The sequence below is a fragment of the Stenotrophomonas sp. 93052_Sma genome (assembly GCF_056481145.1).
This window is the reverse complement of the sequence record NZ_CM151134.1, coordinates 4675397-4732907: the sequence shown is the minus strand read 5'-3', so window position 1 is coordinate 4732907 and position 57511 is coordinate 4675397. Positions and strand designations below refer to the sequence as shown.

Below are 57511 nucleotides of genomic sequence, written 5' to 3'. Positions count from 1 at the left end.
TGGAATGGCTGGCAGTCGCTGCGCTGGAACAGGCTGTCCACGCCCAGCCGGTCCAGCAAGGGGCCCTGCGTGCTGCCGGCATCGTCCTCGGCCGGCGGCGGTGTACGTACCAGCAGGTGGCCGCCACCGTCGACCCAGTCCAGCAGCGCGCTGGCAACGGGCGGCGGCAGTTCGCTGCTGTCCTGCAGCAGCACCACCGTATCGTTCGGCCCCAGTGCCATCTGCTGCAGTTCCAGCCGTGGCCGCGAGTGCACGTCAATGCCATCGGCGCGCAGGGCCTGGCCGAGTACGTACAGCGGGTTGTAGGCGGCTTCGCCCTGTGGCGGCAGCCGGATCGTCTCGGTCACCCGTTCGTGCGTGCGCAGGTAGAGGATGGTCAGCGGTACGCCGAACAGCACCAATGCACCGAGCAGCAGCGACCAGAACAGGCGCGGACTCATGCCTGCCACCCGTACTGCTGGCGCAGGGTATCGGCCAACGCATCGAAATCGGCGCGGCTGGGCAGGCGGCCACCGTAGGCAGCGTACTGCCACATGCGCACGATGCGCGCGAACAGGTCACGGTCGCTGGCCTGGGGCATGCGTCGCGATGCGCGCAGGCATTGCGCTTCGGTGGCACCGGGTGGAAGCGCGATACCGCTGCGCTCGCCCACCGTGCGCACGCTGGCGCGGTACAGCAGGGCCAGCGCCTGCCGCGGCCGGCCCTGGTCCCAGAGCAGGCCGGCCTGGGTGGCCACGTCCGGCGGCAGCACCACCGGCAACTCCACCTGCTCCTCCAGCACCTTCGGTGCAGCGTCGGCCTTGCGCCGGCCACTGCCACGCAGCCATGGCAGCCACAGCCGCGCGGTCAGCAGCAGCACCAGCAGCAGGATGCCGAGCAGGCCCCACAGGCCCCATTCGGCCAGCCGTGCCAGCCAGGCGATGCCGTCCTTGCGCGCCTTGCGTTCACCTTTGCTGTTGGTGTCACGCTGCAGCTGCTTGTCTTCCTTCTTTTTTTCCTCGGCCTGCTCGATCGGCTTCCAGCGGGTGACCTGGCGGGTCGGGCGCTGCAGCGGGTCTTCATAGGCGCGGTTCACTGCCTGACGGAAACCGGCGGTGTCCACCGGCGCTGTACCGAAGATCATTGCCGGCGTATTGGCGGGGTCGTTGGCCGCGGTGGCCGGTTCTTCCGCACTGTCTTCGTCCTCTTCGGCATCGCCTGCCTGCTCCGCGACCGTCTGCGCGTCCTGCGCATGCACCGGTGCGGACACCAGCGGCAGTGCCAGCCACAGCAGCAGCGCCAGCGTCGATGCTGCCGGCAGCAGCCGCTCGCGCAGGCGGCGCAGGGCGATTTCGACGTCCCAGGCTTCCATCTGCGTTCGACGGTTCAGGTACAGGCCAAAGCCCGCACCGACGAAGAACGGGCCGATCAGCACCGAGGCCAGCCAGCACGCCAGGTTGAAGCCCAGCCGTGCCCATGCCGGCGTGTCCTTGCCAATCATGTCCCACGCCGCACGCCACGATTCGGACATCAGCTCCAGTGGCATGAACATGAACACCGCACCGATCGCGCCGGATACCAACACGGCTTCGAACGCCAGGCAGGTCACCGTCAGTACCAGTGCCGCGCCCGCTGCGCCGGCTGCCACCGCTCGACGGCGTGGGCCGCGCTGCCCCGGTGTGTTGCCTTCCAGCAGGTTCACCGGCAGGCACAGGCTGCGCAGCACGCTGAAGCGGCGCCAGCCCAGGTAGCCCCAGAAACCGGTGTTGCCCCAGTGGCGCTGCGCGCGCAGCGCGGCCAGCGTGCCGACCGGCTCACCGAAAATGCCGCGCGACAGCACGTACAGCGGCGCGCGTTCGAACAGCGGCTTGCACCACCACATCGCCAGCCAGGCCCAGCCGAAGGCATCCAGCCACCAGCCCAGCGCGTTGAAGATCACGAACAGCGGTGCACTGGCCAGCAGCCAGCTGCCCCACAGCGCACGCGCGTGACGGCGGGACAGGGCGGTGCCCAGCTCCATCGCTTCCCAGCCACTGCGGGCGCGCAGCGCCACGTCCAGGCGGTCAATGCGCATGGCCGCCCCCACGTCCGCCGCGCCACAGCCACAGCAGCACGCCGGCCCACAACACACCGGCCACGCTGAACTTGCCCCACGCCGGTACTTCGGCAAGCGAGGACCAGAAGGCTTCGATGAAGGCGGCCACCAGCAGCATGAAGGCGACGCCGAGGCACAGCCGTGCGCCGATGCGGCCGCCTTCGACCAGTGCATCCAGGCGGCTGCGCCGGCCTGGTGCCAGCAGCTTCATGCCCAGCTGCAGACCGGCACCGCCGGCGATCACGATCGCGGTCAGCTCGAAGGCACCGTGGCCGACCACGAAGCGCCAGAACGGGTCGCCATGGCCGATGTGCTGCAGGTGACCGGCCACCGAACCGATGATCACGCCGTTGAACAACAGCACCAGCAGCGTGCCCAGCCCAGCCAGCAGCCCGCTGGCGAAGGTGCGCAGGGCGATGCTGATGTTGTTCATGATGTAGTGGCCGAACATCATCCAGTCGGTGCCGCTGTCACGCCCCAGGCGCTCGGCGGCGGGATCGTACATGCGCTCCATCTCGGCGATCTGGCGGTTGTCCATCAGCATGTGGATCAGGTCCGGATAGACCTGCACCAGCACGAAGCAGGCCACCGCCGGCAGCGCGAACATCGCCAGCGCCACCCACATGCTGCGCGCCTGGCTGCGCACCAGCAGCGGGAAATCGGCCACCAGGAACTCCAGGGCACCCCGCCAGCGCGTCGGCGGCGTGCGGTACAGCACGCTGTGGCCCTGCTGCATGAGCTGCTGCAGGCGCTGCACCAGCTGCGGGCTGTAGCCGCGTTCGCGGGCCAGCGCCAGTTGCTGGCACAGCCGCCGGTAGCGCTGCGGGAAGGTGGTGTCGTCCAGTGCCAGGCCGCTGGCCTTGCGGCGCGTGCGGCGTGAGGCACCGGCACGCCGCAGCAGCCACTGCTCCAGGTCCTGCCATTCCTGCTGGTAGCGGGCGACGAACTGTTCCTGCTTCATCGCCGCCCCAGCAGCCAGTTGGCCATCGCATACAGGCGCAGCACGCCGACCTGGCCATGGGTGCCGGTCAGTGGCTCGGCAATACCGGCCAGCTCCTGCTGGCGCGCCGCCGACAATCGTGGCGCGCGCTCGGCGAAGGCCATCAACGCAGCCTGTTCCTCTGGTCGCAGGGGCTGCGGCGGGGCCAGCACGCTGTCGATGGTCGGCGGCGGTGGCAGGTACAGCGCGGGTGCGTGCACCACCACGGTGCCCGCCACCAGGTCGCCAAGGCGGCGGCCATGCGGATCGAACAGGCTGCTGATCAGGCCCAGCGCATAGCCGAACGGCAGCATGTCCACCGTGCGTAGCAGGTTGCGGGTGATCGCCGCCATCCAGCCTACCGGCGCGCCATCGCGGGACAGCACGCGCAGCCCCAGCGCACGCTTGCCCAGCGTGCGCCCCCACAACGCTTCACAGACGATCGGGTAGGCCCAGTAGACCAGGAACATCAGCACCAGGTAGAGGCCGGAGCCGAACTTGTCCAGCAGTGCCAGCGGAATGGACACCAGCACCAGTGCCGCGATGCGCACGCCAAGATCGACCAGCCAGGCCATCGCCCGCGGTACCGGGCCGGCGGCAGGCAACTGCAGCGGCACACCCTCCGGCGTCACCACCTCGCGGTAGGTATCGAGCATCGGTGCGGCCATCAGCGCGATGGCCTTCGTTGTGGGCGCCGGAGTCCTCTCCGGCGGGCAGCCACAGGCATGGGGGTCTCGACAGGTCCTGGTCGGGCCAAGACTTTAGCAGAGCCGCATGGCAGCGTCGGGGGCTCAGCCCCGGTATTCGTCCTTCAGCCGCACGTAGTGATCGGCCGAGTAATGCAGCGCCTCGATCTCCTTGTCACTGAGCGTGCGTGCCGGTCGTGCAGGGTTGCCGACCCACAGCTCGCCTTCGCCCACCACCTTGCCGGGGCCGATCACCGCACCGGCGCCGACGAAGCCATGGCGCTCCACGCGGGCGCCATCGAGGATGCAGGCGCCCATGCCGATCAGGCTGTAATCGCCGATCGTGCAGGCATGGATGATGCAGCCGTGGCCAACGGTCACGCCTTCGCCGATCAGGGTCGGGTAGCCGGCCTTGTTGTACGGGCTGTGGTGGCTGACGTGGATGATGGTGCCGTCCTGCACGTTGGTGCGTGCACCGATACGCACATGGTTGACGTCGCCGCGGATGACCGTGCCCGGCCATACCGACACGTCATCGGCCAGCTCCACGTCGCCGATGATGGTGCAGGCCGGATCGATGTACACGCGTTCGCCGAGGACGGGCATCTTGTCGCGGAAGGGGCGCAGCGGGTTCATCGAAGTCTCCGGAAATCAGGGCGTTCACGACGATGATACCTGCGTGGTCTGCACGCCGCGCCGCACCGCAGGGTAGTGCCGGCCGCTGGCCGGCAACCTCATGGGCGTGTCTGGAGTTCTGCGATTGCCGGCCAGCGGCCGGCACTACCCGCTACGGTTCGTAGCTGCAGCCGATGCTGTATGCGGAACAGCGGATCGCGCGCAGCATTGCAGTAGATCCACGCCATGCGTGGACGGCATCCACCGCGCTCGTGTTACGCCACGCGTCCCCGGCGTGCGCGCTCCAGGTGCACCAGCAGCAGCGAGATCGCTGCCGGGGTCATGCCCGGAATGCGCTGTGCCTGGCCGATGGTCTGCGGGCGTACGCGCTCCAGCTTCTGCAGCGCTTCGGCCGACAGCCCGCGCACCGTCGCGTAATCGAAGGCTTCAGCGATCGGCGTGGCTTCGTGCCGCTGCTGGCGCTCGATCTCCTCGCGCTGGCGGTCCAGGTAGCCGGCGTACTTCACGCCGATCTCCACCTGCTCGGCGACCTTGCCATCGGCCACCGCCGGGCCCAGCGAGGGCACCTGCATCAGCTTGGCGTAATCCAGCTCGGGGCGCTTGATCAGGTCCAGTACGTTGGTCTCGCGACTGACCGCCACGCCCAGCGTCTCGTTCACTTCGCGGCCCAGTGCATTGGCCGGGGTTGCCCACAGCGCACCCAGGCGTGCGCGCTCGGCAGCGACGGCGGCCTGCTTGGTCTCGAACGCGCTCCAGCGGCGATCATCCACCAGGCCCATTTCGCGGCCGGTCGGGGTCAGGCGCTGGTCGGCATTGTCCTCGCGCAGCTGCAGGCGGTACTCGGCGCGGCTGGTGAACATGCGGTACGGCTCGTTGGTGCCGTGGGTGATCAGGTCATCCACCAGCACGCCCAGGTAGGCCTCGTCGCGACGCGGGCACCAGCCGTCCAGCCCGCGCACCTGGCGTGCGGCGTTGAGGCCGGCCAGCAGGCCCTGCGCGGCGGCTTCTTCATAGCCGGTGGTGCCGTTGATCTGGCCGGCGAAGAACAGGCCGTTGACCAGCTTGGTCTCCAGCGAGGCCGTCAGCCCGCGCGGGTCGAAGAAGTCGTACTCGATCGCGTAGCCGGGGCGGGTGATGTGTGCGTTCTCGAAGCCACGGATGCTGCGCACCATCTCCAGCTGCACGTCGAACGGCAGCGAGGTGGAGATGCCGTTGGGATAGATCTCGACGATGCCCAGGCCTTCGGGTTCGACGAAGATCTGGTGGCTGGCCTTCTCGGCGAAGCGCACCACCTTGTCCTCGATGGACGGGCAGTAGCGCGGGCCGATGCCTTCGATCTGGCCGCTGTACAGCGGCGAACGGTGCAGCGCGTCGCGGATGATCTGGTGGGTCTGTTCGGTGGTGTGGGTGATCCAGCAGCTGACCTGCTGCGGATGCTCGTCCACCGAGCCGAGGAAGGACATCACCGGCCGCGGCGAATCGCCGGGCTGCTCGTCCATCACGCTGTAGTCCAGCGAGCGGCCATCGATGCGCGGCGGCGTGCCGGTCTTCAGGCGGTCCACCTGGAACGGGCGCTCGCGCAGCCGCGCGGCCAGCGTGGTGGCCGGCGGGTCGCCCATGCGGCCGGCGGCGTACTGGGTCGGGCCGACATGGATCTTGCCGGCCAGGAAGGTGCCGGCGGTCAGCACCACCGCTTCGGCGTCGAAACGCAGGCCGGTCTGGGTGATGACCCCGCGCACGGCGTCGCCTTCAATGACCAGGTCGTCCACGGCGGCCTGGAACACGGTCAGGTTGGCCTGGCCTTCGACGATGGCGCGGATCGCCATGCGGTACAGGTTGCGGTCGGCCTGGCAGCGGGTGGCACGCACGGCCGGACCCTTGGAGGCGTTGAGCGTGCGCCACTGGATGCCGGCGCGGTCGGCGGCATGCGCCATCGCACCACCCAGGGCGTCGATTTCCTTGACCAGGTGGCCCTTGCCGATGCCGCCGATGGCCGGGTTGCAGCTCATCGCGCCCACCGTCTCGATGTTGTGGGTCAGCAGCAGGGTGCGCACGCCGGTGCGGGCCGCGGCCAGCGCGGCTTCGGTGCCGGCGTGGCCACCGCCGATGACGATGACGTCGTAACGATGGAAGGACGGGTTCATGGGGGGCTGTTCAGCTGGGGGCGGGCGCGGACCGGGGGCGGCGCCGGGGTGGCGATTTTAGCGCCATTCGGGGCCGGGACGTCGGTGCCGGCCGGCCGGCGTCGAAATCAGCCCTAAAGTTGGCAGGATTTTTGCAGATAACCCAATAGCACCCACCGTGGCTGGCGCCGTAGGCGCCCGTGACCGGAATTGGAACAGGGGCCGGTACAGGCGCACGGTGGGGGAGCAGAGGGCCGGCAGTCGGGGGACTGTCCGGCCCTGTTTTTTTGCGGCTGTCGGGAAGGCGCCATCCACGCATGGCGTGGATCTATTGACGCTGGGGCCCTCGGCGGTTGGCGACCCAACAAAACAAACGGCCCCGCATTGCGGGGCCGTCTGTTTTCAGAGGTGCCGACATCCGACAGGGCCGGAACAGGGGGGATCCAGATGTTCCTGTCGGATATCGACGTAGAGCTTTTTGCGGCGGCCCGTGTCGTTTTTGTCACTTTGTGACGCGGGCCGTCACTGTCCGCGTAGATTGCGGCTTAGACCGTGTGAAATGCAAGACGGTTCAGCGCTCAACTGTGCGCTGCGTCGCACGATCCATGTTGCGCCAGGGGGAACCGTTCATCCTCGGCGCACTCGGTGCCGGTGCCGGACGGGCCTGCGGCGGGGGCGCCGACGGCTGGGCGTTCGATTGCGGCGGGCGGCGCATGGAGTCCATGTTCCGCCACGGCGAACCCCCGTTGTACGACGGACGCGACGGCGGCGGCGGACGGTGCTCGCCGCCATTGCCCGGACGCGGCGGCGGGCGGTGGTTGTGCGGCGGGCGGTAGATCGGGCGCGAGTAATACGGGTTGCCGTAGCCGCCGTAGTAGCCGCCATAGCCACCGTAGTAGGGGCCGTAGCTGTAGGGATAGCCGGCCGGGTAGCGGTATTCCACCGACGGCGCACCGTGGTAGTAGCTGCCGCTGCGGCCGCCGCCGACATAGTCGTAGGTGGTGCAGCCGGTCAGGGCCAGCAACAGGCCACCGGCAAGCATCAGGCGCATTTTCATGGTGGGTCCCCCCAGAGGACGGGTGTGCAGTCAGCTTCGGGCGCCAGCGTTGAATCGGCCCTTAATTCCGCCGGCCAGGATGAATGGAGGCGTAGGGCTGCATGCTGGCATGACCTGTGTCCCGGTCGCCAGCGCGGGGGCATACGTTAATCTTGCGTCATGAGCGATTCACTGTTGCCCCGCGCCGACGACGTCCTGCTTGCTGCCGCGAGGATCGCCCCGCATGCCAGCGTGACCCCGGTGCTGCGCTCGCACACGCTCGATGCGCTGGCCGGGGCACAGCTGGCGTTCAAGGCCGAGCACCTGCAGCGTGGTGGTGCGTTCAAGTTCCGCGGTGCCTGCAACGCGGTGTGGTCGCTGGAGGCTGATTCCGCCAGTGCCGGCGTGGTCACCCACTCATCTGGCAATCACGGCGCCGCCCTGGCGCTGGCCGCACGTACCCGGGGCATTCCCTGTCACGTGGTGGTGCCGGAAGGTGCGGTGGCGGCCAAGCTGGCCAATATTGCGCGCCATGGCGCCACGCTCTGGCACTGCCCGCCGACCATTGCCGACCGTGAGGCCACCTGCGCCAAGGTGCAGGCCGACACCGGCGCGACCCTGGTGCATCCCTATACGAATCCGGCGGTGATGGCCGGGCAGGGCACCGCCGCCCTGGAACTGCTGCACAGCGACGGCCCGTTCGACGTGCTGGTGGTACCGGTGGGCGGCGGCGGCCTCGCCAGCGGCACTGCGCTGGCGCTGCAGCACGCCAGCCCGCAGACCCGTCTGGTGCTGGCCGAGCCGGCCGGTGCCGACGATACCGCGCGCTCGCTGGTCGCTGGCGAGCGCCAGGACGCGTTCACCCCGGACACGATCTGCGATGGCCTGCGTACCCTGATCGGCGCGCCCAATTTCGAATTGCTGCGCGCGGCCGGTGCCGAGGTGATCGTGGTCGATGACGCGGCGACGATGGCCGCGATGCGCCTGCTGTGGGAGGTGCTCAAGCAGGTGGTCGAGCCGTCCTCGGCCACCGTGCTGGCTGCGGTGCTGGCGCAGCCGCAACGTTTCGCCGGACTGCGCGTGGGCCTGGTGCTGTCCGGCGGCAACGTCGACCTGCCAGCGCTGCGCTGGGGCGCGCCGTGAGCCGCGACCGGCAGCGGCCTCGCACCGGCCTGCTGGGCTGGCTGTGGCGGCTGTTTGTCCTGCTGGTGATCTGGCTGCTGGGCGTGACTGCCTGGATCGTCTGGGTCGGCGAGCGTGACCAGGCCGCCAAGGCCGACGCCATCATCGTGCTGGGTGCGGCCGCCTATGACGCCAAACCGTCACCGGTGTTCGAAGAGCGTATCCGGCATGGGCTGGACCTGTACGAGGCCCAGTACGCGCCGCTGCTGATCTTCACCGGCGGCTACGGTGGCACCGGTGCGCGTTTTTCCGAATCGCAGGTGGCGCGGCGTTATGCGCTGAAACATGGCGTGCCGGACGATGCGATCCTGATCGAAACCGCCTCGCGCAATACCGTGCAGAACCTGGTTGAAGCCAAGCGGCTGATGGACCAGCGCGACCTGCACCGGGTGATCATCGTCAGCGATCCGCTGCACATGGCGCGCGCTGCGCCTGAGCAAGGCGCTGGGCATCGATGCGCTGGCCTCGTCCACGCCCAGCACGCGCTTCCGCAGCTTCCACACCAGCTGGCGCTTCCTGGTGCAGGAAATCTATTTCTTCCACCGCGACCTGGTGCGCCCGCCGCTGAGTTCGCCGGCCAATACCTGAGGCGGAAGCCTGCATTTGGGTGGGTGCCGACCTTGGTCGGCACACTGCTGGCGGCACCGCGATCTGATGGGGTGTGCCAACCAAGGTTGGCACCTACCGGAGCGATTCGCGTGCGGTGTGGATTGCGGTAGTGCCGGCCGCTGGCCGGCAGATGCCCACCATGGAATCGCGAGGTTGCCAGCCAGTGGCTGGCACTACCGGACGATCAGGTCTGCTTGCGCCGGATCGGAATTGCCGACACCGGCACCGAGGCCACGTCATGCCCGCCTTCGCGGATCGGTGCGCCCGGGTCCGGTGCCCAGGCGTGCGCATAGATCACTTCCCAGCTGCTGGGCAGCTTGCCGTCGGCACGACGCATCGGTTCATACGCCGCTGCCGCAGCGGCGAAACGGCCACGCCCGGTCAGCGTGTGGCGACGGTCCACCCGTGCATTGGTCGCGCCCATCGCACGCAGTTCGCGCATCAGTGACGGCAGATCGTCGTAGGTCAGGGTGAACAGGTCGCGGTCCAGCACCGGGTCGCGGAAGCCGGCCATCATCAGCGCATCGCCGAACTGGGCGATCTGCGCGAAGCGGCTCACGTGCGGGCGGTCATCGGCGGCGGCGAATGCCTCGTTGAGTTCGATCAGGGTTTCCGGGCCGAAGGTGGAACACACCAGCAGGCCGCCCGGCTTGAGTACGCGACGGAACCCGGCAAACACCGCCGGCAGGTCGTCCACCCACTGCAGGCACAGGTTGCTGAAGATCACGTCCACGCTGTTGTCGGCCAGCGGCAGCGCGGCGGCATCACCGCACAGGCGCTGGAACGGCTTCCACCAGCCGGCCTGGCGCTTGGCCTGGTCCAGCATCGGCAGCGCCACGTCCAGCGCGATCACCTGCGCCTTCGGCCAGCGCTTCTTCATCAACGCGCTGGCATGGCCGGTGCCGGCACCAATGTCCAGCACCACCTCGGGCTTGCGTGCCTCCAGGTAGTCCAGCGATTCGATCAGCCGCGACTGCACTTCGCGCTGCAGGGCGGCGGCGGCGTCGTAGCTGTTGGCGGCACGGGCGAACGCGCGGCGGACGTGGCGGGCATCGAAGTGGGACGGCATTGCGAAAGTCTCTTAGAACGTACCAGGGTAGGCGCCGCCGTCGATCAGCAGGTTCTGCCCGGTGAGGTAACCGGCCTGTGCACTGCACAGGAAGGCGCAGGCGGCGCCGAATTCGTCGGGTGTGCCGAAGCGGCCGGCGGGGATCTGCTGGCGGCGGCGTTCGGCCACTTCGTCGGCGTCGCCGTCCTTGCCCGCACTGTGGGCGAAGTTGGCGCGCAGGCGGTCGGTGTCGAACTGGCCGGGCAGCAGGTTGTTGATGGTGACGTTGTGGGCCACGGTGCGGCGCGACAGGCCGGCGACGAAACCGGTCAGGCCACTGCGCGCGCCGTTGGACAGCGCCAGGATATCGATCGGGGCTTTCACCGCCGACGAGGTGATGTTGACGATACGGCCGAAGCCGCGCTCGATCATCGCGTCGACGGTGGCGCGGATCAGCGCGATCGGCGCCAGCATGTTGGCGTCCAGCGCGGCGATCCAGTCGTCGCGCTCGAAATTGCGGAAATCACCGGGCGGCGGGCCACCGGCGTTGTTGACCAGGATGTCCACCTGCGGGCATGCGGCCAGCGCCGCGACGCGGCCGGCTTCGGTGGTGACGTCGGCGGCGATCGCGCGCACCTCGGCGGCACCGGCCAGCGCGCAGCTCTTCAGCGGCGGCCTGCAGGGCGGCTTCACCGCGGGCCACGATCACCACGTTGACGCCTTCACGCACCAGCGCACGCGCGCAGCCCAGGCCCAGCCCCTTGCTTGCGCCGCAGACCAGTGCCCAGCGGCCATTGATACCCAGATCCATGCGTCAATCCTGCGGAATTCGGAAGGCGCTCATTGTCCGCCATCGGCCGGTGACAGGCCGGCAACGAAGTGTTGCAGGGCGGCGGCGACCTCGTCGGCATGGCCGAGGAAGGGCGCATGGCCGCCGTGGGCGATGGTCAGCGCCTGCCCGCCCGGGGCCAGTGCCGCGGCGGCCTGCATCGCCGCCGGAGACACCAGCCGGTCGCGTTGGCCGGCGATCCACAGGCTGGGTTTACCCAGCGTCGGCAGTGCGCCGCGCAGGTCGGTGCCTTCCAGCAGGCGCAGGCCTTCCAGCAGGGCGCGTTCGGTGGGCGCACCGCGCTCGACCAGGCGCTGGCGCAGCGTGCGCAGCTCTTCGCGGGCGTGTGCCGAGCCCATCACGTCCAGCGCCAGGAAGCGCTCCAGGGTGCCACCGAAGTCGCTGGCCAGCTCACGCCCGAACTGTTCGAACACCGCCGGTTCCACCGCGTGCGGCCAGTCTTCGCCACGCACGAAGCGCGGCGTGGCCGCGATCATCGCCAGCCCGCGCACCTTTGGCAGTGTCGCGGCAGCATGCAGCGCGAACAGGCCGCCCAGCGACCAGCCGCACCACGCCGCCGGCGGCGTGGCCGCAGCAATGGCATTGACCACGAACGGCAGGCGCAGCGGCGTGGTGTCCTCGCGGCTGTGGCCATGGCCGGGCAGGTCTACCAGGTGCAGGGTGAACTGGTCCGCCAGGCGCTGCACCAGTGGTGCGAACACACCGCCCTGCAGGGCCCAGCCGTGGATCAGAACCAGGTCCGGCCCACGGCCGGTCACTTCAATATGCATGGGCAACGACACGGAACTCAGGCAAAGACAGGCAGCGGCGGTGGCGCGGCCTCACGCACGGCCAGAGTCACGCGATCGCGCGCTGGCGATGGCCTCCACCAGGCCACGCACCTGTTCCGGCGTATGCAGCGCGGACAGGGTGACGCGCAGGCGTGCCTTGCCTTCCGGCACCGTCGGTGGGCGGATCGCGCCGACCAGCCAGCCGGCCTGCTCCAGCGCCGTGGACATCGCCACGGCGGTATGGTCATCACCACATAGCAGCGGCTGGATCGGCGTTTCCGAAGCCATCAGGTCCAGGCCGTGGCGACGCGCTTCACTGCGGAACAGCGCGATCAGGTCGGTCAGTTTGGTGCGGCGCCAGTGGTCGCGGCGCGCCAGGCGCACTGCTTCAAGCGCCGCAGCGGCCATCGCCGGTGGCACGGCGGTGGTGTAGATGTACGGGCGCGCGGTTTCGGCCAGATGCTCGATCAGGTCGTCACGGCCCAGCACCAGTGCACCGGAACCGCCCAGTGCCTTGCCCAGCGTGACCAGTTGCAGCGGCACGTCGTCCACGCCCAGCCCGGCGGCGGCCACGGCACCACGGCCATCACCGACCACGCCCACGCCGTGCGCGTCATCGACGTAGAACAGCGCCTGCTGCAGGCGTGCCACAAGCGACAATGCGCGTAGCGGTGCGACGTCGCCATCCATGCTGAAGACACCATCGGTGGCCAGCATCGCCGCGCCATCGGGCGCGTGCTTGAGCTGACGCATCGCGCCTTCCGCATCCAGATGCGGATAGCGGCGCAGGCGTGCACCGGCCAACCGCGTCGCATCGAGCAGGCTGGCGTGGTTGAGCTTGTCCTGTACGCAGACATCGTTCTCTTCGCTCAGCAATGCCTGCTGCACCGCCAGGTTGGCGGCGAAGCCACTGCCGAACAGCAGCGCACGCGGATAGCCCAGCCACTCGGCCACTTCGCGTTCAAGTGCCTCGTGCAGGGCGTGGTGGCCGCAGACCAGGTGCGAGGCACCGGCGCCAGCGCCTTCGCGTGCGGCGGCGTCCTGCAACGCGTTGACCACGCTGAACTGCTGGGCCAGGCCCAGGTAGTCGTTGCTGCAGAAGCCGGTCAGCCACTGGCCGTCCACTTCCAGGCGTACGCCATCACGACGGGTGACCGTGCGCCGCGTGCGGCGACGGCCTTGGGCATCGCGCAGGGCGCGTTGGGCGTGGAGGCGGGCGGTCAGGTCGGGGCGGGCCATGGTGGCTGAATGCGACGACGGGGCGGCTAGGGTAGCGCGTTGCCGCGACGCCTGCCTGCATCCCGTCTCAGGCCGCGTGAGCGCAGCCACAGCCGGGCGTATCGGCGCTGATATCGGCGTGCACGGTGCCGCCGTGGTCGTGGCCCTCGGCATCCACCTGCACCGCCATCGGCTGCAGTCCCAGCCGCGCGAACAGCGCCAGGTCGCGCTCGCTCTCCGGGTTGCCGGTGGTCAGCAGCTTGTCGCCGTAGAAGATGGAGTTGGCACCAGCGACGAAGCACAGCGCCTGCAGTTCATCGCTCATCGCCTCGCGACCGGCCGACAGCCGCACCATCGAGCGCGGCATGACGATACGTGCCACCGCGATCATGCGCACGAACTCGAACGGGTCCAGCTCGGCGCTGCCGTGCAGCGGCGTACCCGCCACCTGCACCAGCTTGTTGATCGGCACCGAATCGGGATGTGCCGGCAGCGTGGCCAGCGCCAGCAGCAGACCGACGCGCTGCGCGCGCGTCTCGCCCATGCCGACGATGCCGCCGCAGCAGGTCTTCAGGCCGGCATCACGCACGTGCTCCAGCGTATCCAGGCGGTCCTGGTACTGGCGCGTGTGGATGATCGAATCGTAGTAGTCCGGCGCGGTATCGAGGTTGTGGTTGTAGTAGTCCAGGCCGGCGTCCTTCAGCGCACGTGCCTGTTCGCCACTGAGCATGCCCAGCGTGGCACAGGTCTCAAGGCCCAGTGCCTTCACCCCGGCGATCATTGCCACCACCTTCGGAATGTCGCGGTCCTTCGGCGAACGCCACGCGGCGCCCATGCAGAAGCGCGACGCACCGGCGGCCTTGGCCTGGCGTGCCTTGGCCAGCACCGCATCGGTCTCCATCAGCTTCTGCGCGTTCACCCCGGTGCTGTAGCGCTGCGCCTGCGGGCAGTACGCGCAGTCTTCCGGGCAGCCGCCGGTCTTCACCGACAGCAACGTGGAGACCTGCACCTGCGAGGGGTCGAAATGCTCGCGGTGGACCGCTGCGGCGCGGAACAGCAGCTCGGGGAACGGCAGATCGAACAGCGCCTGCAGTTCGTCGTGTTGCCAGTCGTGGCGGATGGCAGCAGCCATGGCGGGACCTTGGGTACGAGTGGAGCGAGGGCGGCAGTGTGGGTGGGCGTGCGCAGGCTGTCAACAATATTAATGTTCACATGGTTTACAGTGTTTGCACTCCGGGCGATCCCGCCCGGAGCGCTGCTTCTGTCGTCGAGCGCGAAAAGTGATCGGCATCAAGGCGTGTGCGGTGTTTCGCTGATCAACGCGGTCACCTTGCCGAGGATGAAGGGACCGTCATCGAAGTAGCCGTGGCCCCAACCTTCGCGCTGGTCGGCATTGAGGTCATCAAGGGTCCACCAGCTCACCGCGCTTTCTCCTTTCCGGGCGAAGAACGCCTGGCAGGCCGAGATGTCTGCCCACGCCGCAGAGTTGCTATAGACGCTCTCCCGGGTGAAGAAGCGTTCCATGCCGAGCAGAGGCTCATCGGCGGCATCTTCGAAGATGTTGGACACGATGTAGAGCAGCGAACCGGGAAAGAACAGTGAACGCTCGCTGGCTTCGTCGGCATCCCTCATCGCCAATTGCCGGAACCTCCCGATGCGGTTCTCGTGCTTCGAGATGGCATGCGCGAACCGACGACACGTCACCGCAGGCGCTTCGAGAATAAGGTCGAACGTCAGATCCGGAAGGATCTGCGCTGCCTGGTCCAGCAGCTCGCACAGGAAGATGCTGCCGGCGCTGTGGCCGACGAGCGTGATGCGGGGAACAGAGGCTTCGGACTGCAACTGCCTGTGCAGCTCGCGAAGGAATCTGACGCCACCCGATGCCGGGCCGTCGAATGAATCCTGTGCATCCTTCTTCATGGGATTCCACCAGCCGATGCGCCCCACGTCATCGAGATAGAACTCTCGCAGTACTTCTTCCACGATCACGGCGGAGACGGCACCTGGCCGGCCCCGGCCACTGTGCTGGCGTTGCCATACGCGTATCACCAGTCTGGCCACCTTGATGGCCAGCGCGATCCAGTTCAATGCTACGGCCTTGTTGGGTGACGGAGTGCCAAACAGTTCCATTGCCGTGCGCTCGTTGACGATGGCCGCGTGTTCGGCTGGCGGTTCATGTGCCAGCATCTTGTTGGCGGGCGCCAGCGTCGCCTCCCTGTAATCGTCACGGGCCTCGGCAATGGCTTGGTTCACCTCGGGATCATCAGCGAATTCCTGCGCGAGATCTGACGAAAGGCTCTCCTCGTCGGGTGGCGCGGCGTTGAGGATCTTCATGCCGGGCGTGAGAACCTGCCCGCCGCCTAGCTTTTCCAGGATCTTGTCGTGGACTTTCCTGAAGAGAAGTTTGGCGAGTACTGCACCCAGGATCTCGCCCAGGTTGTTCAACGGAGCTTCGATGTCACCCGTTTCCCAGACGAAGAACAAGGGGTAGGCCTGTGCCCGCACATAGGGGCCATGCAGGGCTTCTGCGATGCGCCGTCCTCGCTTCTGCGAAACGCGGCCGCCATGTACATGGATGACGATTCCGGAAGGTGACCTGGCCTGCAGCGCGCGACCGACAATCCGGCGAAGGTCTGATTCCTGCAGCGTGCCATCACGAAGATGGATGATGTGATCCAGCGGGTCGTAGGCATTCATCTCACACTCCATTGTCATTGAGGATGTCGAGAACGAAGCAATTCACGCAGATGTCGGCACGCAGGTGCTGGCAAGCGCTACCGCGATGACGAGCGGTGGCGGCCTTTCGTTGCCGGCGGAGCTGCACCCCCCCCCAGAGGGCAGCGGCTGCAATGCTACCTCCACGAGGCGCGTTGGACGAACCCGGCAGGAATCGGCCGGCCTTCACGCATGTGGGACGGCGTGCCATCGCTGCCAAAGCATGCGGTTCCCGGCGCGTGAGCGTATTCACCACATCCTGCAAGGCCTTCAGCCACAGTGGCCGCTGTCCGCCTTCCTCCGCAGCGTCCAGACTGCCCTGCATGACCGATCTCCATCGCCTCCGCGGCCGCATCACCGCGCTGGTTCTCAGCGAGGCCTGGCGCCGCCGTGCCGCGCTCTGGGGCGGCGCCGTGGCCGTGGCACTGGTGGCCATCCTGTTCGCCAAGGCCAGCGACGCGGCGTTTCACCTGTTCCAGCGCATCACCTCGCACTCGCCGTGGTGGGCCCTGCTGCTGACGCCGGGCATCTTCGCGCTGCTGGCCTGGCTGACCTCCGGCGTGCTGAAACCCACGCGGGGCAGTGGTATTCCGCAGGTCATCGCTGCGTTGGACAAGCCGGATGAGTCGTTCCGCAGGACCAATCTTTCGCCTGCGGTCTCGGCGGGCAAGCTGCTGCTGACCTCGTTGTCGCTGCTGGGCGGCGCGTCGGTCGGGCGCGAGGGCCCGACGGTGCATGTGGGTGCCAGCCTGATGTACCTGTTCGGCCGCTGGTTCGGCTTCAAGGACCCGCGCGAGCTCTCGCACTTCCTGCTGGCGGGCGGCGCGGCGGGCATCGCGGCGGCGTTCAACACGCCACTGGCCGGCATCGTCTTCGCCATCGAAGAGCTCAGCGGCCGCTTCGAACATCGTTTCTCAGGCACCTTGCTGACCGCGGTGATCGTCGGCGGCGTGGTATCGCTCGGACTGCTGGGCAATTACACCTACTTCGGCCATGTAAGCGCGCGGCTGCCGCTGGGCCAGGGCTGGCTGGCGATCCTGCTGTGCGGCGTGGTGGCGGGCTTGCTGGGAGGCCTGTTCGCGCGTGCGGTGCTGGCCAGTGCGGCGGGCCGCCCGCGCTGGCTGGGCCAGCTGCGCCAGCGGCATCCGGTTCTGTTGGCCGCAGGCTGCGGCCTGGTGGTGGTACTGCTCGCCCTGGTCTTCGGTGAAGGCGCGTTCGGCACCGGCTACGAGCAGGCGCGCAGTCTGGTGCAGGGGCAGGCGATGGTCGGTCACGAGTTCGGGTTGATGAAGCTGCTGGCGAATCTGGCGTCCTACGTGGCGGGCATCCCCGGTGGCCTGTTCTCGCCGGCGCTGGCCGTCGGTGCCGGCCTTGGGCACAACCTCGCGGTGCTGATGCCGGGTGTGGATCCGCGTGCGTTCGTGCTGTTGGGCATGTGCGCCTATCTGACCGGCGTCACCCAGGCACCACTGACTTCGGCGGTGATCTCGCTGGAGCTGACCGACAGTGGTGATCTGCTGCTGCCGATCCTGGCCACGGTGCTGATCGCGCGCGGCGTGTCCGGGTTGGTGTGCCGCGTGCCGATCTATCGTGGTCTGGCGGAGGTGTTGATGATGCCCGCCGTCGTGCCACACTCGCCTTCCAGCGGAAAGGATTTCACGAAGTGAGTTACACCATCGCCCCTGAACAGGTCATCGATTACCCGCCCGAGCGCTTGCGCGAGTTCCATGGCAGCGTGGTCGAGTACATCGACAACCGGGTGTTCATGCTGGATCCGGGGCAACTGGTCGGCGAACCTGCCGCGCAGGCCTACCGGGAGATCGCAGCCGGGATGTTCACCGCGCTGGGCTGGCAGGGAGATGGCCGCATCGAGCTGTTGTGGCTGCCCGCCTTCGTTTTCCCGCTGTCCGAGCACATGGCGGATGTCGGTGTTGGCGTCTGGCATGTCAAGCAGGACGAAGACGGCATCTCCTACCTGTTGTCGCCGGTGCCGATGCCGTTCGAGGCACTGCACAACACGCCACACTGGAAGGAGGTCCGCCAGGCGGCACACCGCAGGCGCGGTGCACTGGGCCGAGCGGTGGATGAAGTCCTGCACTATGTATGGGATCCAATAGGCATCCAGGCCAATCCGGACTGCCGTGGCGAGTACGCCGCCTACGCAGATCGCATCGAGTCCCAGCTGCTGCGCGGTGCAGGCGAACAGGAACTGTGTGCGGCCCTTGCCGGCATGGCGCGCAATGAGATGGGCGTCAATCCGGATGAGCGCAGGACCCAGCGCGCCGCCGCCGCCCTGGTGTCCTGGCGGGCATCCCTGCGTGACTGACCCGATGAGACGGCCGACAGCACTGCGTCCGCTTTCCTGACCGTCCGGTGTGGTTGCCGGTGATGGTTCCGGCATCGCTGCGCGGGCAGGTTGGGGTATGCCTCTTGCCTACCTCCCTCTACCGGCGGATTGGCCCGCAGTGCTGCTTCGCGTTCTGCTGCCACTGCGTTGCCTGGTCTGCAACGACCCGGGCCACGATGATCTTGACCTGTGCCGCGCCTGCCTTGCCGAGCTGCCGTGGGCCGGCCGCGCCTGCCTGCGCTGCGCATTGCCGCTGCCCGACAACGCCCTGATCGTCTGCGGCAGCTGCCGCGAGGAAGCGCCACCGCATGCCGCTACCCATGCCAGCCTGTTGTACCTGCCGCCGGTCGACCAGCTGCTGGTGCGCTACAAGTTCCATCAGGATCTCGCCGCCGGTCGCCTGCTGGCGCAGTTGATGCAGCGCGCACCGCCGCCGTGGTCATGCCTACCGCTGGTGCCGGTACCGCTGCACCGGCGCCGCCTGCGCCAGCGCGGCTACAACCAGGCCGCAGAACTGTGCCGCCTGCTGCCGATGCCGGTCTGGCAGGGGCTGTACCGGCGGCGGCATACCGCGCCGCAGTCTGAGCGTACGGCCGAACAGCGCAGGGAAAACCTGTTCGATGCGTTCGATGTACGTGGTCCGGTGCCGCCGCGACTGACAGTGGTGGACGATGTGATGACCACCGGCAGCACGGTGATGGAGGTTGCGGAGACGCTGCGGTGGGTGGGAGCGGACGAGGTGCGGGTATGGGTCTGCGCGCGGGCGCCGTGATCGCCCTCTTCATCACCAAGGGCTAGGATGAGCCCGGTTCCGGATCGAAGGAGTGGCCATGAATTCCCCCTTGTCTCCCCTGTTGTCGGCGGTTGGGCGCAGCTGGTGGATCCTGCTGCTGTATGGGCTGGTTGCGCTGGGTTTCGGCATCGTCGCCATCGGCTGGCCGCTCTCTGCAGCCATGGCATTGGCATGGACGCTGGGTGTGATGGCCATCGTTGAAGGTGTCATCAGCCTGTTCGCACTGGTCAGCGGCGGCAGCGGTGCCTCGCGTGGCTGGCTGGCGCTGTATGCCATCGCCTCGCTGGGTTTCGGCATCCTGGCGGTGATCAATCCGCTGGCCACCGCCAGCGTGCTGGTGCTGTTCCTGGCAGCGTGGCTGCTGGTGGCCGGCATCTATCGCATCGTGTTCGCGATCCGCGTGCGCAAGCAGATCCAGGGCGAGTGGCTGCTGATCCTCAGTGGCGTGCTGGCGGTGGTGCTGGGCGTGCTGTTCGCGGCCAACCCGTATGCGGGCGTTGCGGTGACCACGCTGTGGATCGGCATCGGCAGCCTGCTGTACGGGCTGTTGCAGGTGCTGGTGGCGTTCAAGCTGCGGAAGCTGAAGTGAGGGCTGCGCTTCCCCTGTTGCTGGGCATGGCGTTGACCCTGACCGGATGCATGCCGGGCGCTACGCCCGGTGCGTTGGCAGGCAAGGAGCATGCGCCACGCCCCGGCGTGGATGTGCGCCTGAGTGTGGTCGATGCGGCGGGCAAGGGTGCGCCGGCGCAGTGGCAGGGCGAGACCCTGGCCCTGCGCGAGCCGCCGATTGCCGGCAGTGCCGACATTGCCGATGTGCGCTATGTGCTGGATGAAGGCAAACAGCCGGGCCTGCAGATCCGCTATCGGCCGGAGGCACATCAACGCATCCACGATGGCACCGCGGCCCTGGTGGGCCAGCGCGCGGCGCTCAGCGTGGATGGCCGCGTGCTGATGGTGGCGACGTTGCAGGGGCCGTTCGGCGAATCAATGATGCTGAGCGGCTTGTCCAGCATTGCCGAAGCGCGGGAGCTGGCGAAGCACATCACTGGCGAATGACGGGCGCGCCATGAACCCGCGCTGCGCGCGGAGGTCGACCCAGGTCGACCGCTACCGGGCGAACCGTGCTTCGATCTCTTCCAGCGACTTGCCCTTGGTCTCCGGCAGCCAGAACGCGGCCACCAGGAAGAACACGAAGGTGCAGGCCGCCCAGAACACGAACATGCTGGCGTAGCCATAGTGGCCCACCGTGGGCAGGAAGATCGCGGCGATAGTGGTGGACACGAACTGGTTGATCAGCAGCGCGATGCTCATGCCGTTGGAGCGGATGCGGTTCGGCATCAGCTCGGACAGCGCGAGCCACACGCAGACGCCGGGCCCGACCGCGAAGAACGCGACGAACACCAGGATGCAGGCGGCCACTGCCCAGCCGTGTGCCGGTGGCGGCACCGGGCCGATGCGTGCCTGCTCGATGCGCAGCGGTGCCTGCGCGGCCTTGGCCGGGTCGGCGAACGGGTTCAGGTGCAGTTTGCGGAAGAACGCGCCGATCACGCTGTCCGGCTGCACGGTGCCGGCACGCTCGATGCGCAGCTCGCGGTCGGTCAGGTTGTCGCTGCGCAGGGCGCGCACATTGGTGAAGTCGCCGTAGGCATACGACACGGTCAGCTGCAGCGGCCGGCCTTCGCTGTCAATGCCAGCGCCGAGACGCTGCCATTGCGCGTCATCCAGCACCAGCTGCAGGCCATCGCCGCTGACCGCCGCCTGCAGCTGCGGCTGCACGTCGGTGCGACCGCGCTCAGCCTGGAAGAACAGCGTGGCCGCGGCCAGCAGGGCCACGCAGATGCCGCCACTGCCGAGCATCAGCAGGAACTTGCGGCCCTTGCGGTCGACCAGCAGCAGCGCGACCACGGTCATCACCGCATTGAGCAGCTTGATCGCCACGTCGGCGCCATTGGCCACCGAGCCGGACAGGCCAGCCTGGTTGAGGATGTTCACCGCGTAGGCCAGCACCGAGTTGATGCCGGTGGCCTGGGTGCAGGCCAGCACTACGCAGGCGAGCAGGAACGGCACCACGTAGCGGCGGCTGAGCAGCGGGTCGCGCTTGCCGCTGCCGCTGCTCGATTCCGGTGCCTGGATCTGTGCGAGCGTCGGCTCGACCTCCGAAGCCGGCAGCACGCGCTGCAGGCTGCGGCGCGCGTCATCGATGCGGCCGCGACGCACCAGCCAGCGCGGCGATTCGGACAGCCAGAAGATGCCAGCGCAGAACAGCAGGCCCGGCGCCAGGCAGGTCCAGAAGATGGTGCGCCAGGCGTGGTCCTTCACCGTGAACAGCTCCTGCGCCTGCTGCGCGACCGGCAGTGAGCGCACGGCTTCGGCGGCGGCATCCACGGCGTGGGCGTGGTACAGGCCGATCAGGGCAGCCAGCACCAGGCCAACGGTCAGCAGCAGCTGGAACATGGCCGCGCCGCGCCCGCGTCGCTCGGGGCTGAGCACTTCGGCCAGGTACAGCGGAATCACCACGCCGATCAGGCCGCCACTGATGCCCTGCAGCAGCCGGCCGAGCAGCAGGGGCGTGTAGCCGGATGCCAGTGCCATGATCGGGATCGAGGCAGTGAACAGCAGGCCGGCCAGCAGCATCGCACCGCGGCGGCCGATCAGGTCGGCGACCATGCCGGCGAACAGCGAGGACAGCACGCTGCCCAGCAGCACTGCCGCGACGACGAAGCCGAGCTGCTGGCTGCTGAGCTGCCAGGCGTGGCTGGCAGTCGCTTCAAGATAGGGCAGGGCGCCGGCGATGATGCCGATGTCGATGCCGTACAGCAGGCCACCCAGGCCGCCGATGAAGAGCAGGTAGCGTACGGGCCAGCGCGGAGCGGTGCTTGCAGTCATCGGCATATCCCAGGAGGCGTTTCGGTGCGGATTGCCTTCGTAGAGTCGAGCTTGCTCGACTGACCGCGCGGGGCGCGGCAGAGCAGTCGAGCAAGCTCGACTCTACAAAGGCGGTGCGTCAGGTATTTCCGGCGTTCAAATCGACCACGCGCCCACCAACCACCACCTGCTGCAGGCGCAGTTCGGCGTCCAGCACCACCAGGTCGGCGCGGGCGTCGGGCGCGATGCGGCCGCGATCGCCCAGGCCCAAGTAATCGGCCGGGAAGGTGGAAACACGTTGCGAGGCATCGGCCAGGTCCAGGCCCACACGCACCAGGTTGCGCAGCGCCTGGTCCATGGTCAGTGCACTACCTGCCAGCGAACCGGTAGCGAGGCGCACGCAGCCGCCACACTTGTGCACGCGCTGCTCGCCCAACGCGTACTCGCCGTCGGGCATGCCGGTGGCGGCAGTGGCGTCGGTCACCGCGTACAGGCGCGGAATCGCCGCGCGGCCAGCCGGATCACGCCGGGGTGGATGTGCTGCAGGTCGGGAATGATCTCGGCGTACTGTGCATGTGCCAGCGCCGCTGCGGCGATGCCCGGGCGATAGTGATCGACGCCGGTCATGCCATTGAACAGGTGGGTGAAGCCGGAGGCGCCGGCCTGCAGCGCGGCCACGCCTTCCTCGTAGGTGCCGGCGCTGTGGCCAAGCTGCACGCGGATGCCCATCGCCGAAAGCGCAGGTATCAGCGCGGTGTGCTCGCCGATTTCCGGGGCCAGCGTCATCACCCGGATCGGAGCGAGTGCATGCAGCTGCTGCACCAATGCCAGCGTCGCCTCGATCGTGCGGTTCGGCTGCGCGCCCAGCCGTTGCGGGCTGATGAACGGGCCTTCCAGATGCACGCCGGCAATGCAGGCGGCGTCGGCATCGGGCGCCGCCATGGTAGCGGCCACACCCTGCAGCGCGCTCGATCTCGTCCAGCCCGGCGGTCATGGTGGTCGCCAGCAGCGTGGTGGTGCCGAAGCGCAGATGGGTGCGGGCGATGGTGCGTGCCACGTCGCCGCCCTGCATCAGGTCCACGCCGGCCGCGCCATGCACATGCAGGTCAATGAAGCCGGGCAGGATCACCGGCAACTGCAGGTCGTCGGCACCGCTGTGGTCATCCACCTGAAGCTGGCGCACCTGCGAATCGAAGTGGACGTGGCCACGCCGCCAACCCAGCGGGGTGAGGATGCGGCCATGCAGGGTGCGGGTGTCGGTCATGCGGTGGGCTCGGCGATGATCACTTCGATGCCCAGCCGCTGCAGCCCTTCGCGGGTTGCATCGTCGATGCCGGCGTCGGTGATGATGGCGTGGATCTGATCCAGCAGGGCGATGCGGTGCAGGCTGACGCGGCCGAACTTGGAGGCGTCGGTCAGCACCACGATGCGGCGCGCGCTCGACCATGCGGTGGTTGAGGCGGGCTTCGGCCTCGTCGTGGGTGGTCAGGCCGAACTGCAGGTCCAGGCCGTCCACGCCCAGGAACAGGGTGTCGAAGCTGTACGAATTGAGACTGGCCTCGGCCTGGCTGCCCTGCAGCGACAGCGACTGCTGGCGCAGCAGGCCGCCGGTCAGCAGCACGGTGATGCCTGCGGCATTGGCCAGTTCCCAGGCGATGTTCAGGCCGTTGGTCATCACCGTCACGTCGCGATGCGCGCAGGTGGCGGGCCAGGGTCATCGTGGTCGAGCCGGAGTCGATGATGATGTTATCGCCGGGTTGCACCAGGCGCGCGGCGCGCCGCACCGATCGATTCCTTCAGCGGCAGGTTCAGTGCGTCCTTCTCGTGGATGTCCTGTTCCTGCGGCGGCGTGCGCACCAGGGTGGCACCGCCGTGGGTACGGGTGGCCAGGCCCTGCGACTCGAAGTGGGTCAGATCGGCACGGATGGTCACCGCCGACACGCCAAAGCGCTCGACCAGATCGGCCACCTGCACCGAGCCGTGCTCGATCAGCAGCTGCAGGATCTGTTGCCGGCGGGAGCGGGTGTTGCGCATGGCCATTCTCGGTTTCGCGGGAAAAGGTAGAGATTAGCTGTTCGCAGGAACGCCGGCAGCCGAACCTGCGCTCTGCACGCGGGCTCCGGCCTCGTTGGCGCTGCAGGCGCGGGCGTATTCGCCAAGGCACAGGCCGATGCGGTGCTGCACCAGGGCGGTGGGGGTGTTGGCCAGGCTGCCCTCGCGCACGGCGCGGTACTGCTCCGGCAGGTACTGGCTGAGCAGTACCAGCGGCGGCGCGTGCTGCTCCAGGTTGGCGAACAGGGTCTGCACCGCCTGCACCAGCGCCGGCTCGCCCCAGTAGTAGCGGCAGCGGTCGCTGAAGGAATAGCTGCGCAGCAGGCGCAGCGCGGCCTCATCGCCCTGGTAGTAGGACTGCCAGTACTTCGGCTGCGCCACCATCACCTCGTCCAGCACCTGCGGCAGGCGCGAGCACTGCGCGGCCGGCAGCAGCTCGGCTTCGATCGCGGCCAGCGCGAACAGCGCTTCGCGATAGGCGAAGGTGGCGGCCGGGCCGACCTTGAGGATGGCGAAGTGGTCGCGTACCAGCGCGTGCAGGCCGCTTTCGCGCTGGTAGTCGGTGGAATGCGCTTCGAACACGATGCGCGGCTGCTGTTCGAGGAAGCCGGCCAGCGTGCTGGCGGCGGCCGGGTCGTATTCGTGCACGCTGCTGTGGTCGAAGTCCACACCCGGCTGCACCACCATCGCGATCACGCGCTGCCACGCATCGCGCAGCTGCGGCGTGTCGAACGCCTGCTGGTGGATGGCCAGGGTCTGCGCGGCGGCGGCCGGCGTGGTCACCTGCAGGCCTTCGGCCAGCGAGGCTTCGCCACCGGGAATCGGCACTTCGGTACCGATCACGTAGACCGGCGGCGGCAGGCCGTGTTCGGCGGCGGTGCGTTCGGCGATCTCGGCCAGCTCGGCCGAGCGCGCGGCAACGATGGCATCGGGCAGCGGCACCGGATCATCGGCGCAGGACATGCTGCAGTCGAGGTGGATCTTGTGGAAACCGGCGGCGACGTAGGCTTCGATCAGCACGCGCGCGTGGGTCATCGCTTCGGCGGCCGGGCGCTTCTGCCAGGCATTCGGGCCGAGATGGTCACCGCCCAGGATCAGCCGTTCGCGCGGGAAGCCTTCCTCATCGGCCAGCGTGCCCACGTAATCGCGGTACTGCGGTGGGGTCATGCCGGTGTAGCCGCCGAACTGGTCGACCTGGTTGGAGGTGGCCTCGATCAGCAGCACGGTGCCGTGTGCCAGCGCCACGTGCATGGCCGCGCGCAGCACCTGCTCGTTGCTGCAGCAGACGCTGTACAGGCCGACGTTGGCGCCAGCGCGGTGGGAGGCAAGCAGGGTCTGCAACGGGGACATGGTCAGGCTCCGGACATCAGGAAAACGAGGGTTGGCAGGCGAGCAGGGCAGCACCACGTGCGCCGCCGGCATCGCCAAAGCGTGGCGGCACGATCGGTGGCACCTGCACGCCCTTGAACAGATGGGCGGCGATGGCGGCGGGCAGGTGCGCGTACAGCGGCGCGTACTGCGAGAGACCACCGCCGAGCACGATCACGTGCGGGTCCAGCGCCAGCACCAACGCAGCCAGGCTGTGGCCGAGCAGGTCGCGATGGATGTCCAGCGCCTTGCGTGCGCGGGCATCGCCGGCTTCGGCCAATGCAATCACCGCGCTGGCATCTGCGGCGCTGCCACCGAGGTGGCGTTCGATCATCGCCACGCCGCTGCCGGACACATAGCGCTCCACGCAGCCCTGCAGGCCACAGGCGCAGTCGATCAGCGGCAGGCCGTGGCGCTGCAGCAGATGACCGGGCACGCTCCAGTGGCCCCATTCGCCGGCCAGCCCGTTGAAGCCGGACAGCAGGCGGCCGTGCAGGCAGAAACCACCACCCGCGCCGGTGCCGAGGATGGCGCCGAACATGCTCGGATAGCCGTCGGCCGCACCGCCGTGTGCTTCAGACAGGGCAAAGCACTGCAGGTCATTGCCGAAATGCAGCGGACGTTGCAGGCGTGCCTGCAGGTCGGCGGCCACGCTGTGGCCGGTCAACGCAGGCACGTTCGCGCTGAGCTGGCGGCCGCTGCGGCGGTCGCGCACGCCGGGTAGAGCGATGCCGATCGCCGCATCACTACGGCCCAGCGCGGCATCGGCCTCGGCGACCAGGGTCACCACCGCCTGCAGGAAACCGTCGTAGTCGCCCTGCGGCGTGGCCACGCGGCGGCGCCAGGTGACCTGCATCGCCGCATCGCACGCCACCAGCTCGATCTTGGTGCCGCCGATGTCGATGCCGTAGCAGGCGTGGGCGATCAGCTCAGCCATGGTGGATGGTGACGCCCTTGACCACGCGGTTGACGGTGCCATCCGGGAACGGATTGTCCGGGGTCAGGCCGAGTGCGGCCGAGCGCTGCAGCGCGAACAGCTGCGCAAAGCCCAGCCACACCGGCGCCAGCCACGGATCGTCCAGTGCCGGCACGGTGAGGGTGTAGTCGTCGTCCGCACCGATGTCCGAATGCGGGCCGATCGCCAGTACCTGGCCGGCCACGCCATCGCGGCGCAGTTCTTCCAGCAGGTCCTGTTCGTAGCGGCGCGCCAACGGCTGCACGCTGCGCAGCACCACCACCAGGGTGTTGCCATCCAGCGTCGACTTCGGCCCATGACGGAAGCCCAGCGGCGTATTGGCCAGCGCCAGCACGCGGCCGGCGGTCAGTTCCAGCACCTTCAGCGCACACTCGCGTGCCAGCGCTTCCAGCGGGCCGCTGCCGAGGTAGATGATGCGGTTGAACGGGCGCTGTGCCAGCGCGGCCACCGGTGCATCCCACTGTGCCTGGCCTTCGCGGGCCAGCGCGGCGATCTGCTTCAGGCGCGCCACGCGCGCATCCCACGGCGAGCGGTCGAACACGGTCAGTGCCGCCAGCAGCATGCAGGTCAGGCTGCTGGTCATGGCGAAGGCACGGTCACAGCTGGCCGAGGGCATCAGCAGAGTGCAGGTATCGGCACGGCCGGCGCCACGACGGGCCAGTTCGCCATCGGCATTGCAGGTGATGTCGAGGAAGCGCGCGTCATCCACGTCGCTGCGCACGCGGTCCACCGCCGCCACGCTTTCCGGGCTGGAGCCGCTGCGGCCGAACGAGACCAGCAGGGTCGGGCGCTCGCGCTGCAGGTACAGCGCCGGGTGGGTCAGCAGGCTGGTGGTATGCACCACGCGCACCTCGGCCGGCCATTGCGCGTTGATTGCATCGGCCACCATTTCGGCGATGAAGCCGGAGCTGCCGGCGCCGGTGAACAGCACGCGCTGGTTGGGATCGTTGAGGCTGTCGCCGAGGAAGGCCAGCAGGCGGTCGCGGGCACGCGACAGGTCCTGCGCGAGGGCTTCCCACAGCGCAGGCTGCTGGGCGATTTCGATAGCGGTATCGGCTCCGCCAAGGCGCTGCCAGGCGGACACATCGGAAAGCAGGGTGACGTCCATTCGGAGGTTCCAGTTGGGCCAGCGCACCATCTGTGTTTTCTTTCGAAATGTCAAATAGCGAAAGTAAAAAGAAAGAAAATGGAGTGGTGACTTTTCCCGCCCGGGAGTGCTTGGGAAAACGAAAGAACCGGCCGGATGCCGTATCGCACAATGCTTAACAGGCGCCTGCAAGCGCTTACACAAAGTATTGCGGCGCAACAACTTTCGCTTCAATGGAATATATCTTCCTTTTTCCTTTCAATTTGTTGACATCTTTCGAATCGCTGCCCTAGAGTCGGCCCAATCGCTTTCGAAACGCCCGGTGAACGGTTTGGGAGTCCGCGTGGAAATCTGCGTTCGTCGCTCGCCGCTGATGCTGGCCCTGTTGCCGGCATTGATGCTGGCGTCCATGCCGGCCCGGGCCGAGCCCGTCGGCAACCTGCGTTCGGTCAGCGCCAGCGCCAGCCGCGACGGCGTGCAGGGCTGGGATCTGCAGACCGACAAGGGCGCGCATCCGCATCGAGCTGCCGGCCACCGACATCATCCGCGTGCAGGCCGGCCGCAACGGCAAGCTCACCGGTGCAGGTGACAAGGCCGCACCGATCGTACTGCCGCAGCCCAAGGCGAACGTGCGGGCGCAGCTGGAAGAGGACGTGCAGGAAATCCGCGTGCGCACCGATGCACTGGTGCTGCATGTGCAGCGGCAGCCGTTGCGCCTGCGCCTGGAGCGCCTGGACAACGGCCAGCCCACCGCCTTGTGGCAGGAACTGCAGCCGCTGGACCTGGATGCCACGCAGAGCGTGCAGGTGCTGTCCTCGCAGGCTGACGAAGGCTACTTCGGTGGTGGCCAGCAGAATGGCCGCTACCAGTTCAAGGGACGCGAGCTGGAGGTGTCCTATTCCGGCGGCTGGGAAGAGGGCGACCGCCCCAGCCCGGCGCCGATGCTCCTGAGCAGCCGCGGCTGGGGCATGCTGCGCAATACCTGGAGCGATGGCAGCTACGATCTGCGCGAGACCGACCAGGCCACGCTGCTGCACCGCGAAGACCGCTTCGATGCGTACTACTTCGTCGGCGCCGACCTGCCGAAACTGATCGAGCGCTACACCCAGCTGACCGGCCGCCCCAACATGGTGGCGCGCTGGGCGCTGTCCTACGGCGATGCCGATTGCTACAACGACGGCGACAACAGCAAGAAGCCCGGCACCGTGCCCGAAGGCTGGAGCGACGGCCCGACCGGCACCACCCCGGATGTGATCGACAGCGTGGCCAAGCAATACCGCGCCCACGACATGCCCGGTGGCTGGATCCTGCCCAATGATGGTTACGGCTGCGGTTACAAGCAGTTGCCGGAAACGGTGAAGGGCTTGGCCAAGTACGGTTTCCGCACCGGTCTGTGGACCGAGAACGGCGTCGACAAGATCGCCTGGGAAGTGGGCAAAGCCGGCAGCCGCGTGCAGAAGCTGGACGTGGCCTGGACCGGCAAGGGCTACCAGTTCGCGATGGACGCCAACCGCCAGGCATTCAACGGCATCCTCGACAACTCCGATTCGCGCCCGTTCCTGTGGACGGTGATGGGCTGGGCCGGCATCCAGCGCTATGCGGTGGCATGGACCGGCGACCAGAGCAGCAGCTGGGACTACATCCGCTGGCACGTACCGACCCTGGTCGGTTCGGGGCTGTCCGGCATGGCCTACGCCAGCGGCGACGTCGATGCGATCTTCGGCGGCAGCGCCGAGACCTTCACCCGCGACCTGCAGTGGAAGGCCTTCACCCCGGTGCTGATGGGCATGAGCGGCTGGTCGTCGAATGCGCGCAAGCACCCGTGGTGGTACGACGAGCCCTACCGCAGCATCAACCGCGATTACCTGAAGTTGAAGATGCGCCTGACCCCGTACATGTACGGGCTGGTGCACGAGGCTGCGCAGACCGGCGCACCGCCGGTGCGTGGCCTGATGTGGGACAACCCGCGCGATCCGCATGCGCAGGATGAAACCTACAAGTACCAGTTCCTGCTCGGCCGCGACCTGCTGGTGGCGCCGGTGTACCGCAGCCAGGCGGCAAGCCGTGGCTGGCGCCGCGACATCCATCTGCCGGCTGGTGGTTGGATCGACTACTGGGACGGCCGCCGCGTGCAGGCCGCCGCCGATGGCCGCCAGCTCGACCGCCAGGTGGATCTGGCCACGCTGCCGGTGTTCGTGCGTGCCGGTGCGATCCTGCCGATGTACCCGTCGATGCTGTTCGATGGCGAAAAGCCACTCGATGAGGTGACGTTCGACCTGTACCCGCAGGGCGAGTCGCAGTACACGCTGTACGAAGACGACGGCAACACCCGCCGCTACCAGCAGGGCGAATCGAGCACGCAGCAGATCCGCGTGCAGGCGCCGGCGCAGGGCAGTGGCCCGGTGCAGGTGCAGATTGATGCCGTGCGGGGCCAGTACAACGGCCAGCTGGCGCAGCGTCGCTATGGCCTGCGCGTGCTCAGCCGCCAGGCGCCGCGCGCGGTGCAGGCCGGTGGTCGCGCGCTGCCGGCGCTGGCCGATGCCGCTGCGTTCAACAACGCCAGTGAAGGCTGGTACTTCGATGCCAAGGAGCGTCGTGGCACCGTGCATGTGCGCACCGCCGCCCAGGACATCCGCCAGCCGTCGCAGTTGCAGCTGGACTTCGCGGTGGCTGCCGCGGCCGCCGACGATGCCTATCCGGCCGCGCCGGTGCTGGGCCGCGAACTGCCGGCCGACAGCCTGCTGGTGGTCAATCGCCCGGCCGAAGAGCCTGGCCATGCGCTGGAAAATGCCTTCGACGACGATCCGGCCACCTGGTTCCGCAGTGTGCGCAACCAGGCCGTGCGCACCGGTGCGCATGAGTGGGTGATCGGCTTCGGCGAGCGCAGGATGATCGACGGCATCGACATCGCGCCGCGCAACGACAAGAACTGGAAGCACGGCCAGGTGCGCGACTACGAGGTGTACCTGGGCGATAGCAATGGCGAGTGGGGCGAGCCGATCGCACGTGGCCGCCTGCAGTTGAAGGAGGGCGTGCAGCGCATCGCGTTCCCGGCCCATGCCGGGCGCCTGCTGCGCTTCCGCGTGCTGAGCGTGCAGAACCCCGAAGGCGACGGCGCCAGCAGCACCGACCCGATGGTCACCGCCGCACAGGGCAGCGCCCGCGCATTCGATGCACTGCAGCCACGCGACGTCGGCCCGATCGCCTTGTCCACCTTCCACATCCTCGAACACCAGGAACCGGAGCGACCGGCCCGGCAGCGCTATCTCTCCGAGCTGCCGGTGCCGGCCGCGCTGGCCAGCCAGGTGCGCACCGACCAGTCCTTCCGTGGCGACGCCGGCATGCGCATGAACGGCCTGCAGTTCCGCCGTGGCCTGGGCGTCGGCGCCAACAGCCGCATCGACCTGCGCCTGCAGGGCGGCTGGCACCTGCTGCGTGCCGACCTCGGCATCGACGACGCCTGCCGCACCGCCGGTGGCCTGCAGTTCCAGGTCTGGGGTGACAACCGCCTGTTGTATGACAGCGGCCTGGTGAAGGCACCCGGCGTGGTCAAGCCGGAGCTGGACATCCGAGGCCTTTCCACCCTGAGCCTGCGCACGCTGGGTGCGCAGGGCAGTCAACCCGCCCAGGTCTGCGCCAACTGGGCCAATGCCGTACTGATCGGCCAGGAGGGCGACTCCGCCAGCATCGTCGCCCCATGACCCCCTCGTAACACCGCTCCTCCCCCCGCCCATTCCGACTACGGCCCTCGTGGCTGTGGCCCGGGAGCGTTTTGCCCGCCGAACGCCCACGCGCTCACTTATTGCGCTGCACCCCTGCCAGGAGAGAACCCCGATGTTGCCCGCCCGCCACCACCGCCCCCCCTGTCGTTCGATCGCTCCGCTGTCGCTGGCCATCGCCGGCGTGCTGCTGTCGGTCGCCGTTCCTGCCTTCGCCCAGGAGAGCAAGGACAAGGCCACCGACCTGGCCCGCATCGAGGTCACCGGCTCCAACATCCGCCGCACCGACGTTGAAACCGCCTCGCCGGTGCAGGTGATCAGCAAGCAGGACATCCAGAACATGGGTGCACGCACGCTGCTGCAGGTGCTCGACAACCTGCCGGCCGCACGCCCGGCGCAGCAGGACGCGCGTTCGCTGTTCACCGGCTCCGACGGTGCCTCGCAGGCCAACCTGCGTGGCCTCGGTGCCCAGGGCACGCTGGTGCTGCTGAACGGTCGCCGCCTGTCGTACTACGGTGCGCCGGCCGGCTTCCAGACCCAGTTCGTCAACATCGATGCGATCCCGGCCGCGGCCATCGAGCGCATGGAAGTGCTGACCGACGGCGCCTCGGCGGTGTACGGCACCGATGCGGTGGCCGGTGTGATCAACGTGATCACCAAGCGCAACTTCCAGGGGGCCGAGGTCAGCTTCACCAACGACACCTCCTCGCGCATCGATTCCTACGGCGAGCGCCAGGCCAGCATCACCGCCGGCTTCGGTGACCTGACCGAGAACCGCTTCAACATCTACGGCGCGGTGAACATGTACCGCCGCGACGCGATCCCGCTGAGCGATTTCTACGACAAGCGGCCCGACCAGTACTACGTCAACAATCCGAACTACCTCAACAACCTGCGCCTGGGCGTGGGCAGCAAGCCGGGTGAATTCAATCCGGGCACTTACTTCGCCTTCGATCCAGTCACCGGCCGCCGTGTGCAGGAAGCTGCGCCGGGTTGCAGGAACGTGCTGACCAGTGAAGCGGCCGGTCCGCGTTGCGTCTGGGAAACCTGGATGAACAACGAGATCGATGCCGGCGCCAAGTCCGAGCGCAACACCGCCTACCTCAACGGCACCTTCCTGGTCGGTGACAGCACCGAGATCTTCGCCGAGGCGACCTACACCGACATCGACCTGCGCGCCAACGGCGGCACGCCGCGCACCTACGGCACCACCACCGGCAACCCGACCAGCTGGTTCTCGCGCAATACCGGCAACACCGTCAACCAGTTCCTGTACCCGTTCCTGGGCCCGAACAACGAATACAACCACGCCAGCCCGCAGATGAAGGCGATGATGGGCGGTGTGGTCGGCCTGAACTACCTGCTGCAGGATGCCGGCCCGAACTATTTCGGCCAGCGCAATACCGACAAGAGCTACCGCGTGCTGGCCGGTGCGCGTGGCAACCGGGGCGACTGGAACTGGGAAACCGCGTTCGCCAGCGCCGGCACCCACTCCACCACCTACCAGACGATCAACGTCAACACCAAGGGCTTCGAGAAGGCCTTCGGCCCGTACACGATCGATCCGGGCACCGGCCGCGTGATCATTTCCGACCATCCGGCGTACAAGTTCGGCGAGATCAGCGAAGCCAACGCCGCGCTGATCCGTGAAGCGTTCCCGACCTTCGACATCCAGTCGTGGACCCGCCTGCACACCCTCGACGGCAAGATCGAAGGCCCGCTGTTCCAGCTGCCGGCCGGCGAGATGCGTGCGGCATTCGGCTTCAACGCCAGCCGCGAAACCTTCTACACTCCGGGCAACGCCGACGCCGCCAACGGTCTGATCACCCAGCAGGGCGGTTCCTGGTTTGACGGCAAGCGCAACACCTACGCGCTGTTTGCCGAAACCGTGGCGCCGATCACCGACAAGCTGGAACTGGATGCGGCGGTGCGCGTGGACAAGTACCCGAACTTCAGTGCCAACGTGGCACCGAAGATCGGCTTCAAGTACCAGGCGTTCGACCAGCTGATGCTGCGCGGTACCTACTCCACCGGCTTCCGTGCACCGAGCCTGGCCGAGTCCGGCAATGGCGGCGTGTTCGCCCAGCTGGGCGGCTTCCGCGACGAGCTGCGCTGCAACGAGACCAACGCCATCGCGAACCTGTTGCTGAAGTCGCAGCGGCCGGGTGATGTCGACCTGGGCAAGAACATGCTGAACGTCGACTGCAGCCGCACCGTTGCGCGCATGACCCAGCCGAACAAGGACCTGAAGCCGGAGAAGGCGAAGATCGCCACCCTCGGCTTCGTCTACGAGCCGGCGAGCTGGCTGTCGGTGTCGGCCGACTACTGGTTCATCTACCGCAACAACGAAATCGTCGCGCCGGACTATCGCCGCATGGAAGACATCATCTCGATGTCGCGCTCGCCGATCACCGACAGCGACCGCGCCAACCTGGCGCAGCTGGCGGCCATGTGTGCCGACCCGGCCAGTGGCGTGAGCTGCCCGTCGGTGCTGCCGGGCTATTCGGCCGGCAACGTGGCCAGCGTGGTGGGCCAGTACAAGAACCGAGGCAAGACCCTGATCGACGGCTTCGACATCGATGCGCGCAGCCGCTTCTCGCTGGGCGACTGGGGCAACCTGAACATCGGCCTGGCCGCCACCATCGCCAACCGCAACCGCTTCTACATGGATGCGGAGAACGGCTGGTACTACGGCGACGTGGTCGGCTACTACAACAACCCGCGCCTGCGTGCCACGCTCAACGCCGACTGGACCTACAAGCAGGTCACCACCAGCATGTTCGTCAACTATGTGGGCGGCACCAAGTGGGCCACCGACCAGGTCGACGAAAAGAGCAACAACAAGGAAACCTGCACCGGCGGCTACCTGGCCCTGCAGAAGAGCAAGTGCGACGGTGCACCGTCGTGGTGGACCGCCAACATGAGCGTCACCTGGCGCCCGGATGATGCGTGGAATCTGAGCTTCACGGTCAAGAACCTGTTCAACCGCCTGCCGTTCTACGACCCGAACAGCTTCCTGGGTGACTCCAGTGACTACGCAACGATCTTCGGTCGTGGTTACAGTGTGACCATCGGCTACCGGTTCAAGTAATTCCGTTTGCGTGACCTGGCGTGCCGGCTTCGGTCGGCACGCTGCCAAGAGGAGAGATGTTTGCCATGAAGCGTAGGGAATTCATCGCGGCCAGTGCCGCTGTCGCCGCCAGCAGCCTGCTGCCGCAGACCCCGGCGTGGGCACGCGGGCGCAAAGTGCGCCTGGCCATGATCGGTACCGGCATGCGTGGCCTGGTGCTGCTGAAGGAACTGGTGCGCCGCGATGACGTCGAGGTTGTCGCCGTCTGCGATATCGAGCCGATCATGCTCGGCCGCGCCGTGGAGATGGTCAGCAAGGCCGGCAAGCCGGCACCGAAGACCTATGGCCAGGACCGCGACACCAATGCCTGGAAGCGCCTGCTGGAACAGAAGGGCATCGATGGCGTGATCATCGCCACGCCGTGGGAGAACCACGCGCCGATGGCAATTGCCGCGATGCAGGCCGGCGTGGCGGTGGGCTGCGAAGTGGTGGCCGGCATCACCCTGCAGGACCACTGGGACGTGTTGAAGACCCAGCTGAGCACCGGCACCCCGTACATGCTGCTGGAGAACGTCTGCTACCGCCGCGACGTGATGGCCGCGCTGCAGATGGTGCGCCAGGGTCTGTTCGGCGAGCTGGTGCACCTGCAGGCCGGCTACCAGCACGACCTGCGCGGCGTGAAGTTCAATTCCGGTGACCCGAACCAGCCCTACGACAGCGGCGTGGAGTTCGGTCCCAAGGGCTGGAGCGAAGCGCGCTGGCGCACCGAGCATTCGGTGGAGCGCAATGGTGAGCTCTACCCCAGCCACGGCATCGGCCCGTGCGCGATGTACACCGGCATCAACCGCGGTAATCGCTTCACCCACATCAACGCCTTTGCGACCAAGGCGCGCGGCCTGCACGAATACACCGTGGCCAAGAGTGGCGGCACCACCCATCCCAGCACCAAGGTGAAGTTCAAGCTGGGCGACATCGTGACCACCACGCTGGCCTGCGAGAACGGCGAGACCATCCTGCTGCAGCACGACACCTCGCTGCCGCGCCCGTACTCGATGGGCTTCCGCGTGCAGGGCACCAAGGGCCTGTGGATGGATGTGAACCATTCGATCCACATCGAAGGCCGCAGCCCGCCGCACCAGTGGGAAGAGTTCAAGAAGTACCAGGACCAGTACGAGCACCCGCTGTGGAAGCAGAATGCCGAGACCGCTGCCAGCGCTGGTCATGGTGGCATGGACTGGTTCGTCATCCATGCGTTCGTGGAAGCGCTGAAGGCCAAGGCGCCGATGCCGATCGACATCTATGACGCGGTGACCTGGAGCGCGATCACCCCGCTGAGCGAGCAGTCGATCGCCAACAGCTTCCAGACGCTGGAGTTCCCGGACTTCACCGCCGGTGCGTGGAAGCAGCGTAAGCCGATTTTTGCGTTTGACGGGAAGTACTGATCTGCTCTTTGTGGAGTCGAGCCAGGCTCGACTGGTTTTGAACACAACGCCGGGCATCGCCCGGCGTTGCTGTTTGTGGCGCCCCCCTGCCACGCCCATGCTAGGCTCGGCTTCGCGCCCGGCAGTTGATGTCAATCGACAGAGAGGAGCTAGCCTGATGCGCCTGCTGACCTTCACCTGTCCACTTTGCGGCGCTGCCGGGCAGCGATTCCCGCTGCTTTCCGCATCGAGACGGCAGGCAAAGACGGCATGCAGGGGATGTGGCGTGATGCTGCGCTCGGATCCCCGCTTGGGCCTGCACACGCTCTACCTGCTGTATACGCAGATCATCGTGCTGCTGGCTGCATTGCCCATGATCTGGGCCTATGCCTTGGGCCGATGGTTCTGGTTGGCTGTGATCTGGGCCGTGGTGCTGGCGTTGTGCTGGTTCCCCGGCGTGATCAGGCACGCACGAAGTCCGATCATGCGCGCCTGCCGGGATCCCGATTACAGCTACGCGCGCAGGCCGGGCGGACCATCCACCGGCGGCACCGCAGAACCGGCACCGTGCAGCCGCATTCCATGATGGCTATCGATGGATGTCCTACGGTGTTCGCGTCGGTTCCAGCTCAATCGGCAGGCCAACCCGCTGCCACCCGGTCCGCCAGCACCAGTTCGGTATCCATCTGCCGGCCATCGCGTAGATAGCGGACGCCAACGCGCGTTCCCACCGGACGCTCGCGCAGCAGCGCACGCCAGTCCCCCAGTATCCGTGCGGCAATCGGCTCTCCCGCAATCATGACGATGCAGTCATCCCTGCGCAGGCCGGCGCGTGCACCGGCGCTGGTCGGCGCTACATCGGCTACGCGCAGTGCACCGTCCTCGGTCTGCAGCCACAGTCCGCTGCGGTCGAAGGCATCGGACTGCGTGCTTTCAGCGTTGGGCACCAGATAAAGGCGCTTGGTGTCGTAGTCGATGCCCATGGAGAAGCGCCGCAGCACGCCGCCGCCCAGGATCGCGCCATAGTCGGCCAGGGCCAGCGCGCCCTTGTCGGTGCTGGACAGATCACCGACCAGACCAGTGACTTTGATGTCGCCCATGCGCAGCACACCGAGCCGGGCCGGTCGCGCGGCCGGGGCCACCGAGGCCCCATCCAAGTACTGCCTCCTCGTTGGCGTGGTACTTCTCCAACAAACGATGGGTGCGCACGAACGGGCTGCTCAGGCTCAGCGAGTTGCGTGAGCCGGTGTCCAGCCACAACCGCAGCGGGATGCCGTCCAGTTCGCCGTTCAATACCGGCGCGCGGTCGTCCTGCTCGAACGGCAGCACCACCGCGTTGGCGGGTGGCCGGTAGTGGCCCGGTCGGGTGAAGCTGAGCACGCGGCGCCGTAGTCGAAGGTGGTGACGAAGCGCAGGAAGGTCTCGTAGCCAATGAAGCCATCGTGTGGCACGCCCATCGAGTTGATCTGCTGGCCGAGGTCGATGATGTGGAACACCGGGTTTGCAAGGTGCGCGTCACCGATGCGCAGGTGGCGGGCCTGCGCCAGGCCCAGGTCGCTGGCGTTGTCGCCGGCACCATGCACGCTCAGGCGGCCCGCTGTGGTCAGCCCCAGGCGCTTGGCGGCGATCGGTGTCAGCAGGTTGATGGCACCGGTATCCACCAGGAAGCGCGCTGGTTGGCCGTCCACTTGGGCCTCGATGTAGACATGGTTGTTGATCAGGTCGAACGGGACGCGGGTGGTGCCGCTGGCATCCTCGATGTAGCTGTCGTCGGCCATCGCTGGTGGTGCATACAGCCCATCCGGCACAGGGAGATCCACCCGGTAGCGCTGCACCTGCACGTGGCTGCGCAGTCGCGGATCGGCTCGGCCCTGGGAATCGAGCGTATCGGTGATGATGCGATGGGGCAGCAGCAGGCCATCGACCGCCCGGTAGTCCTCCAGCGTGGTGGCGGTGGGTGTGCGGGGGGAGGCGATGACCACCCGGCCGAGCAGGCCGCTGCGCGCGTCGAACCAGAGTTCGATCGGGTCCGCTTCCTCCGGCGTCGTCGACAGCACGTCATAGCGCTGCCCGTCGTGGACCTCGGTACGTGGGCCTGCAAAGCGCGAGGCCGGATAGGCGCTGGACCAGTAGGCGCGGGTGGCCAGCCACGCCTGCGTGCGGGCAGTGCGGCGTGGCACGGTGCCATCCAGCAGGCCTACTTCGCCGCCGTAGTCGCGGCGCCACGACAGCTTGCCGTCGAAACCCTGGGCAACAGTGAAGGCCCCCAGCTGCGCCTGTTCGGCATAGCGCCCGGCGCGCAGGTCCTGGTTGAGCTGCCAGCGGCCTTGCAAGCCACCGAGCGAGTGCTCGCCCTCAGCCTGCAGGCGCTGTACCGACAGCCACGGCTCGCCGCCACTGGCTGCACGGGCGCGGGCCAGCACACCCGCCGCATCCCCCACCGCAGCCTGCGCAGGAACCGCCAGCATCCACAGCAGGCCGAACATCATCCGTTGCCATCGCATTGCATCACCTTCTTCGTCGGGTCGAGCGCTGATGGCAACGCAGCGGCGGGCGCCGTTCGACCGGGCGTGAAGGATTGGACGTTCAGCCGGAGGTGGCGCGGCTGCGGCGGTATTCGCTGGGGGTCTGCCCGGTGGCGCGCTTGAACGCGCTGTTGAACGTGGACTTGCTGCCGAAGCCGGCGGCAAGGCCGATGTCCAGCACGCTGCGTGGGTCAGCCGGGTCGGAGAGGCAGGATTTCGCCGCCGTGATGCGGAAACCGGTCACGAACTCGGAGAAGCTCTGGCCCAGGCCCTGGTTGAGCGCCTGCGAGACCTGGTTGGGTGACCAACCGCTATGCTGGCTCAAGCCCTGGAGATCGAGTCCGGGGGCTTCATGCAGGCGTTGATCCTGCATCAATGCGGTCAGCGCGCTGGCGATGGCCGCGCATTGCGCCGCGTCGATGCCCGAGCGCTGGTAGCGTGCGACGGCGACGTCCTCGGTGGGCGCGGGGACAAGGTTCCCCATGCCCGGTGCAGCGGCGCTCACAGGCGCGCGCAGCTGCTGCCGCACCACGCGGCAGGCCAGCAGGTACATGCCGGCGGTGGTCAGCAGGCTGAGCCCGATGCTGGCCAGCAGCGGAGCGGTGTCCGGCGGCCACCGGTTCATCGCGCTGGCAAGCCAGCAGCCCGCCATCACGATCGCCAGCCCGCGCAGTCCGCTGCGTTGGATGGCGGTTCCGCGCGAGGCCGAAGACGTGCGCAGCGACAGCCACAGCGTGGCCAGCAGGTAGGGGGCGCCCTGCAGCAGCCAGCCATGGAAGCTGAGCGGGAACAGCACCTTGCCCAGCGGCAAGCCCTCGGAAGGCGCGAGTGCGTTCAACAGGGAAATGACGAATGCGAGGCCAGCCGGCAGCAGATGCGCGAGCGGCAGCAACGAAGTGTGGCCCGGTGCGGGCAACAGCAGCGCACGCGCATGGCCATACAGCAGCGGACCGAGCAGATAGACCAGCGGCACTTCGATGACCCGCAGCCAGCGCACCGCGTCGGCCGAGAGCCAGGCCTGGCCACCCAACAGCACCAGTCCGAACAGATTGGCGGCGGCGAAACAGGCGAAGAAGATGGTGAGCAGATGACTGCCACGCCGAGCGCGGCCGAAGCTCACTCCGGTGGACAAGGCGGCCAGGCCCAGAATCGCAGCGCCTGCCGCCAGCTGCAGCAGATCCGGTGGCGTCATGCGCGCAGTGTTGATGAAGCGCGCGGCAACGTCCAGCGCGGGCTGGCAGCGGGCAGGCAACACAGGGGGAGATGGCGCGCCCGGAGGGATTCGAACCCCCGACCAATGGCTTCGGAAGCCACTACTCTATCCGGCTGAGCTACGGGCGCGTTGTAGAACCGCCGCGCCACCGACCAGTGCCGGGGCGGGCATCGCAGCGCCATGAGGCGGTGCGGGACCGGCATTCTATCCAGTTTCGCCGAACAAATCTCCCCCCATGGGCAAAGCCCTGCCGGAGGGGCAGGAGTATCCTATCGCCATGGCTGATACCCCCCTCACTTCGCCGCAGTCGCCGGCGACGCCGCGTTGGCGGCATTACTGGAGTCTGATGCGCGCCGATCGCCCGATCGGCACGCTGCTGCTGCTGTGGCCCACCTGGTGGGCGTTGTGGCTGGCCGCGGGCGGCCTGCCGCCGCTGTGGACGCTGTTCGTGTTCACCGCCGGCGTGTGGCTGACCCGCTCGGCCGGTTGCGTCATCAACGACTACGCCGACCGCTGGCTCGACCCGCATGTGGAGCGTACCAAGGCGCGTCCGCTGGCCACCGGTGCGATCAGTGGCCGCGCTGCGCTGGCGTTGTTCGCGGTGTTGATGCTGGTGGCATTCGGCCTGGTGCTGACCCTGAACGGGCGGACCATCGGCCTCAGCTTCATCGGCGTGTTCCTGGCCGCCAGCTACCCGTACCTGAAGCGCTACACCCATCTGCCGCAGGTCTACCTGGGCATGTCGTTCGGCTGGGGCATCCCGATGGCGTTCGCCGCCGTGCAGGGCGAGGTGCCGATGCTGGGCTGGCTGCTGTATGCCGGCAACATTCTGTGGTCCACCGCCTACGACACGTGGTACGCCATGGTCGACCGCGAGGACGACCTGAAGATGGGCTCGCACTCCACCGCGATCCTGTTTGGTGACCTCGACCTGGTCATCCAGGGCGTGCTGTACGCGCTGTTCCTGGCCACCATGGCGCTGGTCGGCGTGCGCGGCGGGCTGGGCGGCTATTACCTGGTGGGCGTGGCGGTGGCCACTGCGCTGGTGGTGTACGAGTTCTGGATCTGCCGCAACCGCGAGCGCGGCCCGTGCTTCAAGGCGTTCCTGCACAACAACTGGGTGGGTGCCGCGCTGTTCGCCGGCATTGCCGTGGATCTGGCGCTGCGTTGACCCCAGGGTCTGGTAGAGCCGGCCGCTGGCCGGCTGCAGCCGTATGCGGTCCCGAGGTTGCCGGCCAGCGGCCGGCACTACCGCCTTCCACCACCTGCGATGATGCTTGGATCTGGTAGAGCCGGCCGCTGGCCGGCTGCAGCCGTATGCGGTCCCGAGGTTGCCGGCCAGCGGCCGGCACTACCATCCTCCCACCTACGACCAATAGGTGGCTGACAGCCCGCACCCCACCGCCCAGAATCGGTCCATCGAACCTGGGAGGGTAGGCGATGGCCTCGACGGCAGCAGTACAGGACGGCTGGATGGCGCGCTGCGCTGCGCTCGGCCGCCTGGGCGGAAAAATGGTTCCCCGATGCGTACGTGTTCGCGGTGCTGGGCGTGGTCATCGTCGCGCTGGCCGCGATGGGCTTCGGCTCGACCCCGCAGGCCACCGCAAGCGCTTTCGGTGATGGCTTCTGGAGCCTGATTCCCTTCACCATGCAGATGGCCTTCGTGGTCATCGGTGGCTATGCCGTGGCCACTGCACCGGTGGTCGCACGCTTCATCGATTTCCTCGCCCGGGTGCCGCGCACCGGCCGTGGTGCGGTGGTGTACGTGGGCCTGGTCAGCATGCTCGCCTCGCTGCTCAGCTGGGGCTTCTCGCTGGTGTTCGGCGGCCTGCTGGTGCGCGCTGGCCCGCCGCACCGAACTGCGCATGGACTACCGCGCCGCCGGTGCGTCGGCATATCTTGGCCTGGGCGCGGTGTGGGCCATGGGGTTGAGTTCCTCGGCCGCACAGCTGCAGGCCAACCCGGCCAGCATGCCGCCGGGGCTGGTGGAGATCACCGGCGTGTTGCCGTTCACCGAAACCATTTTCCTGTGGCAGTCGATTGCGCTGACTGCAGTGCTGATCCTGGTCTCGCTGCTGATCGCCTGGCTGACCGCACCGGCTGCCGGCAGTGCGCGTACTGCCGAGGAGTTCCCAGGCGCTGCGCAGGCCGAGCCGGAGCCGCTGCAGCGACGCACGCGCCCGGGCGAATGGCTGGAGTACAGCCCGCTGCTGACCGTGCTGCTCTCGCTGCTGGCGTTCGGCTGGCTGTTCAACGAGTTCGCCAACAAGCCGGTGGTCACCGCCATCGCCAACCTCAATACCTACAACTTCATGTTCATTTCGCTGGGGCTGCTGTTGCACTGGCGGCCGCGCAGTTTCCTCAACGCGGTGGCCAAGGCGGTACCGAGCACCACCGGCGTACTGATCCAGTTCCCGCTGTACGGTGGCATCGCGATGATCCTCACCCACGCTGCCGGCGGCGATGGGCAGACACTGGCGCACCGCCTGTCGAGCCTGTTCGTGCACGTGGCCAGCACCGATACCTTCGCGCTGGTGATGGGCGTCTATTCGGCGGTGCTGGGCTTCTTCGTGCCGTCCGGTGGTGGCAAGTGGATCATCGAGGCGCCGTACGTGATGCAGGCCGCCAATGAACTGAAAGCACACCTGGGCTGGGCGGTGCAGGTCTACAACGCAGCCGAAGCGCTGCCGAACCTGATCAACCCGTTCTGGATGCTGCCGCTGCTGGGCGTGCTGGGCCTGAAGGCACGCGACATCGTGGGCTTCACTTTCATCCAGCTGCTGGTGCACATCCCGCTGGTGCTGGGCCTGCTGTGGCTGCTGGGCATGACCCTGGCGTATGTGCCACCGGTGATGCCCTGAATGCAAGGCTGGCGTCCGTGCCCGAACAGGACGCCAGCCTCGTTCAGCGCGTGTTTCCAGCGGAGTACGCCATGAATGCGCAGACCCGTGCCGCCTGCATGAGCACATGCCGAACCCGCATGAATCCTTCAGCCGCTTGTGCCACAAGGGCTTCTGCGCGTTCATTCACAGGCGTACACACAGATGTAGCCGCCCACCCACGCGTGATTAACCATTCGCTGCAGACGATGGCCACGTCCACCGCATTCCGCGAGTGGCTTTGGAGATCGGACATGGCACAGCAGAACCAGAACCCGAACCAGAAACAGCAGGGCCAGCAGAACCAGCAGGATCAGCAGCAGGGCCGTGGCCGCGACCAGCAGCAGCAACAGCAGCAGGAACAGCAGAAGCGCAACCAGAACCAGCAGCAGGGCGGCCACGACGAAGAAGAATGACCGCGTTGCATGTGCAACGTGACCGGCGAAGCCCCGCCCCGTGCGGGGCTTTGCTTATTCCAGCATGCCGATGTGCTGCAACACCGGCGCCGCCGACATGTCATTCGGATTGCTGCCGGGCTGATCCTGCGGCACGTCCATGCCCATGCCACGGTACAGATCCACCCAGTGCTGGGCGATCTCCCCGGTCTGCGGGTTGCGGAAGTTCATCGGCTGCAACGCAAATACATGGTGCGCACGGAACGCACGTTCGATGAAGTCGGAACAGTAGTAGCTGTCCTCGTTCAACACATACGAAGTGTTGTACGGCTTGCCCAGCATCGTGCGCGCGGTGGCGACCGCATCCTTGATCGCTGCCTGCTGCGGCGCGCGCAGGCGATAGACCACGATCTGCCGCTGCCTGGCCCGCGCGTCCTGGCGGAATTCGACCAGCGATTGCCGGCGCGATCCTTTCTCGTCTGCATGCAATACCTCCCAGCCCTTCGGCGCGGAAGCGACCAGCGCGACGTGATCGAAGCTGGGCGCGCCCTGTTTGCCGGTGGCATCGTCGATGGCCGCACTGAGACCGCTGCGGCCGGCAGTGACGAACAGCAGGTCGCCTTCGTGGACATCGACGGCCCTCGCCACCGCCGGCCACAGGGCAGGCAGCAGCAGGCCGATCAGGAGCAGGAGGCGATGCATGAGGACTCTCGGACAGGCGGAATGCCGGAATTGTAGGGGGCGCGGTAGCATGGAGCGACCGGACCGGATTCAGGATGAGCCCATGTGTCGATACCGTTCTGCCGCACCGCTGATGCTTGCCTGTGGCGCGGTGCTGGCAGCCTGCGCGCCAGTGCCGCAGGCACCGCAGACCGCGACCGAAGCCTCACCTGCCGCAGCGGCGTCGGCGACCACCGTCGCCGAGCCAACAGCTGTGGCTGCACGCAGTGAGTGCCTCTACCCGGACTTCGATACGTTCCTGAAGCATTTCGGCAACGAGATCGCGCTGCAGGAAAAGACCACCGCCGATCCGCTGCTGGACAGCTACATCGATGCAGAGGCCGAGCCGGAACCGCGCAAGGTGGAAAGCCGGCTGGCGCGGGCCGATGTCGAGTGGCCGGTGATGCCTGATCCCGCCGCACTGGCCGGGCAGGGCCGCGAAATGCAGGTCAGCCTCCTGGCCGATGGACAGCGGCAGGTGCAGATCCGTACGCCGGACAGCAGCGACCAGCAGACCTATACCTTTGCGCAGGCGCCGTGCTGGACGCTGGTCAAGCGTGAGGATGAGTCGATCTGATGGCTGATCCGGCACAGGCGCGGCGGGCCAGCGGCTGCTAGGCTCGATCCCTGGTCCAGGCAGGGAGACGCCGATGCAGGCTTTCAGGAAGCGCACCACCACCGCCGCCATTGCCGCCGTATTGGCGATAGTCCCGTTCAGCGGCGCGCAGGCACAGTCGGTGCATGCCGATGACCGCACCTACTTCGCCAGCGCCGCGTCCGAACAGACCGCGCGCGACGCGTTGGGCAAGCGCGTCGAGGCCCTGCAGCAGGCGTCCACCCTCGCACCGGCGGAACGCTTCCAGCAGGCCGAGGCACTGGAGGCGCAGTGCCTGCGGCATCTCGGCTACCTGCATCTGCAGTCCGCCCGCAACGCGCGCGATCTTCGCCCGGCACAGGCGATGGAGCAGGCAGCGGGGCTGTGCAGCCGCATCGCTCGCAGTGGTCGCGCCGCACTGCGCGAGGCGCCCGCAGATGCGGCGTGGGCAGCACCGTATGGCTTCCTGCGCACTCGGGCGCTGAAGGAGGCTGCCACCCCGGCCAACGTCGCGCTGGATGAGGCCGTGGAGGCACTGGCCGATCCGGCGCTGGACAGCTTCGCGCGCCTGCGCGGGCAGATCCTGCGCAGCGCCGAGTACCCGCAGATCGAGCACGGCGGTCGGCACTGGGACACGGGCCGCGACAAGCAGCTGCTGGCCCAGCAGCCCGACCGCGCCCTGCGCGAGGCCGGCTGGAAGGGCTACTGGCAGGGGCTGCACTCGCGCCGTGAGCCGATGGCCTCGGTGCTGCTGGGGCTGGTGCAGGTGAATGACGCCGCCGCACGCCTGCAGGGTGACGGCTCGGCGCCGGCATATGGCTACCAGCGCATGGGCCTGGATACTGCCGCAGTGGATGCAACGCTGGTGGCGATCGAACAGCACGCCGGGGACCGCCGTGCCTACCAGGACATGCTGCTGCGCCACGCTGCGCGATCCGGCATCGACGCGCCGCAGATCTGGGATACCACCGTGCCCGATGCCGGCTATACGCCACCAGTGCTGACGTTGGCGCAGCTGCGTGACAACGCCGCCGATGCCATGCAGCACCTGGGGCCGGCGTACGTCGCCGAACTGCGCGCTGCTCGATCCGGCCAACCAGCGCATGGATCTGGCCACCGAACGTGGTGACCGCAGCCAGGACGCGTTCCCGGTGAGCGCTCCCGGTGTGCCGGCAATGCTGTTCGTTGGCCTGCGCCGTGGTGATCTGGAAAGCGACGTCGAGATCGCCCATGAAGCCGGTCATGCCGTGCACGGCGAGTGGATGCAGCGCGGTCATGCGTCGCCGCTGCAGCGCAATGGCAGCCAGTGGCTGACCGAGGCGTTCGCGATCTACAACGAGCTGCGCTTCCGCGACCAGCTGTACCAGCAGGCAGAGGATCCGCGCGCCAAAGCCTATTACCTGAAATCGCTGCTGGACGACATGGTGCTGCAGCTGTTCACCTCTTCCGAGGAAGCGCAGCTGGAGCAGTCGATCTATCGGGGCGTGGCCGCCGGCACGCTGGGCACCGCCGATGACCTGGACGCGCTGACCGGGCAGGTGCTGGCGCGCTTCGGCCAGCAACCGGAGCGCTACCCGCAGCTGCGCAACACCTGGATCGGCAAGCGCCTGATGTATGAAGACCCGAACTATCTGGTGAACTACCTGTATGCGGGGCTGCTGGCCGTGCAGTTGTATGTGCAGGACCAGCGCGACCCCGAAGGGTTCCGTGAGCGCTATCTTGCCGTGCTTGGCGAGGGCTTCGACCGCGCGCCGAACGAGCAGGTGGCGCAACTGCTGGGGCACGCGCCTGACTGGGCGGCCCTGGTGGATGCCGATCTGCAGGTGTTCAACCAGACGGCGGCGCAGCTGCAGGCGCTGCATGCGCAGATCGAGGCAGGGCAGGGTACGTGAACCCGGCGCGCCCCTTGCAGCAGGCGGCCGCCACCGTGTGGATGCTGTTGCTGCTGTGCCTGCTGCCGATGGCGGCGATGGCGGTCACCCCGATACCTGCGCTGGACGATCCGGTGGTGGATGCCGCCAACGCGTTGTCCGCTGAAACCCGCGCCACCCTGCGCAGGCAGGCACTGCAGCTGCAGGCACGGAAAGGTGCACAGCTGCAGGTGTTGGTGGTACCCAGCGTGGGCAGCGAAGGCATCGAGGCCTATGCACAGCGGGTGTTCGATCAGTGGCAGCTGGGGCGCGCCGGTGTCGACGATGGTGTGCTGCTGTTGGTGGCGGTGCAGGACCGCCGCGTGCGCATCCAGACCGGCTATGGCCTGGAAGGAGCGCTACCGGACGCGTACGCCGCTCGCATCATCGACAACGCGATCGTGCCGCGCTTCCGTGAGGGCGATGTCGACCAGGGCGTGCTCGATGGCACGAAGATCATGGTGGCGCTGATCGATGGCGAGGACCTGCCGGCATGGGAAGAACCGTCGGCCAGCAATGTGCTGCCTGCGGACTGGCGACGCGCAGACTCGGTGGTTGCGTTGACCCTGCTGGCCGGTTTCCTGGCCGGGCTGTGGCGCTCGCCGCCGCCCCTCCCGCCGGCGAAGACCGAGGACGATTTCAGCGGCAGCCGTCGGGAGCGGCGGCGCAAGGCACTGGCCGCCAATGCATCGGCACCAAAACCAACCTGGCCGACCTTGCCGGCCTGGGGGCGCCCGATGCTGGTGACCGCTGTTGTGGGTGCGGGCATGCTCTCCGTGGCGCTGCTGCTGCCACGCCATGTGCTGCCCGGCCTGTGCTTCGTGCTGGCGCTGGGTGTGCCGGTGGCTGCCCTGCTGGGCTGGTGCTGGCGCCGCAGCCGAGGTGTGCGCATCGTGCTGTGCGGGATGCTGATACTCAGCGTGCTCTTCCTTGTGCAGGCGTTGCTGCGTGACCAGCTGCCACCGAGCCTGGCCCGGCACCTGCTGCTGCAGGCCGCCGCGGGCGTTGTTGCCCTGATGGTGTTCCTGCTGGTGCAGGCCTGCCGCACACGCTGGAAGAAGAACCGCAGCAGCTTTATCGTGCGCATGACGGTGCTGGTGCTGTTGACCCTCGGCTATGCCGCGGGCGCGTTGCTGGCGATCCATCGTGCCGAAGGTGACGATCCACGGCTGCTGGTAATGATCGTGTCCGGGGTGTGCGGCGTACTGCTGTACTTCGTGTGGTTGTTCACCATGCTGCCGGGCGAGCGCGCACGCGGCCGGGCTTCATCATCCCGCGAACGCACGTCGTCCCGTTCGCCGTCCTCGTCGAGTTCGTCGTCGAGCAGTTCCAGCAGCTGGTCTGGAGGCGGCGGCCGCAGCGGCGGAGGCGGCGCGTCCGGCAGCTGGTAGTTCAGGTCGCCTGCACCCGCCAGCCGAGCGAGGCGTCCTCCACAACACCCGGGCCGGCCACGTCGCCGACCTGCAGCTGCAAGCCGCGCGTTCGGCAGGTCCTTCTGCTCGGGGAACCAGCGTCGATCCGCAGCGACCACGATCAGCAGGCCCTCGTCGTCGCCCATCGGCGCGAACTGCGGCGAAGGCGGGCTGATCGGTTGCAGGCCGAACCGCAGGCTGGACTGTTCGCGCACAGCGTCGACATCGTGGCTGGGCAGGCCGACTTCGCTCAGGCAGGTCAGTTCGCTGCCGTGGAACGCACCTTCGCGCGCGCTGGCCGGCAAACGGCGGCGGCCGATCAGTTCCAGGATCAGGCCGTCAGGGCCAGTGAAGTACACCGACTGCGACTGCCAGCTGCTCTCCAGCGCGAAGTAGTCCAGTCCCGCCGGATTGCGTTGCAGCGGCGTGCGCTCACGCAACCAGGTCATCGCCTCGCTGAAGCGGTTGTCCGGTACGTTGAAGGCCAGGTGCACGCCACCGACCGGATGATCGCCCGCCGGCTGTAGTTCGATCGTGCTCCATCCGATGTGCACATGACTGCCGACCACGCGCTGCTGCAGCACGTCGTGGAAATATGCAGCGATGGTGGTGACGTCGGACACCGGGAGGGTGAGGCGAAGCAGGCGCATGATCGATCCTCCGTGGAGCGCATGCACCGAGTGTAGACCTGGCGGGATTGCGTGGGTGTCACCGCGGGCGCAACGATTCGTTACGGTGGGTGCCGCGCTCGAAGATCACTCCACTGGCAGCCAGATTTCCACGCCGCCGTTGCCGCTGTGCTCATCGAAACGCATGTCATAGCGTTCCAGATCGGGGGCATCGGCCAGGCTGAGACCGGAGCCGGGCAGGTAGTGATCCAGCAGCCAGAACCAGGTCGAGCGGATGGTCGAGATGTGCCCGCCGTGCCAGGCCACCAGGTAGCGACGCGGCGGAATGTCCACGCGTTGCCAGTGCGCAGGGACGCTCGGCACCGCGCTGGCCGGCAGTGCGGCGATGTAGTCGAAGCCGCCATCGTCATCACTGTTGCAGCACACGCCGAAGCTGATCGGTGCCGGCGTCGGCCATTCCCGGTTGAGCTGCGCCCACTGTCCGGGTATCGCACCGCCGCTGTCGCGGGTATGCCGCATGCCGATACCCGCGACCTGGAAGGCAGGGGTATCGAGCAGGCGCGGCGCTTCACCGCAGGCAGTCGGCGCATCGTCCACGCGGATCGCCTGCACCAGCGCCAGCCCATCGGTGCCCTGTTCGCGTACCCGCTCCGGGGTCTGCCCGAACTGTTCGCTGAAGGCGCGGGTGAACGCGGCATGGGTGGTGTAGCCCGCGCCCAGTGCCACCTGCAGGATGTCGCCCGCACCGCCGGCCAGTCGTTGCGCAGCAGCGGTCAGGCGCCGTCCCCGCAGATAACGCACCACCGAGGTGCCGGTGCGGGCCTGGAACAGGCGCGACAGATGGAACGGCGAAAGCCCCGCTGCGGCGGCAATATCGGCCAGTGCCAATGGCCGGTCCGCATGGGTTTCGATGTACCACAACGCCTTGCCTGCCGCGCTCATCCTTCCGTTCCCCGAATCCAATGCCGGGCACAGTAGCGGATCGCGTGGCGCTTCGTTTAGCAGTTCTTGCGCTGCAGCGGCATCAAGCTGTCGCACTGACGTCATGGCTCCTTCACAGATCGCGCCGAGACTGCGCGCCTTGTCCACGCCTGTTGTGTCCGAGCAGGTGCTGGCCCAGTCGCGTCCTCCCGGAGCCCTGCCGTGCATCGTTCGAAGCTTTCGCGTTCCATCCTCCTCGCCCTTTCCATGGCCAGCGCAGGAGGCGCGATCGCAGCGGAGGCCGATGCGGTCGATGCCCCGGCGGGCAGCCGTACGGCGCCCACTCAGCTCGACGCGATGCTGGTCACCGGTACCCGCGCCTCCAACCGCACCCAGTTCGAAACGTTGGCGCCGGTGGACGTGTTCACCAAGGAAGACATCGAGTCCGTTGAATCCACCGACCTGAAGGACGTGCTGGCGCAGCTGGTGCCGTCGTTCGTGGTGCAGCGCCTGCCGATGGCGGACGGTCAGGTGTTCGTGCGCCCGGCCACGCTGCGTGGCCTGTCGCCGGATCAGACGTTGGTGCTGGTCAACGGTCGTCGCTTCCACCGCAGGCGCTGCTCGGCAACCGTGGCGCGCAGGCGGCCGACCTGGCACAGATTCCGACCAGTGCGATCAAGCGCATCGAAGTGCTGCGCGATGGTGCGTCGGCGCAGTACGGCTCGGACGCCATCGCCGGCGTCATCAACATCATTCTCGAGGATGGCCCCGGTACCGAGATCACCGCCGGCTACTCGCAGTACGCACAGGGAGATGGCGCCTCGCGCGACTTCAGTGCGCGCACCGGCTGGTCGCTGGGTGACTACGGCAGCCTGGTGCTGTTCGCCGAATCGTCCAATTCCGACGCCACCTCGCGCACCCGCCAGCGCCCGGATGCGATCGCCTTCCAGGCCGCGCATCCGGATCTGGACGTGCCCAACCCGGTACAGCGCTGGGGCCAGCCGGAACTGGAAAGCCGCCGCGTTGGCTTCAATGTGAAGGCCAACGCCAGCGACACGCTGGAGCTCTATGCCTTTGGCCTGTACAGCCACAGCGATGGTGTCAGCGATTTCAACTGGCGCAACCCGGACACCACCACCGGTGCCTACCGCACCACGGCGATCTTTCCCGGCTGGAACCTGCGTTCGATCTATCCGGTGGGCTTCAGTCCGCAGTACGGCAACGTCCAGAACGACCTGCAACTGGTCGGTGGCCTGCGTGGCGAGATCACGCCGAAGCTGCGCTGGGATGTCAGCGCCTCGTATGGCCGCAACGCCATCGACTACAGCCTGAAGAACTCGATCAACGCCTCGCTGGGCCCTGCCAGCCCGACCGCGTTCGATCTCGGCCGCCTGACCCAGACCGAGAAGAACGCCAACGCCGACTTCACCTACGAGTGGGACGCGGGCGCGCTGTCCAAGCCGATCAACGTCGCCTTCGGTGGTGAGTTCCGCCAGGAGACCTACCAGGTACGTGCCGGTGATCCGGCCTCGTACGCGGTGGGCCCGGGCGCAGCGGCAGGCCTGGAGGCCAACTCCAACGGCGCGCCTGGCTTCTCGGCCAGCCAGGCCGGGCAGTGGAGCCAGCGCAGCAAGGCCGCCTACGTGGATATGGAAGTGCCGCTGGGCGAGCGCTGGAGCATCGGCGCGGCCAGCCGCTACGAGGACTTCTCCAGCTTTGGCAGCACGCTGGACGGCAAGCTGTCCGCACGTTTCGCGATCACCCCGGACGTGGCCCTGCGCGGTACGGTGTCCACCGGCTTCCGCGCGCCGACGCCGGCGCAGCTCAATACCACCAGTACCACCCAGGGCCTGGATACGCGCACGCTTCAGATCTTCACCAGTGGCCGCCTGTCGCCGAACGATCCGCTGGCGCAGCTGCTCGGTGCCAGGCCACTGAAGCCGGAGAAATCGCGTACCGCGTCGCTGGGCCTGACCTGGCGCACCGACCTGGGCCTGTCCGGCTCGGTGGATGTCTACCAGATCAAGCTCACCGACCGCTTCAGCCAGTCGGCCAGCTTCGCCATTCCGGCCGGCACACCGAATCCGCTGGGCTATACCTCGGTGAACTATTTCACCAACGACTTCGATACCACCACCACCGGCGTGGACGTGGTCGGCAACTACCTGCGCGATCTCGGCGCGGGTCGCATGACGCTGACCCTGGCCTACAACTACAACCGCACCCGGGTGGACAACGGCAGCACCTCGGTGGCCACCAACGAAACCCAGCGCGTGCTGTTTGAAGACCGCCTGCCCGAGCACAAGGGCAGCTTCACCGGCAGCTGGGACATCGGAGCCTGGTCACTGATGGCGCGCATGCGCTACTACGGTGCCTGGACCGACTCCAGCGGCAATGCGGTGGGCGACATCTACCAGCGTTTCGGCGCGATGAGCTTCCTCGACCTGGCCGTGGGGTATCGCATCAACGAGCACCACAGCCTGCGCGTGGGCGCGGACAATGTGTTCGACCGCTATCCGGACGAAGCGACCTTCCAGGCCAGCCGCGGCCTGGTCTACTCGCGCAACGCGCCGTACGACACCGATGGTGCCAATGTGTACGCGCAGTACCGGCTGACCTTCTGATGGACAGCCGCCGCCGTAACCTGCTGCGCGCCGGCACCCTGCTGCCGGCCGCAGCCGCACTGTCTTCACTGCCCGCCATGGCTGCCACGCGTTACGCTGCGCCCATGCAGATTCCCGCAACGACCGTGGCGCCGGACGTGCTGGCCCGCGATGAAGGCTATTGGGCCTCCGTGGCCAGCCACTTCGACATCACCGATGAAGTGAACCACCTGGAGAATGGCTATTGGGGCGCGATGGGCCGCGAGACGCTGGCCAGCTACCAGCGTCACACCGCTGAAGTGAACCGTGGCAACGCCTGGTACGGCCGTCGTGAGTTCCCGGCGCAGTACATGGCGGTGCAGCGGCAGGTGGCCGAGCTGCTGGGCGTGGGTGCCGACGAGATTGCACTGACCCGCGGCGCCACCGAGGCGATGCTGGCCCTGATTGGCGGCTACAACCGTCTGCAGCCCGGCGACCAGGTGCTGTATGCCGACATCGACTACGACAGCATGATCGGCGCGATGCGCTGGCTGCAGCAGCGTCGCGGCGTGCAGGTCGAGCGTATCGCGCTACCGGCCGTGCCCGACCACGCGCAGATCCTGCAGGCCTACGAGGCCGCGTTCGCGCGGCTGCCGCGCCTGAAACTGGTGCTGCTGACCCAGGTCAGCCACCGCCATGGGCTGGTGCTGCCGGTGGCGGAGATCGCTGAGCGTGCGCGTGCGCGCGGCATCGATGTGATCGTTGATGCGGCCCATGGGTTTGGCCAGATCGACTACGCGGTGCCGCAGCTGAAGGCCGATTTCGTCGGCATCAACCTGCACAAGTGGATCGGTGCGCCGGTGGGCGTCGGCGCGATGTACGTGCGCAGGGGCCGCGTTGCGGACCTCGACCCCTACATGGGCGAGACCGACGATGGCCGCGTGGGCAGCCGCGTGCATACCGGTACGGTCAACTTCGCCGCCTACCTGGCGCTGCCGGAAGCGATTTCCCTGCACCAGCGTATCGGCGTAGCCAACAAGCAGGCGCGCCTGCGTTACCTGCGCGAGCGCTGGACGGTACCGGCGCGGCAGATGGCACATATCGAAGTGCTGTCCTCGCCGGACCCGGCGCTGGCCAGTGCGCTGGCCAGCTTTCGCCTGCGCGGGCGTACCAGCGTGGCCGACAACATCGCGCTGCAGAAGCGCTTGCTGGATGAGCATCGCGTGTTCACCACGCATCGTGACGGTTTGGACTCCGGCGCGTGCGTGCGGGTGACACCATCGGTGTTCACCCGGCCTGAGCATATGGATGCGTTGGTGCAGGCGCTGGACGCCTTGGCCTGACCCTGCTTTGGTGGGTGCCAACCTTGGTTGGCACATTCCGTCCGTGCCGGGGAATCTTCCGCCGGGCATGGCCCGGCGCTACCGATCCTCCCCCAGCCTGGTGGGTGCCGACCGTTGGTCGGCACATTCCATCCACGCATGGCGTGCACGGGCATTGCCAACCAAGGTTGGCATCTACCGAAGCGGGTCCCGTAGATCCACGCCATGCGTGGATGCTCTCCACCTACCGCTCGATCGCCGGCAACGCATCCGACAGCAACAACCGATCAATCCGCCGCAGCGCACTTTCCAGCTGCCGGCGATCCGCCGCCAGCCCCAACGACAGCCGCACGCCGCTCTGGTGCGATACCCCCGGCAGGCAGAACGCCGATGACGGCGCGATCGCCAGCCCCTGCAGCTGTGCGGTGCGCACCAGCGTGGCATCGGTCCACGGCGCGGGTATCCGGCACCAGGCATGCAGGCCTTCGGCGCGCTGCAGCAGCGATGGCGCCAGCAGGTAGCGCGCCATGCGCATGCGCTCGCGCGCCTCGGTGCGCACCTGCGCCAGCAGTGACTGCGCCGAACCATCCAGCAACAGCTGGCTGGCCAGCGCCGAGACCAGCGGATGGCCCATCAACCGCGTTGCCCGCAGTGCAGCCGTCATCGCCTCGGCATGCGCCGCGCTCGGGCAACGCACGAAGGCGGTGCGCAGGCCGGGGCTGATCACCTTCGACAGCGTCGCCACGTAGAACACATGACGCGGTGCCAGTGCCGCCAGCGGTGTAGGTGCATCCTCGGCGAGGTGCCAGTAAGGATCGTCTTCGATCGCCAGCAGGCCTTCGCTTTCCAGCACACGCGCCAGCGCTTCGCGCCGATGCAGCGGCAGGGTCAGTGCGGTCGGGTTCTGGCAGGTGGGATTGAGATAGACCAGCCGCGCGCCGCTTTCGCGTGCCAGCCGCGCCAGTGCATCGGGGCACATGCCGTGTTCGTCGCTGTCCACCGGCAGCAGGCGCCGGCCCAGTGCGGCAGCGGCCTGCAGCAGGCCCGGATAGACCAGCGCGTCGCAGAGGATCGCGTCGTCGTCGCGTCCCTGGCTGACCAGGATCGACGCCAGCGCCACCTGTGCACCCTCGGTCAGCAGCAGGCAGGCATCGTCCACCTTTCCCAGCATCGGCTGCAGCCAGCGCGCCGCTGCGTGGCGGTCGGTGGGGTTGCCGCCGCCCAGGTGATAGGTCATCAGGTTCGGTGCGTTGCTGCGTGCGAGTACGGCGGCCGCGCCACGCCGCAGCGTCTCGGCCAGCGCATCGGCGTCGGGCACCGGCGGCACGTTCATGCTCAGGTCCACCACCTGGTCGAAGCCGGCCTTGGGCGGTGCGATGAAACTGCCCTGTGGTCCACGCGCTTCGATCAGGCCACGCTTGCGTGCTTCATCGAAGGCGCGGGTGACCGTGGTCAGGTCGATACCGAGCTGCTGCGCCAACGCGCGCTGCGAAGGCAGGCGCTGTCCCGGTGCGAGACCACCGCGGCGCACCGTGCGTTCCAGCGAGTTGACGATGCGCAGGTAGATCGGCCCGCTGTGCGCGAGTACGTCCTGCACCCATTCGCGGGCTGCGACATCCGGTCGCGGCATGTACGGAGCATGTCGGGGCGTATCGTTGCTTCCAACGGCGGGAGCCTGTCCATAACCATCGGTCGGTTCGGACAGGTGACCGCCGTTGTTGTTTGCGGCGGCCACGCCGGCCAGCGTCAGTGATGTCATTGCGCGTCCTCAGCGCTTGGCCTGCCAGGGGCAGTAGCAGCCCACGGCAAGCAGTCCTTTCGGGCGCACGGTCTCGCCGCGCACCAGTCTGTCCAGCAGCGGTTCGACGAAGCTGTTGGCCGAGTTGCAGACCATGCCGATGCTGTACGGTCCTGCGTAGGCGAGGTGGCCCTGGCGATCCCAGATGGCTACGGCGGGGCTGGCCGGAATGTGTTCGATGCCGTCGATGGTCGGCAGGTTGATCACCTTGTTGCGCAGTGGCTCGGGCAGCTCGCCCTGCGTACCCGGGCGGCGGATGGCATAGAAGTCGATGCCGGCGCGGCGGTACATGCTGATCAGGTAGCTCAGGTGCGCACCGGTCTCGCGGTTGCAGACCGCGCACGCCGGGTCCCAGAAATGCACCACGCGGATGCGGCCGGTATCACCGGCCAGGTCGGCCGGCAGGCGCAGCTGCGAATCGTCGAAGACGATGGCCTGTTCGGTGAAGGTGGACTGCGCGCTGTAGCCGAAGTACTGCCACAACGCAGCTGCCACGCCGGCCATGAACAGGCAGGCGAGGGCGATCATCGTCGGCAGCAGCCAGCGGCGACGCGGCGCGGCTGCGCCCATCAGGAATCTTCCCGGCCGAACTTGTGCACGTACTGCTTGCGCATCTCGCGGCAGGAATCGGCCTGCGCGCGGCGCTGGATCTCGCTACGCGACGGATCCTCGCTGCGCTGCACGCACTGCTCGATGGCGTGGCGTTCGGCGGCCTGCACATCCACGGTCTGCGGCTGCAGGCAGACCCAGGCCAGCGCGGCCAGCATCAACACCACAAAGCCACCGCACCCGGCCATCACCAGGTGGAACTTCAGTTTCTCGGCGCGCATCGGGGCACGTTCCTTTATCCATACATTGCATACAAAATATCATCTTGTATGGATAAAGCGCCATGCGCCCCGTTCAGACGATGGCGTTGTGGCGTGCCTCGGGGGCCTCGGACAGGATCTCGTTCAGCTTGGCGAGTGCCCCGGCCAGCGCGCCCTGGTCGACCGCGCCGCCCAACGACAGGCGGATCGCATTGCCCGGTGGCGGTTCTTCCACGCTGAAGGCATCGGAGCTGGCAATGCCCAGCCCCTGCTCCTGTGCGGCCTGGATCAACCGGTACTGGTCGAGCCGCGGCGGCAGCGGCAGCCACACATGCAGGCCGGCCGGATGCGCCTGGGCGCGGGCCGGCAGGTAACGGGCGGCAATGGCCTGGCGCTCGCGCAGTTCCTGCTGGAAGCGCTGCACCATGTCCTGGGCCTGGCCGCTGCGGATCCACTGCGAGGCCACCGCCACCATCGACTGGGTCGGCATCAGTGCAATTGCGCGCAGCGCATCCAGCACCGGTTCCATCGGCTCGCCGGCCGGCACCACCAGATAGGCGGTGCGCAGGCCCGGGGCCAGGCACTTGGACAGGGTGGAGATGTAATAGACCGGGCAGCCGGCATCGCGGTGTGCGGCCAGCGGTGGCGCGGCGTCTCCGGCCAGCAACCAGTAGGGATCGTCTTCGATCACGGTCAGATCGTGACGCTTGGCGACCGCCAGCAGCGCCAGCCGGCGCTGTGCCGACATCGTTGCCGTGGTCGGGTTCTGGATGGTCGGCACCAGGTACAGCAGACGCGGGCGACGCAGCTGGCAGGCCTCCTCCAGCGCCTCCGGCAGCATGCCCTCGGCGTCCATCGCCACCGGCACCACGCCCCGCTGCAGCACGCGCGCGGCAGCCAGCAGGCCCGGGTAGGTCAGCTGCTCGGCGGCGATCAGCTCGCCCGGCTGGGTGCGGGCCAGGATCAGCGCACACAGCGCGGTCTGCGCGCCGGGGCAGATCACCACCTGGTCGGCACCCACCGTGCCCAGCATCGGCGCCAGCCACTGCACCGCAGCGGCGCGGTCCTCGCGGGTGCCGGCGCCGACGTGGTAGCTCATCAGTTCGCCCTGGCCCAGCTGCTGGCCCACGTGCTGGAAACCGGCCTCCATGCCCTGTGCGAACGGCGCGCTGCCCAGCAGCGGCGGGATGTTCATGCTCAGGTCCACCGAGGTGCTGCGGTTGCCGGCCGACAGCGCGATGAAGGTACCGCCAGCGCCTTGGGCGTCGAGCAGGCCGGCCTGGCGCAGCTCGGCGAAGGCACGGGTGACCGTGGTCAGGTCCACGCCCACCTGCTGGGCCAGGTCGCGCTGCGGCGGCAGGCGGTCGCCCGGGCGCAGCACGCCGTCATCCACCGCCTCGCGCACCTGCTGGGCAATCTGCAGGTACAGCGGGCCGGCGCCCTCGCGGAAGGGGCGAACCCAGGTGCGATTGGGGTGTTTCAGGCGGCGGCCGGCGGCAGGTGGCGTCATCGGTCAGTTTTTTCCATACGTGCAGATGCACAAGTCCATACAATGATGTATCTTGTATGGGCTTGATTGGAGTGGTTCGCCTTTTTGTAGGCGACCTCGTACCCACAGTGTAGCCGCTCCACGCCCGGGCGCTGCGCGCAGGCGAGCCGGTCAAGCGCGCTTCTTCAACAGGGTTGACCTCCAATGAATATCTGCTGGAACCGCATCCGCCTGGCGCTGGTCGCCCTGGCCTGCGTCGGCCTGTCGGGCTGTGACTGGGTGCTGCTGGATTCGAAGGGCATGGTCGGGCTCGCCCAGCGCGACCTGATCCTGATCTGCATCGGCCTGATGCTGATCGTGGTGATACCGGCCATCGTGCTGACCTTCGTGTTCGCCTGGCGCTACCGCGCCGGCAACACCAAAGCCAAATACATGCCTGACTGGTCGCACTCCACCAAGGTGGAGATCGTGGTCTGGGGCGTGCCGCTGATCATCATCGCGGTGCTGGCGGTGATCGTGTGGAAGTCCACCCACGAACTGGACCCGTACAAGCCGCTGGACGTGGCCGGTGAGCCGCTGCATGTGGACGTGATCGCCACCGATTGGAAGTGGGTGTTCGTGTATCCGGACCTGGGCATCGCCACGGTCAACCAGCTCAACTTCCCGGTCGACCGCCCGCTGGCGTTCA

The 57511-nt window shown here is 67.7% G+C and carries 41 protein-coding genes, 1 tRNA gene and 10 pseudogenes (2 of these 52 cut by a window edge); 20 read left to right on the top strand and 32 right to left on the bottom strand.

Annotated features, from left to right (window positions below; translation table 11 throughout):
• The 7 genes and pseudogenes from ACZK2V_RS22080 to ACZK2V_RS22050 form a co-directional block, all read right to left on the bottom strand.
• Window positions 1-440, bottom strand: a pseudogene (locus tag ACZK2V_RS22080) (DUF4350 domain-containing protein); it reaches 742 nt to the left of the window's first position.
• Window positions 437-2053, bottom strand: a complete 1617-nt coding sequence (locus tag ACZK2V_RS22075) for a DUF4129 domain-containing protein (RefSeq protein ID WP_329914470.1) — start codon at window positions 2051-2053, stop codon at window positions 437-439. The pseudogene ACZK2V_RS22080 and the gene ACZK2V_RS22075 overlap by 4 nt, the downstream one beginning before the upstream one ends.
• The gene (locus tag ACZK2V_RS22070; protein WP_458075327.1) at window positions 2043-3035 is read right to left on the bottom strand and encodes a stage II sporulation protein M; all 993 of its coding nucleotides are present in this window, start codon (window positions 3033-3035) and stop codon (window positions 2043-2045) included. The genes ACZK2V_RS22075 and ACZK2V_RS22070 overlap by 11 nt, the downstream gene beginning before the upstream one ends.
• Window positions 3032-3721, bottom strand: coding sequence for an RDD family protein (locus tag ACZK2V_RS22065; protein ID WP_049400866.1), 690 nt, complete (start codon window positions 3719-3721; stop codon window positions 3032-3034). The genes ACZK2V_RS22070 and ACZK2V_RS22065 overlap by 4 nt, the downstream gene beginning before the upstream one ends.
• Before the next feature lie 123 nt (window positions 3722-3844).
• Window positions 3845-4375 (bottom strand): gamma carbonic anhydrase family protein, encoded by a 531-nt coding sequence (locus ACZK2V_RS22060; protein WP_032129113.1) that lies wholly within the window; start codon window positions 4373-4375, stop codon window positions 3845-3847.
• A gap of 254 nt (window positions 4376-4629) precedes the next feature.
• On the bottom strand, window positions 4630-6519 hold the full coding sequence (gene mnmG / locus ACZK2V_RS22055) for a tRNA uridine-5-carboxymethylaminomethyl(34) synthesis enzyme MnmG (protein WP_486322812.1): 1890 nt from the start codon (window positions 6517-6519) through the stop codon (window positions 4630-4632).
• 550 nt (window positions 6520-7069) lie between these two features.
• Window positions 7070-7555 carry a hypothetical protein gene (locus tag ACZK2V_RS22050; RefSeq protein WP_486322811.1) on the bottom strand — a complete coding sequence of 162 codons (486 nt, stop codon included), beginning with the start codon at window positions 7553-7555 and terminating at the stop codon, window positions 7070-7072.
• A 159-nt stretch (window positions 7556-7714) separates the two neighbouring features.
• On the opposite strand from ACZK2V_RS22050, the gene ACZK2V_RS22045 reads away from it, so the two are divergent.
• Together ACZK2V_RS22045 and ACZK2V_RS22040 are read left to right on the top strand one after the other, a co-directional pair.
• A complete protein-coding gene (locus ACZK2V_RS22045; RefSeq protein WP_189720204.1) occupies window positions 7715-8677 on the top strand; it encodes a pyridoxal-phosphate dependent enzyme in 963 nt (320 codons plus the stop codon).
• A pseudogene (locus tag ACZK2V_RS22040) lies at window positions 8662-9304 on the top strand (YdcF family protein). Before ACZK2V_RS22045 ends, ACZK2V_RS22040 begins: the two are co-directional and overlap by 16 nt.
• Window positions 9305-9509: 205 nt before the next feature.
• On the opposite strand, the gene bioC reads toward ACZK2V_RS22040, so the two are convergent.
• From bioC to ACZK2V_RS22005, 7 genes and pseudogenes are all read right to left on the bottom strand, one after another.
• Window positions 9510-10394 carry a malonyl-ACP O-methyltransferase BioC gene (gene bioC, locus ACZK2V_RS22035; RefSeq protein ID WP_049400863.1) on the bottom strand — a complete coding sequence of 295 codons (885 nt, stop codon included), beginning with the start codon at window positions 10392-10394 and terminating at the stop codon, window positions 9510-9512.
• Between the two features lie 12 nt (window positions 10395-10406).
• Window positions 10407-11184: pseudogene (locus tag ACZK2V_RS22030) on the bottom strand (SDR family oxidoreductase).
• A gap of 29 nt (window positions 11185-11213) precedes the next feature.
• Complete coding sequence (bioH, locus tag ACZK2V_RS22025; RefSeq protein ID WP_107431784.1) at window positions 11214-11993, bottom strand: pimeloyl-ACP methyl ester esterase BioH; 780 nt, start codon at window positions 11991-11993, stop codon at window positions 11214-11216.
• A 51-nt stretch (window positions 11994-12044) separates the two neighbouring features.
• Window positions 12045-13232, bottom strand: coding sequence for an 8-amino-7-oxononanoate synthase (gene bioF / locus ACZK2V_RS22020; protein WP_486322810.1), 1188 nt, complete (start codon window positions 13230-13232; stop codon window positions 12045-12047).
• A gap of 67 nt (window positions 13233-13299) precedes the next feature.
• Window positions 13300-14343: a biotin synthase BioB gene (gene bioB, locus ACZK2V_RS22015; protein ID WP_107431786.1), complete on the bottom strand. Its 1044-nt coding sequence runs from the start codon at window positions 14341-14343 to the stop codon at window positions 13300-13302.
• Between the two features lie 158 nt (window positions 14344-14501).
• The gene (locus ACZK2V_RS22010; protein ID WP_486322809.1) at window positions 14502-15908 is read right to left on the bottom strand and encodes a hypothetical protein; all 1407 of its coding nucleotides are present in this window, start codon (window positions 15906-15908) and stop codon (window positions 14502-14504) included.
• 1 nt (window position 15909) lies between these two features.
• Complete coding sequence (locus tag ACZK2V_RS22005) at window positions 15910-16251, bottom strand: hypothetical protein (RefSeq protein WP_143048224.1); 342 nt, start codon at window positions 16249-16251, stop codon at window positions 15910-15912.
• Between ACZK2V_RS22005 and ACZK2V_RS22000 the strand changes: the two genes are divergently transcribed.
• The 5 genes from ACZK2V_RS22000 to ACZK2V_RS21980 all read left to right on the top strand — a co-directional run bounded on the left by ACZK2V_RS22000 (window position 16250) and on the right by ACZK2V_RS21980 (window position 20122).
• Entirely contained in the window at window positions 16250-17593 is a 1344-nt protein-coding gene (locus ACZK2V_RS22000; protein ID WP_049422586.1) for a chloride channel protein, read from the top strand. The two genes, ACZK2V_RS22005 and ACZK2V_RS22000, sit on opposite strands and share 2 nt — an antisense overlap.
• A complete protein-coding gene (locus ACZK2V_RS21995) occupies window positions 17590-18252 on the top strand; it encodes a hypothetical protein (RefSeq protein ID WP_071228532.1) in 663 nt (220 codons plus the stop codon). The genes ACZK2V_RS22000 and ACZK2V_RS21995 overlap by 4 nt, the downstream gene beginning before the upstream one ends.
• Before the next feature lie 97 nt (window positions 18253-18349).
• Window positions 18350-19045: a ComFC family protein gene (locus tag ACZK2V_RS21990; protein ID WP_071228531.1), complete on the top strand. Its 696-nt coding sequence runs from the start codon at window positions 18350-18352 to the stop codon at window positions 19043-19045.
• Between the two features lie 58 nt (window positions 19046-19103).
• Window positions 19104-19655: an HdeD family acid-resistance protein gene (locus ACZK2V_RS21985; protein ID WP_049461697.1), complete on the top strand. Its 552-nt coding sequence runs from the start codon at window positions 19104-19106 to the stop codon at window positions 19653-19655.
• Complete coding sequence (locus tag ACZK2V_RS21980) at window positions 19652-20122, top strand: SecDF P1 head subdomain-containing protein (protein ID WP_071228530.1); 471 nt, start codon at window positions 19652-19654, stop codon at window positions 20120-20122. Before ACZK2V_RS21985 ends, ACZK2V_RS21980 begins: the two co-directional genes overlap by 4 nt.
• Window positions 20123-20173: 51 nt before the next feature.
• Here ACZK2V_RS21980 and ACZK2V_RS21975 read toward each other — a convergent pair whose 3' ends face one another.
• The 7 genes and pseudogenes from ACZK2V_RS21975 to ACZK2V_RS21945 form a co-directional block, all read right to left on the bottom strand.
• On the bottom strand, window positions 20174-21952 hold the full coding sequence (locus ACZK2V_RS21975; protein ID WP_032127188.1) for an MFS transporter: 1779 nt from the start codon (window positions 21950-21952) through the stop codon (window positions 20174-20176).
• Window positions 21953-22070: 118 nt separating this feature from the next.
• Window positions 22071-23195, bottom strand: a pseudogene (locus ACZK2V_RS21970) (N-acetylglucosamine-6-phosphate deacetylase).
• Window positions 23192-23606 (bottom strand): annotated as a pseudogene (locus tag ACZK2V_RS21965) (hypothetical protein). The pseudogenes ACZK2V_RS21970 and ACZK2V_RS21965 overlap by 4 nt, the downstream one beginning before the upstream one ends.
• A 71-nt stretch (window positions 23607-23677) precedes the next feature.
• Window positions 23678-23965, bottom strand: a complete 288-nt coding sequence (locus ACZK2V_RS21960) for a DeoR family transcriptional regulator (protein ID WP_486322808.1) — start codon at window positions 23963-23965, stop codon at window positions 23678-23680.
• Window positions 23966-23998: 33 nt separating this feature from the next.
• A complete protein-coding gene (locus ACZK2V_RS21955) occupies window positions 23999-25333 on the bottom strand; it encodes a D-tagatose-bisphosphate aldolase, class II, non-catalytic subunit (RefSeq protein ID WP_486322807.1) in 1335 nt (444 codons plus the stop codon).
• A 16-nt stretch (window positions 25334-25349) separates the two neighbouring features.
• Entirely contained in the window at window positions 25350-26288 is a 939-nt protein-coding gene (locus tag ACZK2V_RS21950) for an ROK family protein (protein WP_132810971.1), read from the bottom strand.
• The gene (locus ACZK2V_RS21945; RefSeq protein WP_132810970.1) at window positions 26281-27435 is read right to left on the bottom strand and encodes an SIS domain-containing protein; all 1155 of its coding nucleotides are present in this window, start codon (window positions 27433-27435) and stop codon (window positions 26281-26283) included. The genes ACZK2V_RS21950 and ACZK2V_RS21945 overlap by 8 nt, the downstream gene beginning before the upstream one ends.
• 322 nt (window positions 27436-27757) lie before the next feature.
• Here ACZK2V_RS21945 and ACZK2V_RS21940 point away from each other — a divergent pair.
• The 4 genes and pseudogenes from ACZK2V_RS21940 (at window position 27758) to ACZK2V_RS21925 (ending at window position 36210) form a co-directional block, all read left to right on the top strand.
• A pseudogene (locus tag ACZK2V_RS21940) lies at window positions 27758-31115 on the top strand (TIM-barrel domain-containing protein).
• Window positions 31116-31248: 133 nt separating this feature from the next.
• On the top strand, window positions 31249-34224 hold the full coding sequence (locus ACZK2V_RS21935; protein ID WP_486322806.1) for a TonB-dependent receptor: 2976 nt from the start codon (window positions 31249-31251) through the stop codon (window positions 34222-34224).
• A 65-nt stretch (window positions 34225-34289) separates the two neighbouring features.
• On the top strand, window positions 34290-35645 hold the full coding sequence (locus ACZK2V_RS21930) for a Gfo/Idh/MocA family protein (protein ID WP_486322805.1): 1356 nt from the start codon (window positions 34290-34292) through the stop codon (window positions 35643-35645).
• A gap of 157 nt (window positions 35646-35802) precedes the next feature.
• Window positions 35803-36210 carry a hypothetical protein gene (locus ACZK2V_RS21925; protein ID WP_486322804.1) on the top strand — a complete coding sequence of 136 codons (408 nt, stop codon included), beginning with the start codon at window positions 35803-35805 and terminating at the stop codon, window positions 36208-36210.
• Window positions 36211-36253: 43 nt separating this feature from the next.
• Here ACZK2V_RS21925 and ACZK2V_RS21920 read toward each other — a convergent pair whose 3' ends face one another.
• The 4 genes from ACZK2V_RS21920 to ACZK2V_RS21905 form a co-directional block, all read right to left on the bottom strand.
• Window positions 36254-36781 (bottom strand): PDZ domain-containing protein, encoded by a 528-nt coding sequence (locus ACZK2V_RS21920; protein WP_486322803.1) that lies wholly within the window; start codon window positions 36779-36781, stop codon window positions 36254-36256.
• A 132-nt stretch (window positions 36782-36913) separates the two neighbouring features.
• A complete protein-coding gene (locus ACZK2V_RS21915) occupies window positions 36914-38128 on the bottom strand; it encodes a retropepsin-like aspartic protease (RefSeq protein ID WP_486322802.1) in 1215 nt (404 codons plus the stop codon).
• An 82-nt stretch (window positions 38129-38210) separates the two neighbouring features.
• Window positions 38211-39404, bottom strand: coding sequence for a helix-turn-helix transcriptional regulator (locus ACZK2V_RS21910; RefSeq protein ID WP_223276873.1), 1194 nt, complete (start codon window positions 39402-39404; stop codon window positions 38211-38213).
• A 9-nt stretch (window positions 39405-39413) separates the two neighbouring features.
• Window positions 39414-39490: transfer RNA gene (locus ACZK2V_RS21905), tRNA-Arg, on the bottom strand.
• A 149-nt stretch (window positions 39491-39639) separates the two neighbouring features.
• Between ACZK2V_RS21905 and ubiA the strand changes: the two genes are divergently transcribed.
• The 3 genes and pseudogenes from ubiA (at window position 39640) to ACZK2V_RS21890 (ending at window position 42657) form a co-directional block, all read left to right on the top strand.
• Window positions 39640-40533, top strand: coding sequence for a 4-hydroxybenzoate octaprenyltransferase (gene ubiA / locus ACZK2V_RS21900; RefSeq protein ID WP_486322801.1), 894 nt, complete (start codon window positions 39640-39642; stop codon window positions 40531-40533).
• A 269-nt stretch (window positions 40534-40802) separates the two neighbouring features.
• Window positions 40803-42223, top strand: a pseudogene (locus tag ACZK2V_RS21895) (short-chain fatty acid transporter).
• A 272-nt stretch (window positions 42224-42495) separates the two neighbouring features.
• Window positions 42496-42657 (top strand): hypothetical protein, encoded by a 162-nt coding sequence (locus tag ACZK2V_RS21890; protein ID WP_010482135.1) that lies wholly within the window; start codon window positions 42496-42498, stop codon window positions 42655-42657.
• 54 nt (window positions 42658-42711) lie between these two features.
• Here ACZK2V_RS21890 and ACZK2V_RS21885 read toward each other — a convergent pair whose 3' ends face one another.
• Window positions 42712-43338, bottom strand: a complete 627-nt coding sequence (locus tag ACZK2V_RS21885) for a YiiX/YebB-like N1pC/P60 family cysteine hydrolase (protein ID WP_486322800.1) — start codon at window positions 43336-43338, stop codon at window positions 42712-42714.
• An 82-nt stretch (window positions 43339-43420) separates the two neighbouring features.
• Here ACZK2V_RS21885 and ACZK2V_RS21880 point away from each other — a divergent pair, with 82 nt between their 5' ends.
• From ACZK2V_RS21880 to ACZK2V_RS21870, 3 genes and pseudogenes are all read left to right on the top strand, one after another.
• A complete protein-coding gene (locus tag ACZK2V_RS21880; protein WP_189720188.1) occupies window positions 43421-43933 on the top strand; it encodes a hypothetical protein in 513 nt (170 codons plus the stop codon).
• Window positions 43934-44006: 73 nt separating this feature from the next.
• Window positions 44007-45843: pseudogene (locus ACZK2V_RS21875) on the top strand (M3 family metallopeptidase).
• A 41-nt stretch (window positions 45844-45884) separates the two neighbouring features.
• Window positions 45885-47252: a TPM domain-containing protein gene (locus ACZK2V_RS21870; protein ID WP_486323352.1), complete on the top strand. Its 1368-nt coding sequence runs from the start codon at window positions 45885-45887 to the stop codon at window positions 47250-47252.
• A 1-nt stretch (window position 47253) separates the two neighbouring features.
• Here ACZK2V_RS21870 and ACZK2V_RS21865 read toward each other — a convergent pair.
• Together ACZK2V_RS21865 and ACZK2V_RS21860 are read right to left on the bottom strand one after the other, a co-directional pair.
• Window positions 47254-47923, bottom strand: a pseudogene (locus ACZK2V_RS21865) (VOC family protein).
• A 105-nt stretch (window positions 47924-48028) separates the two neighbouring features.
• A complete protein-coding gene (locus ACZK2V_RS21860) occupies window positions 48029-48844 on the bottom strand; it encodes an AraC family transcriptional regulator (RefSeq protein ID WP_107431804.1) in 816 nt (271 codons plus the stop codon).
• A gap of 201 nt (window positions 48845-49045) precedes the next feature.
• On the opposite strand from ACZK2V_RS21860, the pseudogene ACZK2V_RS21855 reads away from it, so the two are divergent.
• Together ACZK2V_RS21855 and ACZK2V_RS21850 are read left to right on the top strand one after the other, a co-directional pair.
• Window positions 49046-51447 (top strand): annotated as a pseudogene (locus ACZK2V_RS21855) (TonB-dependent receptor plug domain-containing protein).
• On the top strand, window positions 51447-52748 hold the full coding sequence (locus ACZK2V_RS21850; protein WP_486322799.1) for an aminotransferase class V-fold PLP-dependent enzyme: 1302 nt from the start codon (window positions 51447-51449) through the stop codon (window positions 52746-52748). Before ACZK2V_RS21855 ends, ACZK2V_RS21850 begins: the two are co-directional and overlap by 1 nt.
• 223 nt (window positions 52749-52971) lie before the next feature.
• Here the strand turns inward: ACZK2V_RS21850 and ACZK2V_RS21845 are convergent, their stop codons facing one another.
• From ACZK2V_RS21845 to ACZK2V_RS21830, 4 genes are all read right to left on the bottom strand, one after another.
• Complete coding sequence (locus tag ACZK2V_RS21845; protein WP_486322798.1) at window positions 52972-54486, bottom strand: aminotransferase-like domain-containing protein; 1515 nt, start codon at window positions 54484-54486, stop codon at window positions 52972-52974.
• A gap of 9 nt (window positions 54487-54495) precedes the next feature.
• Window positions 54496-55095 (bottom strand): DUF6436 domain-containing protein, encoded by a 600-nt coding sequence (locus ACZK2V_RS21840; protein WP_032127099.1) that lies wholly within the window; start codon window positions 55093-55095, stop codon window positions 54496-54498.
• Window positions 55095-55355, bottom strand: coding sequence for a hypothetical protein (locus ACZK2V_RS21835; protein ID WP_005411478.1), 261 nt, complete (start codon window positions 55353-55355; stop codon window positions 55095-55097). Before ACZK2V_RS21835 ends, ACZK2V_RS21840 begins: the two co-directional genes overlap by 1 nt.
• A 73-nt stretch (window positions 55356-55428) precedes the next feature.
• Window positions 55429-56844 carry an aminotransferase-like domain-containing protein gene (locus ACZK2V_RS21830; RefSeq protein ID WP_071227644.1) on the bottom strand — a complete coding sequence of 472 codons (1416 nt, stop codon included), beginning with the start codon at window positions 56842-56844 and terminating at the stop codon, window positions 55429-55431.
• A gap of 183 nt (window positions 56845-57027) precedes the next feature.
• On the opposite strand from ACZK2V_RS21830, the gene cyoA reads away from it, so the two are divergent.
• A protein-coding gene (cyoA, locus tag ACZK2V_RS21825; protein WP_486322797.1) for a ubiquinol oxidase subunit II crosses the window boundary here: on the top strand, window positions 57028-57511 show its 5' portion. The gene runs 422 nt beyond the window's last position; only the first 484 of its 906 coding nucleotides appear in the window; its start codon is at window positions 57028-57030; its stop codon lies off the right edge, out of view.

Excerpts from the sequence above, each read along its gene's own strand:
- ubiA (WP_486322801.1), top strand. The coding sequence starts at position 39,640 with ATGGCTGATACCCCCCTCACTTCGCCGCAGTCGCCGGCGACGCCGCGT.
- bioF (WP_486322810.1), bottom strand. The coding sequence starts at position 13,232 with ATGGCCCGCCCCGACCTGACCGCCCGCCTCCACGCCCAACGCGCCCTG.
- ACZK2V_RS21830 (WP_071227644.1), bottom strand. The coding sequence starts at position 56,844 with ATGACGCCACCTGCCGCCGGCCGCCGCCTGAAACACCCCAATCGCACC.
- ACZK2V_RS21945 (WP_132810970.1), bottom strand. The coding sequence starts at position 27,435 with ATGGACGTCACCCTGCTTTCCGATGTGTCCGCCTGGCAGCGCCTTGGC.
- ACZK2V_RS21840 (WP_032127099.1), bottom strand. The coding sequence starts at position 55,095 with ATGGGCGCAGCCGCGCCGCGTCGCCGCTGGCTGCTGCCGACGATGATC.
- ACZK2V_RS21850 (WP_486322799.1), top strand. The coding sequence starts at position 51,447 with ATGGACAGCCGCCGCCGTAACCTGCTGCGCGCCGGCACCCTGCTGCCG.
- ACZK2V_RS21885 (WP_486322800.1), bottom strand. The coding sequence starts at position 43,338 with ATGCATCGCCTCCTGCTCCTGATCGGCCTGCTGCTGCCTGCCCTGTGG.
- ACZK2V_RS21845 (WP_486322798.1), bottom strand. The coding sequence starts at position 54,486 with ATGACATCACTGACGCTGGCCGGCGTGGCCGCCGCAAACAACAACGGC.
- ACZK2V_RS22010 (WP_486322809.1), bottom strand. The coding sequence starts at position 15,908 with ATGAATGCCTACGACCCGCTGGATCACATCATCCATCTTCGTGATGGC.
- ACZK2V_RS21975 (WP_032127188.1), bottom strand. The coding sequence starts at position 21,952 with ATGACTGCAAGCACCGCTCCGCGCTGGCCCGTACGCTACCTGCTCTTC.
- ACZK2V_RS21890 (WP_010482135.1), top strand. The coding sequence starts at position 42,496 with ATGGCACAGCAGAACCAGAACCCGAACCAGAAACAGCAGGGCCAGCAG.
- ACZK2V_RS21950 (WP_132810971.1), bottom strand. The coding sequence starts at position 26,288 with ATGGCTGAGCTGATCGCCCACGCCTGCTACGGCATCGACATCGGCGGC.
- ACZK2V_RS21870 (WP_486323352.1), top strand. The coding sequence starts at position 45,885 with ATGCTGTTGCTGCTGTGCCTGCTGCCGATGGCGGCGATGGCGGTCACC.
- ACZK2V_RS21915 (WP_486322802.1), bottom strand. The coding sequence starts at position 38,128 with ATGCGATGGCAACGGATGATGTTCGGCCTGCTGTGGATGCTGGCGGTT.
- ACZK2V_RS22060 (WP_032129113.1), bottom strand. The coding sequence starts at position 4,375 with ATGAACCCGCTGCGCCCCTTCCGCGACAAGATGCCCGTCCTCGGCGAA.
- ACZK2V_RS22065 (WP_049400866.1), bottom strand. The coding sequence starts at position 3,721 with ATGGCCGCACCGATGCTCGATACCTACCGCGAGGTGGTGACGCCGGAG.
- ACZK2V_RS21935 (WP_486322806.1), top strand. The coding sequence starts at position 31,249 with ATGTTGCCCGCCCGCCACCACCGCCCCCCCTGTCGTTCGATCGCTCCG.
- bioC (WP_049400863.1), bottom strand. The coding sequence starts at position 10,394 with ATGCCGTCCCACTTCGATGCCCGCCACGTCCGCCGCGCGTTCGCCCGT.
- ACZK2V_RS22070 (WP_458075327.1), bottom strand. The coding sequence starts at position 3,035 with ATGAAGCAGGAACAGTTCGTCGCCCGCTACCAGCAGGAATGGCAGGAC.
- ACZK2V_RS21860 (WP_107431804.1), bottom strand. The coding sequence starts at position 48,844 with ATGAGCGCGGCAGGCAAGGCGTTGTGGTACATCGAAACCCATGCGGAC.
- ACZK2V_RS21990 (WP_071228531.1), top strand. The coding sequence starts at position 18,350 with ATGCCTCTTGCCTACCTCCCTCTACCGGCGGATTGGCCCGCAGTGCTG.
- bioB (WP_107431786.1), bottom strand. The coding sequence starts at position 14,343 with ATGGCTGCTGCCATCCGCCACGACTGGCAACACGACGAACTGCAGGCG.
- ACZK2V_RS21880 (WP_189720188.1), top strand. The coding sequence starts at position 43,421 with ATGTGTCGATACCGTTCTGCCGCACCGCTGATGCTTGCCTGTGGCGCG.
- ACZK2V_RS21985 (WP_049461697.1), top strand. The coding sequence starts at position 19,104 with ATGAATTCCCCCTTGTCTCCCCTGTTGTCGGCGGTTGGGCGCAGCTGG.
- ACZK2V_RS21835 (WP_005411478.1), bottom strand. The coding sequence starts at position 55,355 with ATGCGCGCCGAGAAACTGAAGTTCCACCTGGTGATGGCCGGGTGCGGT.
- ACZK2V_RS22005 (WP_143048224.1), bottom strand. The coding sequence starts at position 16,251 with ATGCAGGGCAGTCTGGACGCTGCGGAGGAAGGCGGACAGCGGCCACTG.
- ACZK2V_RS21925 (WP_486322804.1), top strand. The coding sequence starts at position 35,803 with ATGCGCCTGCTGACCTTCACCTGTCCACTTTGCGGCGCTGCCGGGCAG.
- ACZK2V_RS22045 (WP_189720204.1), top strand. The coding sequence starts at position 7,715 with ATGAGCGATTCACTGTTGCCCCGCGCCGACGACGTCCTGCTTGCTGCC.
- ACZK2V_RS22000 (WP_049422586.1), top strand. The coding sequence starts at position 16,250 with ATGACCGATCTCCATCGCCTCCGCGGCCGCATCACCGCGCTGGTTCTC.
- ACZK2V_RS22075 (WP_329914470.1), bottom strand. The coding sequence starts at position 2,053 with ATGCGCATTGACCGCCTGGACGTGGCGCTGCGCGCCCGCAGTGGCTGG.
- ACZK2V_RS22050 (WP_486322811.1), bottom strand. The coding sequence starts at position 7,555 with ATGAAAATGCGCCTGATGCTTGCCGGTGGCCTGTTGCTGGCCCTGACC.
- bioH (WP_107431784.1), bottom strand. The coding sequence starts at position 11,993 with ATGCATATTGAAGTGACCGGCCGTGGGCCGGACCTGGTTCTGATCCAC.
- ACZK2V_RS21930 (WP_486322805.1), top strand. The coding sequence starts at position 34,290 with ATGAAGCGTAGGGAATTCATCGCGGCCAGTGCCGCTGTCGCCGCCAGC.
- ACZK2V_RS21960 (WP_486322808.1), bottom strand. The coding sequence starts at position 23,965 with ATGCGCAACACCCGCTCCCGCCGGCAACAGATCCTGCAGCTGCTGATC.
- ACZK2V_RS21955 (WP_486322807.1), bottom strand. The coding sequence starts at position 25,333 with ATGTCCCCGTTGCAGACCCTGCTTGCCTCCCACCGCGCTGGCGCCAAC.
- mnmG (WP_486322812.1), bottom strand. The coding sequence starts at position 6,519 with ATGAACCCGTCCTTCCATCGTTACGACGTCATCGTCATCGGCGGTGGC.